The sequence below is a fragment of the Arthrobacter sp. GW822-FHT05G07 genome, assembly GCF_058799755.1.
This window is the reverse complement of sequence record NZ_JBXALT010000009.1, coordinates 234,338-279,315: the sequence shown is the minus strand read 5'-3', so window position 1 is coordinate 279,315 and position 44,978 is coordinate 234,338. Positions and strand designations below refer to the sequence as shown.

Here is a 44,978-nt window from a genome sequence, read left to right as displayed (position 1 = left end):
GGATCACGATCAGGCAGCTGGGCAGTCAACCCGCTGAGGATGTGTGAGGTCTCTTCTCCTGCAGCCACGTCCAACCTCTCTTCATTGAATGTCTGGGCGCTTGCTCTGTGGGGGCGCTCATCGAATTTCGTATTGTGAGAATAAAATTCTGCAATTCGAGATTACGTCTGCTGGTTGGGCAGCGTCAACACGGATTGCGTAACCAAAACAGTCAACTGGCAAAGCACTGCTCAAGCAACAGAATGTGACCCTGCATACATGGGGAACCCTTGACGTTACGTGACCTGAGTCATAGAGTGCTTTCACTATTCAATAACTAGATTCCGCATTGTGGAATCAGTACGAAGTGGAGATCCACGATGCAGACGACTTCATCAGTCGGCGTCACTGAGACTCCGGGAGACAAGAACGCAGGTGGCCCCAACCACCCGGTGGTAGGTAACACTGACCTCTGCGCCATAGCTTCCGAAGCCGCAGGCCGTACCATCAGCCCCAGCCTTTACAACATTGATCTCGCCCCCACGAAGGCCAAGGGCCGTAAGTGGACCAGCTACAGCATCTTTACCCTCTGGGCCAACGACGTCCACAGCCTGGGTAACTATGCCTTTGCCATCGGACTGTTCTCCTTGGGGCTGGGTGGATGGCAGATCCTGGTAGCCCTGGGCATCGGCGCCATCCTCCTGTTCGCTCTCTTGAACTTCTCCGGCTTCATGGGCGAGAAGACCGGCGTTCCTTTCCCGGTCATGAGCCGCATCAGCTTCGGCATCCGGGGCGCGCAAATTGCCAGCCTTGTCCGTGGCGCCGTTGCCGTGGCGTGGTTCGGCATCCAGACGTACCTGGCTTCGGTGGTTCTCCGCGTCATGCTGGTCGCCATGGCCCCGGGCCTCAAGGATCTGGACAGTAATTCCATCCTTGGGCTCTCCACCCTTGGCTGGCTCTCCTTCGTAGCCCTCTGGATCGTCCAGTTGGTCATCGTCAGCTTCGGCATGGAAATGATCCGTAAATACGAGGCCTTCGCCGGACCCATCATCCTGGTCACCATGGCCGCGATTGCCGTGTGGGTCTTCATCGAAGCCGGCGGTGCCATCCAGTGGAGCGGCATCAAGGGTCTTGAGGGTACCGAGATGTGGCTGACCATCTTCGCCGGCGGCGCTCTCTGGGTTTCGATCTACGGAACGTTCGTCTTGAACTTCTGCGACTTCACCCGCTCCTCCGCTTCCAAGAAATCCATCGTCAAGGGCAACTTCTGGGGCATCCCCATCAACATGCTCGTCTTTGGCGCCATTGTGGTGGTCATGGCCGGCGGTCAGTACAAGATCAACGGGACCGTCATCGAGAGCCCCTCGGACATTGTGGAGAGCATCCCCAATACGCTCCTGCTGGTCCTTGCTTGCCTGGCACTGCTGATCCTGACCATCGCCGTGAACCTGATGGCCAACTTCGTGGCTCCGGTCTACGCCCTGACCAACCTCTTCCCGCGGCACTTGAACTTCCGCAAGGCGGCATGGGTCAGTGGGACCATCGGTCTGATCATCCTGCCGTGGAACCTCTACAACAACCCCATTGTCATCGTGTACTTCCTGGGTGGCCTTGGTGCTTTGCTCGGCCCGCTGTTCGGTGTGGTTATGGCCGACTACTGGCTGGTCCGTCGCGGCAAGGTCAACGTCCCCGAGCTCTACACGGAAGATCCCAAGGGTGCCTACTTCTACAAGCGTGGCGTCAACCCGAAGGCCATCATCGCTATGCTCCCGGCAGCCGGCCTCGCCATCGCCATCGCCTTCATCCCGGGACTGGCCGCGGCGGCTCCGTTCGCCTGGTTCATCGGTGCCGGCGTCGCAGCCCTGACGTACTTCGCTGTCGCGGACAAGAAGCAAGTCCACGAAGACGTCTCCGGCGAGCCGATCGCCGTCGCCAGCACCCACTGACATCACCCAAGATCAAGGCCCGCCCGTCCTCCCGGTCCATCGGAAAGAGGACGGGCGTCGCCGTTGAGAGGAAAACCATGCGCATCCTTGTCGCAAACGTGAACACCACCCAGTCCATGACGGATTCCATCGCCGCCCAGGCTCGTGCGGCAGCTGCCCCCGGCACCGAAATCATCGGCATCACCCCGCGCTTCGGCGCCGACTCCTGCGAGGGCAATTTCGAAAGCTACCTCGCTGCGATCGCCGTCATGGATGCAGTGGTGAACTACCCCGAGCCGTTCGACGCCGTCATCCAGGCCGGCTATGGCGAGCACGGACGCGAAGGCCTCCAGGAACTCCTGGACGTCCCGGTAGTTGATATCACCGAGGCAGCAGCCAGCACCGCGATGTTCCTTGGACACAAATACTCAGTGGTCACCACGCTGGATCGCGCTGTTCCACTGATCGAGGACCGCCTCAAGCTCGCGGGCCTGGAAGCACGTTGCGCTTCTGTCAGGGCCAGCGGCATGGCCGTGCTGGAACTTGAGGAATACCCGGAGCGTGCTGTTGAAGCCATTGTGAGCCAGGCGGAACAAGCGGTCCAGCAGGACAAGGCCGAGGTCATTGTTCTCGGCTGCGGCGGAATGGCCGGTCTCGACGAGCAGATCCGCCAGCGTACGGGCGTCCCCGTGGTGGATGGAGTTGCCGCCGCGGTCACCATCGCCGAGTCACTGGTCCGTCTCGGGCTGTCCACGTCCAAGGTGCGAACCTATGCGACGCCACGCCCGAAGACTGTCATAGGCTGGCCGATAACCCCAGCCCAAGCAACTCCAGCCCAGCCGGCAGAAGCCGCACGCTGACGCTCCACCGCACCACCCGAAAGGCAACCACATGACTGACTCCAGCCCGCCCGCAAACTTTAGGGTCGCCGTCGTGACCGGGGCCGGTTCGGGTATTGGGCGGGCAGTTGCCCGGCTCATGCTCGCCGAAGGCTACCGGGTGGCGTTGGCCGGTCGCCGTGAGGCGCAGCTGCTCGAAACCGCAGGCGACCATTCGGAAGCGTTGGTGGTTCCGTGCGATGTCACAGCGCCCGACGACGTCGCCCGCCTTTTCGCGGAGGTTCGCCAACGCTGGGGTCGGGTTGATGTGCTGTTCAACAATGCCGGCATTTTCGGCCCGGCCGGCGATGTGGGTGAGATCAGTGTGGACGACTGGGAAGCAACGTTGAGGGTGAATGTCACCGGTTCCATGCTGTGTGCGGCCGAGGCCGTGCGGAGCATGAAAGCCCAGGAGCCGCAGGGTGGCCGCATCATCAACAACGGATCCATCTCAGCGCACTCGCCCAGGCCGAGGTCCGTGGCTTACACAGTTACCAAGCATGCGATGACGGGTCTGACCAAGAGTATTGAGCTGGACGGGCGGGAGTTTGGCATCACCGCCGGGCAGATCGACATCGGCAATACGCGCACCGAGATCATGGACACCATCGGCGTGGGCTCCGGTGCTCTCCAGGCCGACGGCAGCCGCAAGGTGGAGCCGATGTTCCCCGTGGAGGACGCTGCCCGTGCCGTGTTGATGATGGCCAACATGCCGGCGTCGGCGAGTGTTGGATCCTTGGTGGTGACCGCTGCCGGCATGCCCTTCGTGGGTCGCGGCTAGGGAGTCCGCACTCCCTCAACGGGAGCCCCGTACCGCCACCACCCACTTTGAACTTGAATGCCCGCGGCACGCCTGACAAAGGGTGTGTCGCGGGCATTTCTGTGCTCAAAAGGGGTGGTGGGCGCCCGCACCCCAAAGCTCCAAACCAAATGTGACTTTCCATATTATGGAAATGCAATTCCCTCTTGCGGAATGGTGTGAGCAGGCTTACATTTGAAAAACCCCCTCAAAATGTGGGGCTGTTCCCAACTGATTGGTTCAGATCAATGAAGATCCCAGACCCCGCGGCGCTGAAGGCGAGTTCGGCCCCGCAGAAGAAAAAGCGGCTGTATCAGTCGCTCTTTTTTCAAATCCTGATCGCCGTCGTCGCAGGTGTACTCATCGGTCATTTTTGGCCGACCATCGGGTCCGCCCTCCGGCCACTGGGTGATGGATTCATTCAACTCATCAAGATGATCATCGCCCCGCTGATTTTCCTTGTGATTGTCACAGGCATCTCAGCAGTGGGCGACGTCAAAGCGGTCGGAAGGGTCGGGGTCAAGGCGCTCCTGTACTTCACCGGCGCCACCCTCTTCGCCCTCGTCTTCGGGCTCATCGTCGGAAATATTGTTCAGCCTGGTGCTGGCCTTAATATCGACCCCGCTACGCTCTCCCAGGACGCGCTCAACGCCAAGACCGGAAACGCGCCTCCCAAGGACGCCGCAGCGTTCATCCTGGATGTCATTCCCGTCAGCGTGATCGGTGCTTTTGCCAACAACAGCCTGCTTCAGGTGCTGTTCTTCTCCGTCTTCTTCGGTGCTGCGATTGTTGTCATCGGCCGCGAGCGTTGCATGCCGGTCATCAGCCTGATGGAGACCGTCCTGGAACTGATCTTCAAGATCATGTCCTGGATCATGAAAGTGGCTCCCATCGGTGCATTTGGTGCCATGGCATTCATCATCGGCCAGTACGGTCTGGGCACGCTCAGTACCTATGCTCTGCTGATAGCCGCCTGCTACGGCGCAGCGATTGTCTTCATCGCGTTGCTGTTCCTGGTGGCTTGGAGCTTCGCCAGGGTTCCGCTGTGGTCATTCCTCAAGTACACCCGCGAAGAATTCCTGCTGGCACTCGGAACAGCCTCCACGGAAGCTGTCATGCCACGCATCATGACCAAGCTGACCAACGCAGGCTGCTCCCGTGCCACCACCGGACTGGTGGTACCTACCGGCTACTCCTTCAACCTGGACGGCGCGGCGATCTACCTGTCCATCTCGCTGCTGTTCCTGGCGCAGGCCTTCGGCCACAACCTTGATCTGGGCCAGCAGTTGGCGGCCCTGGGCGTCCTGCTCCTGACTTCCAAGGGCATGGCCGGTGTGCCGGGTTCGTCCTTCCTGGCCCTCTCCGCCACGGCAGCAGCGCTCGGCATCTTCCCGGTGGCCGGCGTCGCACTCCTCCTTGGAGCCGACCGCCTCATGGACTCCATGCGTGTGGTGGTGAACCTGCTGGGCAACTGCGTGGCAACGTTCGTCGTCGCCAAGTGGGAGGGCCAGTTTGACCGCAGCGTCATGGTCCGCGCCTTCAACGGTGAGATCACCAACCATGACTCGGCCGTCATGCTTGGCAAGGAAGAAGTCTTCGAAGAGCAGGAACTCCAGCGCATCAGCGAGGGCCAGGAACCTTCTCCGAAGTTCCGCGGCGGCCCCGCGGCGGACGATATCCCGCAATTCGAAATGAGCAAGCGCGGGCAACCATCCAACCCGGTCTGCCCGGATTAGTACAGCCAAAGCATGAGGCCCCTCAAGACGACTCTTGAGGGGCCTCAGCTGTATAAGAACCCCTAAAGGGGCAGCAGCTCCGAGAGGTCTGCACGCAAACCGGACGCAGTGAGCTTGTGGTTCGAAACCGCGTCTGCCCACGCAATCCGTCCTGTCACCAGCGACAGCCAAGTGGCGGCGTCGCACTCGATCACGTTCGGGGGAGTGCCGCGCGTGTGGCGGGGCCCCTCCACGCATTGGGTGACGCCGAACGGCGGCACGCGGACCTCCACGGAGTTGCCGGGCGCGCGGGCGGTGACTTCCTCCAGGGAGTAGCGCACCGCCGTCGCAATGAGAGTGCGCGACGGCGGCGGCCCGGAAGCGCTGCCCGGCTCACCATCTGAAGGCTCGACGGCGGCCTGCCAGGCTGCCAGCGCAGCGCGGCCCTCGGAAACATCGACGCGGCGTCGTGCAACAGCCATACGTTTTCTCCTCAGAAGTACTAGTCGAGCAGGGCAGAGACGGCGTGACCCAGCCGGATCTTGCCTACCTCGTGTCCGCCGCCGAGCACGGGCTCAACCACCCGTTCCAAAACACCGGAAACCGCCGGTATGTCCACGGCTCCACTCACTGCCAGAAGGGTCAAGCCCACCAAGGACGTGGCGCGGAGGTTTCCGTCGAGTATCTTCACGGCTACCGTGGCGCCGGTGGGGGTTGCCAGGACCAGGACGCCTTCGGCCCCGATCTTGGCCAGGACTTCCAGTTCTTCCATGACGATGGTGTTGGACTCGCCCTTCCCTTGGACGGCCCAGGGGTAGTCGAGCATGGATGTGGCGATGGTGGCAGCACGGGCATTGGACGATTTGTCGCCGGGGGACTTGGCCAAGCGGGAGTAGGCGCGGGCCAGGCCGGTCAGTGAGATGGCAGCAACAGGTGCGCCGCAGCCGTCGATGCCCAAATGGGAGATCGTTTCGCCGCTGTATTCCTCAATCACCGAGCGCACGCGCTGCTGCAGCGGATGGTTTGGTTCAAGGTAGCTGCGCAAGTCCCAGCCGTTTTCGGTGCAGGCCCACAGGAATGCTGCGTGCTTGCCGGAGCAGTTGAATGCCAGTTTCGATTGTCCGCGTTCGGAGCGAACCAGCCAGTTGCGGGCCGTTTCGTCCTGGGGCCAGGCGGCAGGGCACTGGAGGTTTTCCTCCTTCACGCCTGCTGCTTTGAGCATCCCCTCCACAACGTCCATATGATCCAGGGAACCGGTGTGGCTGCCGCAGGCGACAGCAACTTGGGCGCCACGGAGGGGCACGCCGGATTGCATGGAAGCCAGGGCTTGGAAGGGCTTGAGCGTGGAGCGGGCGAGAATGGGAGCGTCGATGTCACCAAGACGGGTGACCACCGAGCCGTCGCCGGCAAGAACCACGGCCGCGCCGATGTGCCGGGACTCAATAAAGCCACTACGTTCGATCACTGCCAGTTCTACCGCGGACTCAACGTTGAACGTTTCATGCGAACTCATGGGCATACAGCCAAGTCTAGGGGCGTACGGGGTCCGGTGAATGACACAGCTTAGGCCCCGCGCCCTTCACAAAGTACCCTTGAAGACTGTGAAGGTACTCGTCATTGGCCCAGGCGGCCGCGAACACGCCATTGTCCGCTCTCTGCTTGAAGATCCCAACGTTTCCGAGGTCCACGCGGCCCCGGGCAACGCGGGCATCAGCAAACTCGTTCCCACCCACGCGATTGACGGGAACAACCCGGAAGCCGTGTCCGCCCTCGCCACCAAGCTGGGCGTGGACCTGGTTGTCGTAGGACCCGAGGCGCCTTTGGCTGCCGGTGTGTCCGACGCGGTCCGCGAAGCCGGCATTCCCGTCTTCGGTCCCAGCAAGGAAGCAGCCCAGCTGGAGGCTTCCAAGGCGTTCGCCAAGCAGATCATGGCTGAAGCCAACGTTCCCACGGCTATGGCACGCGTTGCCACCAACGCTGACGAAGCTGCCGACGCCTTGGACACCTTTGGTGCCCCGTATGTAGTTAAGGACGACGGCCTGGCCGCCGGTAAGGGCGTGGTGGTCACCAAGGACCGAGCGGAAGCCCTGGCTCACGCCCAGGCATGCTTCGACGCCGGTGGAACGGTAGTCATCGAGGAATTCCTTGACGGCCCTGAGGTCTCCCTGTTCGTCCTCTGCGACGGCCGCACCACCGTCCCGTTGTCCCCGGCGCAGGACTTCAAGCGCATCTTCGATAACGACGAAGGCCCCAACACTGGTGGCATGGGCGCGTACACACCGCTCGAATGGGCTCCCGAGGGGCTGGTCCAGGAAGTCATCGACCGCGTGGCACAGCCCACTGTGGACGAGATGGCCCGCCGCGGCACCCCGTTCATCGGCGTGTTGTACTGCGGACTTGCCCTGACGTCGCGCGGCACACGCGTCATCGAGTTCAACGTCCGCTTCGGCGACCCCGAGACGCAAGCCGTTCTGGCGCGGCTCAAGACGCCGCTCGGCGCGCTGCTCCTGGCAGCTGCCAAGGGCGAACTGGATACCGCAGAAGAGCTGCGCTGGTCCAAGGACACGGCAGTCGCCGTCGTCGTAGCCGCCGAAAACTACCCGGACACGCCCCGCACGGGCGATCGCATCCGCGGCCTGAAAAAGGTGGACGAGCTCGACGGCGTCCACGTAGTCCACGCCGGCACCGCGCTGGATGAGGAAGGCAAGGTCGTCTCGGCCGGCGGCCGCGTCCTGGCGGTTGTCGCGCTCGGTTCCGATCTGGTGGAGGCCCGCGAAAAGGCGTACGACGGCGTCGAGCTGGTTCAGCTTGAAGGCTCACAGTTCCGCACGGACATCGGAGGCAAGGCCGCACGCGGCGAAATCCGCGTGCCGTACGCAGCCACCGGAACCATCCCGAAAGTACAGGCCTGAGCATGACTGAAAGCACTCCCGGCGGCCTCGAGACCGAGGCCCTGCAACTTCCCGGTTGGACGCACGTCTACTCCGGCAAGGTCCGCGACCTGTACGTTCCGGCCGATGAATCCATCACCGAAAGGTTCGGCCAGGAATGCGTCCTGGTGGTCGCCAGCGACCGCATCAGCGCGTACGACCACGTCCTGAGCAGCGAAATCCCGGACAAGGGCCGCGTTCTCACGCAGCTCAGCCTCTGGTGGTTTGATCAGCTGGACGTAGAGCACCACGTGTTGGCTTCCACTGTGGAGGGCGGCGTTCCTGCCGCCGTCCAGGGCCGTGCCATGATCTGCAAGAAGCTGGACATGTTCCCGGTGGAATGCATTGCCCGGGGGTACCTCACTGGTTCAGGCCTGGCTGAGTACAAGCACTCCCGTACGGTCTGTGAGATCCCCCTGCCGGAGGGCCTCGTGGATGGATCCCGGCTGGAGAAGGCTTTGTTCACCCCGTCGGCCAAGGCCGAGGTTGGCGAGCACGACGAAAACATCACCTACGACGACGTCGTAGCCATGGTGGGCGACGACATCGCGGCCCGCCTCAGCGAACTCACATTGAAGATCTACACCCGTGCCGAGGAAATCGCCCGTGAACGCGGCATCATCCTCGCCGATACCAAGGTGGAGTTCGGAATTGACGCAGCTACTGGGATCATCACCCTGGGCGACGAAGTCCTGACTCCGGATTCCTCGCGGTTCTGGGATGCGTCCACGTATGCGCCGGGCCAGTCGCAGCCCTCGTACGACAAGCAGTACGTCCGTGACTGGCTGACCTCCGCCGAGTCCGGTTGGGACAAGGCCTCGGACACTCCGCCGCCGGCACTTCCGGCCGACGTCGTGGACCGCACGCGCGCCCGCTACGTCGAGGCGTATGAGAAGCTGACGGGCCGCACCTTCGCGTAGGTCCCACCCAACTAAGTCGCAGTAGAGCGCGTTTTGACCGCTCAAAACGTGCTCTACTGCGACTCAGTTGGGTTTAGCTGGCCTCGGAATGTTCCTTTGCGGCACGGCGCTCGGCCAGCCGGATTTCCAGGACAGCGTCCATTGCTTGCTGCACCCGGTCCGAGGCTCCAGCGGCGCTGAAATCGTGCTGTGCTTCTTCCAGGTAATGCAGGGCTTCGGTCGACTCGCCGGCTGCCTTGAGCGACTTGCCCAGGAGCAGCGAGACTTCGCCGGCCGTGTGCCGAGCCAGGACCTTGCGGTCCTCGTAGATTTCGCGGAGCTTGGACACTGCGGCCGGAATGTCACCTGTCAAGTACAGCCAGCGGGCGCGGATGAACGCGACCTCAAGCTGGTCCGTCTTGTTTCCGCCCACGATCGACAAAGCGAGTTCGGCGCGTTCAATGGAAGAAAGTGTCTCCGGTTCCACGATCCCGGAGGACAAGCGGACCGCCGCCGAGGCCTTGTTAAAGCGGGCCCACAGTTCGATGTCGTTGGCGGGGGAGAGAAGCTTGGCAGCGCGCTCGTGGTGCTTGATGCCCTCAATGTAGTCGTGCCGCATGAAAGCGACGTTCCCCACCACCCAGGCGACCTCGCCGGCCAGTTGCGACATGGAGTGCTCGTCCATGTGCTCGATCATGGCCAGGCAATACGTCCACGCTTCGTCGAGCTTGCCGCTTTCGGCCAACGCGCCGATCAGTGCACGGTGTGCACCGATGATCAGCGTGGATCCTTTGGGCAGTTGCTCGCTCAGCTTTACTGCCTGCTTCGCATGCTCGACGGCGGTGGCCAGTTGGCCTTGGCCGTGGCACACAGCGGCAAGCATCTGCCAGGCACGAACACCCAGGCCGGCGGATTCCGTGGCCATGGGGTGCTCCAGCAGGTGCTCGACGATTTGCTGGCATTCCTTCAACATGCCCTGCTTCATCACGCATTCTGCCTGCATGTACGTCATGTTCCACCAAGCGCTGTTGTTCTTGGCCTCGAGGGCAATCTGCGCGGCGGTGGCGGCGTGGCTGGCGGCCAGTTGGTAGTCGCGAAGGTCCCAAGCCTGCCGGGCGTAGAGTCCGGCGAGGACGTACTCGGCATCACTGACGGAGACTGGTTGGCTCCACGCTTCAAGTGCTTTGGGCGCCAGCTCCAGCCTGCGGGCCAGCTCCTCGATGACCTCGGCCGTAGGCTCGCGGCGACCGGTCTCCAGCAGCGAAATATAGCTCGGTGAATACAGGTTCTTGCCTAGCTCTGCCTGCGTCAACCCACGTTCGAGCCGTTCGGCACGTAGCTTCTCGCCGAATCCGTTTCCCACGGGTCCCTCCTACAGGTGTCTTTTGACCAAAACCTTGACAGTCTCTGTGGAAAACATTTTACAATGTATGTCAACAGGGACCGTGCAATTTCCGTAACGAATCCGACTCGCATTGGGGTACAACATGTTCAAGAAAATCATCGCGTCAGTGGCCGTGGCGGGCGCACTGACGTTCGCGGTTGCGGCTCCCGGGGTAGTCTCTGCTGCTCCCGCAGCAGATTCCAGCACAGTAAGCGCCATCGGTAACTGGCCGGACCCCATGCGGTCCACCACCACGGTGCCCAAGAAGGACAAGGCCGAGACCGAACCGACATTCAGCACGATGTCCATCGGCAACTGGCCCGACCCTATGTAAAACAATTGTAGTAAAAGAAACCCCGGAGTGTGACGAACCCAGCTCCGGGGTTTCTTTTTGCCTTTTTGTGATGTGTATTGGCGCCACCCGAATTCGCTCAGGACCCGGAGGTGGGGTGGCGCTGCCCGGATGTGCGAGTCGCGCGCGGGGATGCGTTGCGCGTGTCTTGAGTGGCGCGGGGGTGGTTCGGGCAAACAAAAATGGCGCCGATTTCTCGACGCCATTTTCGTGTTTGGTCGGGATGACAGGATTTGAACCTGCGACCTCTTCGTCCCGAACGAAGCGCGCTACCAAGCTGCGCTACATCCCGATCCGCTGCGAAAGCAACTGTTCAAGAATAGCCGAAACGTCCCGTGATGCGAAATCGAGGGGGTGGTGTCGCTCCTCACAGCTGCCACGGGGCCGGGGTCAGACCAACGAGTCCCGCCACGCACCGTGCAGCTGGGCAAACCGTCCGCCACCGCTGATCAACTCGGCCGGCGTTCCGTCCTCCACAATGCGTCCGTCGTGGACCACCAGCACCCTGTCAGCCGTCTCCACAGTGGAGAGGCGGTGGGCGATGATGATCGCCGTACGGGCGGAGTTACCGCCTACGACTCCCTCCAACAGATGCGCGAGGCCCTGCTGGACCATGCGCTCAGAAGGAATGTCCAAGGAGGACGTTGCTTCGTCGAGGATCAGCACGGCTGGTGCGGCCAGGAAAGCGCGGGCGAAACCGATGAGTTGGCGCTGCCCGGAGGACACTCGTCCACCACGTTTGTTGACGTCTGTGTCGTAACCTTCGGGGAGGCTCGTGATGAACTCGTGGGCACCCACTGCTGCAGCGGCAGCCTCAATCTCGGACCGTGACGCCTCAGGCCGACCCAGTGCAATGTTGTCCGCCACTGAGCCGCTGAACAGGAACGCTTCCTGCGTCACCATCACCACTGCACGGCGGAGGTCTGTGGTGGACAGGTCCCTGAGATCCACACCGTCAAGGGTGATGGCCCCGGAGGTGACATCGTAGAAGCGGGCCACGAGCTTGGCCAGCGTGGACTTGCCCGCTCCCGTCTGGCCAACCAGTGCAACGGTCTGACCGGCAGGGATGTGCAGGTCCAGTGTGGGAACAACAACTTTGCCATCGCTGTAGCCGAACGTCACGCCCTTGAAATCGATTTGGCCGCGCGAACTTTTCAGCGGTACCGGGTTCTTGGGCGGACGGACTGTGGGCACCTCTTCGAGGAGACCGGATACCTTCTCCAGCGCTGCCTGGGCGCTCTGGAAGGAGTTGTAGAACATGGCCATCTGGTCCACCGGCTGGAAGAAGCGCTTAGTGGAGAGGATCAGTGCCAGCAGGACACCGACAGCCAGATCCCCACTCAACACGCGGAAGCCGCCAAACAACAGCACGACGGCGACGCAGACGTTGCCGATCAGCACCAGTCCCGGTTGGAAAATGCCGTTGAGGTTGATGGAGCGGACAGTGTTCTTGCGGTAGTCCTCAGCCAGTTGGCCGTACTGCCCGGCGTTCTCGCGCTCCTTGCGGAAGGCCTTGACTGCCCGGATACCGGTCATGGTTTCCACGAAGTGCACGATCAGCCGCGCTGACACCACACGGGACTCCCGGAATGCGATCTGCGAGTGCTTCTGGTACCAGCGGGCCAGGAAGAACATCGGAACGCCGGCCGCGAGCATGATCAGGCCCGTGCGCCAGTCCAAGGCGAACACGGTGAAAGCCGTGAACAGCATGAACAGCATCCCCGAAGCCAGCGAGCTTACTCCTGAGTCGAGTAGTTCCCGGAGGGCCTCAAGGTCGGAGGTCTGGCGCGCGATGATGCGGCCGGACGTGTACTTCTCGTGGAACTCCAGGCTCAAACGCTGGGTGTGCCTGAAGACGCGGAGTCGCAGATCCAGGAGCATTGCCTGGCTCAGGCGCGCAGTGGAGGTCACGTAAAGGGCGGTCATTCCTGCAGTGGCGATGGCCGCAGCCAAGTACAACGCACCGGCCAGGACCAGTGGGAAATTATCGCCCGCCTGCAACGCTGGGAGCGCGTTGTCGATGCCGAAGGCGATCAGCGCAGGCCCCGCTACCCGGGTCAGTTGGCTGACGATCACCATGGCGATTGTCAGCCAGAAACGCAACCGTACGGGGCGGATCAGCGAGGCAAGCAAAGCAAGTGACCGGCGTCGTACGGCTTTGCTGTCCGCTTTGGTGAGAAGCGTGTTGTCTTCGTTCGCGGTTCCAAAAGTGGTGGAGCTCATCGGCGGGCCTCCTGGGCGTTCTCGAGCTCGTCCAATTCGCTGTCCAGGTCCTTCGGGCCGGTATCCAGGCTCGCGATCACGTAGCGGTAATGGTCGTTCTCTGCCAGCAGTTCCGTATGGGTCCCGACGGCGGTGATGGTCCCGTTTTCGAGCAAAGCCACCCGGTCCGCCAAGGCAACAGTGGAGGGCCGGTGGGCGACGATCAGCGTGGTGGTCTCGTTCAGGACCTCCCGCAGCCGGGCCTCCACCCGTTCCTCCGTATTGACGTCCAAAGCGGAGAGGGGGTCGTCCAGCACCAGGACCTTGGGCTTGGCTGCGATGGCCCGGGCAAGCGCGATTCGTTGGCGCTGGCCACCGGACAGGCTCAGCCCTTCCTCTCCAATCAGTGTGTCCACGCCGTCAGGGAGTGAGTATGCGAAGTGGGCCTGTGCGACGTCCAGGGCTTCATCCAGCGCGGCATCGCTGGGGTCCGGGGCGCCGAGCAGGACGTTGTCCCGGACCGAGCTGGAGAACAGCGTTGTGTCCTCGAACGCCACGGCTACCACGGACCGGAGGGCTTCGAGATCGAAGTCCCGCACGTTGACGCCGTCGATCGTCACGGCACCCTCGGTCACGTCGTACAGGCGGGGGACGAGTTGCAACAGGGCGCTCTTGCCACTGCCGGTGATGCCCACAAGGGCCATGGTTTCGCCAGGACGGACGTCCAACGTGATGTCCCGCAGGAGCCGACCGCCGTCGTCGAACCCGAAACCTGCGTGCTCAAAGCGCAAGGCGCCCTTAACGGTTTCGGGAACCGTGGCCTGGTCCGGGGAGGTGATGGTGTTTTCCGTGTCCATCACCTCGAAGTGGCGGTCCAGCGCGGTCTTGGCGGTCAGTGCCATGGCCAGCAGCATGCCCGAGAACTCCACGGGAGTGGCCACCACCGCGGCTGTGGCAAAGAACGCCACCAGCGCGCCGATGCTCAGTTGTCCGTTAGCCACAAGCATGATGCCCACCACCAGCCCGACGCCCAGCGCCAGCTCCGGCAGCAAGGTGACCACCAGCGTGAACCCGGCTTGCTGCTTGGCCTTGGCGATCTCGGTCTGACGAAGTTCCTCAGCCTGGCCGTTGAAGTTCTCAAGGGCTTCGCGGCTCCGCCCAAAAGCTTTCAGGACGCGGATGCCGTGGACGGATTCCTCCACGGTGGTGGCGAGGTCGCCGGCCTGGTCCTGGCTGAGGCGGGTGACCAAACTGAAGCGGCGGCGGAAGCGGAACGAGTTGATCATGATCGGCACGGCCGCTGCAAGGAAGATCAGCGCCAGCTGCCAGCTCATGGAGAACATCACACCGACGCCGATGATCACCGTCAGGGTGGTGACCACCAACATGATGGCGCCGAATGCCATCCAGCGGCGCAGGAAGCTCAGGTCCGTCATGGCGCGGGACAGCAGCTGGCCGGAACCCCAGCGGTCGTGGAACGCGACCGTCAGTTGTTGCAGGTGGCCGTAAAGGGTCACGCGCAACCGGGTTTCCACCGTGGTGGCGGGGTTGATGACGAACTGCCGGCGCAAAGCCACCAGCCCGGCTTCGGCGATCCCCAAGGCAAGAATCACGACGGCGGCAATCCAGACTGCGTCCGTGGAACCGCCGGGCTGCAAGGAGCTGTTGACAAGGACCCGCAGGACCTGCGGGATGGTCAGCGCGACGATGCTCGCCAGTAGGGCGCAGATGAGCCCCATGAATAGTCGGGGGAGGATGGGCCGCACATGAGGGTACAGGCGGCCGACGGATGTGAAAAATGACGTTTGCTTGGACATGCCCGCTTCTCAACAGCTGGATCTTCAGATGGTGCGGAGGTAGTTTCCCGTAGCAACTACCCTATGCCATGGCGTGATTCGTTTCACAGGACCGCGCAATGAAGGTGAAATGTTTGACCCAGTTATTGGGGATCGTAATGATCCCACCGTCCCTAGCTGCGCGACGTGAGTGTGAGCAGCACTGCTTCCGGGCGGCAGGCGATGCGGACCGGGGCGAAGCGGGACGTGCCGATGCCGCCGGAGACGTTCACCGGCGTCGTAAAGCTGTCGCTTTCCCAATCGTGGAGGCCCTTGGCTCGCCAATTGGGGAGATCGCAGTTGGCGACGAGTGCGCCGTAACCAGGGATGCAGATTTGGCCGCCGTGCGTGTGGCCGGCGAGGATCAGGTCCGCTCCGGCTTCGGTGAAGTGGTCCAGCACGCGCTGGTACGGAGCGTGGATGACTGCCACCTTCAGGTGCGGGCGGGCGTCCTGATTCACGGTGCCGCGGGGCCAACCGGCATAGCGTTCGCGGTTCAGGTGAGGATCGTCGACACCCGAAAAGTCGAATCGCAGTCCGTTCAGCACCACTGACTGGGCGCGGTTTGTGAGGTCGATCCAGCCGCCCATACCGAACGCCGAGCGGAGCTTGGGCCAGTCCAAGGCGATGGGGTCGGTTCGCATCCGCGACGGACCACGGAAGTAGCCAACCGGGTTCTTGATCCGCGGGGCGTAGTAGTCGTTGGAGCCCGGAACGAAAACGCCGGGGAACTCCAGCAGTGGTCGAAGTGCCTGGATCAGGGGATCAACGGCTTTGGCATGGCTGAGATTGTCGCCGGTGTTAACCACGAGGTCAGGCTTCAGATCCGCCAGCGATTGCAACCACTGCGTCTTCTTGTCCTGGCCCGGGACGAAGTGGATGTCGCTCAGGTGCAGGACGCGGAGCGGCTTGGATCCCTCCGGAAGAATGGGCAGGGTTTCGTGACGGACCTCGAACTGGTCCTTCTCCCACCAACCGTATGCGGCCGCTGCTGCTCCCGCTGCTGTACCGACCGCAGCTGTGACGGCGAAACCGCGCCCGACGGTGCGGACGCGGTTTGCCAATGAATCACTGAAGGACATGCCTAGTCCTTATTGCCGTTGTTACCGTTCCCGCTGTTGCCGTTTCCGGTGGCAGGCGGCTTGGGCGCCGTCGACGGGGTGGTATTGGACGGGGTGTTGTTCCGTTGCGGGGTAGGAGCACCCGTCAGGTTGGACGGCGGAGCCTGGAACGGGTTGGTTCCGTACGCAGGCGCCACAGCAAGCATGTAGTTGGTGAACTGCGGACCAGCGATCATGTAGCCGTCGATGGCCGGGTAGAACTTGCCGTTGACCGTGAGGTTGCGTCCCGGACGAAGCTGATCGCCCAGCGGGTCACCGAACCAGGAAGCCGTAGCCAGGCCGCTGGTGTAACCGACAACCCACGTGGAGCCGTTTGAGTCGTTGGTACCAGTCTTGGCTGCCACGGGGAAGTTCTTGGAGTTCAAAGCCGGACGGATCAAGGACCCCGAGCCTTCATCCAGAACCTTGCCCATGGCGTAAGCAACGCCGCGGGCAACTTCAGGCTTCACGGCATCCTTACAGCTGGAGGACTGGGCCGGCAATGAAGCACCGGACTGGTCTTTCACCGAGGTGATGGCGATCGGCTCGCAGTACTTGCCGTCAGCGGCGAAGGTTGCGAAAGACGCTGCCATGGTCAGAGGTGCGGTCTGCGTTGCACCAATAAGGTTGGACAATCGGGTCATCTGAACCTGCGGGTTCGGATCCGTGATCTTGCCCGTGTCATCGCGGGCAGGAAGGCCGCCGTGGATGCCGGTGGCATCAACGATGCCCTGGATTCCACAGAGATCCACTTGGGCTGCCGACGCAAAGGTGGCTGTGTTGATGGAGTTCTTGAGGCCCCAGAGAACCGTCATATTCCGGTAGTACTGCGGCTCGGCGTTTTGGAGGTCGAAGCTGCCCTGAACGTTACCGTCGTAGAAACCGTCGGTCGGAGTGGGACAGGTGTTCCTCCATGGGAAGTTCTGGGGATACTTGCGAACCGCCGCGTTGACATTGGTCTCCATCGATTTGCCCTCGTTCAGCCACTGGGCGAACGTAAAGGGCTTCATCGTGGAACCAGGCTGGAACCCGCCGATGCCGTTGAGGTCGTTCCCGTTCTTGTCCAGGACGTCCACGTTAAAGTTCTGGGTCTGATCGAACTTGCCCTCTTGAGGCAGCCAAACAGTGTTCTGGGCCATGCTCACGATCTGGCCGGTGCCCGGCTGGACGGAGACGATGGACGCGCCCCACTTGTCCGGGTTTGCGCCCGCCGTCGCGTCAACCTGCTGCTGGGCGACGTTCTGGGCTGTCGGATCGAGGGTGGTCTGGATGGTGAGGCCGCCGCGCTGGACGCGCTTAATCCGCTCCTCCGTGGTGTCACCGTACGCAGGGTCGTTGAAGAGCAGGTGCAGCACGTAGTCACAGAAGTACGGCGCCATGGTGGCGTAAGCGCAACCCTGGCGGGCCGGGGTGACCTGCGTGGTGACGGGGGTGGCAACAGCTTCGTCGTACTGTGCCTGGGTGATCTTGCCCTGATTGACCATGGAGGCCAGCACAAGGTCGCGGCGGACCTTTGAGCTGTCAGGGTTGGCGATGGGATCGAAGGCCGACGGGCTGTTCACGAGGCCAGCCAGCAGGGCGGCCTGCGGAAGAGTCAGGTCCTTGGCGGTGGTGCTGAAGAAGAACTTGGAAGCAGCCTCGATGCCGTAGGCGTCACGGTTGAAGAAGACGATGTTGAGGTAACCCTCAAGGATCTGTTCCTTGGAGAACTTCTTCTCCAAGGCGATGGCAAGCTTCATTTCGCGAAGCTTGTCGCCGACGCCCTTGCCGCCACCGTTGAGCTTGACGTCCTCTTCCCTGTCAGCCGCGACGAGGGATTCGTTGATGACGTTGTTCACGTACTGCTGCGTGATGGTGGACGCGCCCTGCTTGTTGCCGCGGGCGGTGCTTACCAGGGCTCGCATGATGCCGGTGGTATCAATGCCGCCGTGCTCATAAAAACGGCTGTCCTCGATAGCGATGACAGCGTCCTTGATGAACGGGCTCATTTGATCCAGCGGGACCCTGGTCCGGTTCTCTGCGTAGATCGAGGCGATCGGTGAACCGTCCTTCGCCAGGATGGTGGTGTTCTGGCTGGGCGGATCCACCTGAAGTTCCGCCGGCAGAGTGTCAAAGAACTGAATTGAACCACTTGCGGCACTGCCCGAAACGGCGGCTGCGGGGACCAAAAGGCCCGCCACCAGGACGCCACAAATCGCGCTCACACCAAGGAAGCCTAGAATCTTTCCGAGGGTGGTGGCAGTGTCGAATAGTGGGTTCTTGCGAGTCACCATGTTTTCCACTTTACCGGCAAGGGCTAGGCTTTCTGTCATGACCAAATGGGAGTACGCCACGATTCCGCTCATTATTCACGCTACGAAGCAGATCCTGGACCAGTGGGGCGAGGACGGCTGGGAGCTTGTCCAGGTTGTCGGTGGCCCCGATGGCAAAGGCCTTGTTGCATACCTGAAGAGGGAGAAGCAGTAATCATGACAACCCCCGCAGAAACCACGTCTGCCGCGGAATCCGGCGCCCCGACGTCTGCTGTTGAGCAGCGTCTGGCAGAGCTCGGATTGACCCTTCCCGAGGTCGCCGCACCCGTCGCCGACTACGTGCCGGCAATCGTCTCCGGCAACTACGTTTACACCTCCGGGCAGCTGCCATTTATTAACGGCAAACTCGAAGCTACGGGCAAGGTGTCGCTCGGCGAGTTGGGCACGTCCGATGAACCCACCGTCGATCCCGCAGACGCCAAGCGTTATGCAGCTCTCTGCGCCATCAACGCACTGGCCGCCGTCAAGAGCGTTATCGGCGATCTGGACCGCGTCACCCGCATCGTCAAGGTTGTCGGTTTCGTATCCTCCGAGCCCACCTTCACCGGCCAGCCCGGCGTGATCAACGGTGCGTCCGAACTTCTGGGCCAGGTATTTGGCGACGCCGGCAAGCACGCACGCTCCGCCGTCGGCGTTTCTGTCCTGCCGCTCGACTCTCCCGTAGAAGTCGAGCTCATCGCTGAATTCAGCTAAGGAACCGGTTCAACCAATTGCCGCAGCTTGCCCGCCGTCTGTTCGTACTGCCCCCGGAACTTGAAGGGGCAGCACGAAACTGGCTTGAGCTTGGCGAACGGACCCCCAGGGCCGCCCGCTACGCCTCCTCTGTTGTGCTGTTGCGCGACTCGCCCACCGGCTTGGAAACCTGGCTTGGATACAGGCCGGGTTCCTCGCCGTTGGGCGTTGTCGCGTTCCCGGGCGGATCCTTGGACCCGTCCGACGACGACCCCGTAGGTTGGTTTGGCCCGTCACCCCAGCATTGGGCTGAGCAGATGGGAACGGACGACGTCGGACTCGCCCGCCGTCACGTGGTGGGCGCCATCCGCGAACTCTTCGAAGAAACGGGTGTCCTGCTCGCAGGCCCGGACGCTTCCTCCACTGTTGAGGCGAATTCCACTGCCGACTGGATGCGCGCCCGCGAAGCCGTGGCCGCGCAGGAGAAGTCCTTCACGGAGATGCTCTCTAAACGCGGGCTTTCAGTCCGCACCGACCTCCTCAAGCCCCTGGTGAACTGGCTCAGCCCGGACTTCGCGCACACGCGTTTCAACACCCGATACTTCGCCGCCACCGTCCCCGTGAACCAGCAACCCACCATCCTGGGTAGCAAAGGGGTTTGGGGTCGCTGGGTTACCGCTGCCGAAGCCATCGCCCTCAGGGACACCCCGGCACTCGGCGACGAAATAGGCCAGGAAAACACCGTGGGCCTCACCCTCGGGCAGCTCTTGGTGCCGGGCTCCGAAATCATGCTCGAAAAAATGGCCAACGCCAACGGCTGCATCGCGTACCTGAGCTACAAACGCAAAGCGCACGTGTACCAGGCAAAACTGGTGGACGAGGGCGGAATCCTGATGCTCGAGGTCGAAGCCGCCCGAACCGTAGCAGGCGAGCCCCAGCGCGAGCGCTGACCCTTCCTCCGACGCTCTCTCACTTCCCTCGGGCTTGGGGCGGACGCTCTCTCACATCCCTCGGGTTTGGGACGGACGCTCTCTCACTTCCCTCGGGCTTGACATGAAAAAAGCCGCCCCGGCAAACACCGGGGCGGCTTTTTTGTGGCTGTTTAGCGGGAGCGCTGGCGGAGGCGCTGCATGTCCAAAATCACCACGGCGCGGGCTTCCAGACGGAGCCAGCCGCGCTGGACGAACTCGGCCAGTGCCTTGTTGACGGTTTCGCGGGAAGCGCCCACCAGCTGGGCCAGTTCTTCCTGCGTGAGCTCGTGGGCTACCAGGACGCCGTCGGTGGCAGGACGGCCGAAGCGGTCCGCCAGGTCCAGGAGGGCCTTGGCTACACGGCCCGGGACGTCCGAGAAGACGAGGTCGGAAAGGGAGTCGTTGGTGCGGCGAAGGCGGCGGGCCAGAGCCTGCAGCAGCTGCGCGGAAACCTCGGGGCGCGTGCGGAGCAGAGCGTTGAGGCTCTCGTTCTTGAGGCCGGCCAGCCGGGTTTCCGAAACGGCTGTGGCCGTTGCGGTACGCGGGCTGGGGTCAAACAACGCCATTTCGCCGAAGAGCTCACCCGGGCCGAGGATGGCCAGAAGCGACTCGCGGCCGTCGGGGGACGTGCGGCCGAGCTTTACCTTGCCGGAAACGATGAAGTAGAGCTGGTCACCCTGGTCGCCTTCGCGGAACACCGACGCTCCACGTGAAAGGTCCACCTCGGTGAGTTCGTCCGTCAGCAAGCGGAATGCGTCGTCGTCAAGGGTGGCGAAGAGGGGTGCGCGGCGCAATACCTCGATGTCCATGAAATCTCCTGAATATAAGTTTCGGTCGTGGCGCTCAGGCCATTGTTTCAGAATTTTTAAGCTTCTGTGACGTACTTGGCACGTGAAACGCTGAAATGGCGCGGCTTTTTGGGTCCATCCGGCCCCTGCTGACGCCGTTCACAGGGGTATATGCGCCTCCTTATCGTGACCGGACTAACGGTTGGTTGTCAGGGTGGACATCTAGAATTAGCGCTACCCGGCTATGAGGAGCATTGGTGTTTGGCTTGACGATATTGGATTTGGCATTGATTCTGATGCTGCTCTCCTACTTGATCTATGGCCTGCGCAACGGCTTTATGGTCACGCTGGGTGGAATCGCAGGATTCGTCGTGGGCGCCATCGCGGCCTTCATGGCCGTTCCGCTCGTCAGCGGCTGGGTGACCGACAGCGGTTGGAGGCTGACCGCCACGGTGGGTGCCGCCGTCGTGCTTATTGCTTTGGGGCACGGCTTGGGCACCATGATCGGGCGTAAAGTCCGCCACACCGTGCGAATCAAGCCACTGCATGCGGTGGACCGGTTGATCGGTGGCGTGGTGAGCGTGGTGGTGGCTGCGCTGGTGATGTCCATGTTGGCGTTCAGCATCAGCTCGCTGGGTGTGCCGTTCGTTTCGCAGCAGTTGGCTGAGTCCCGCGTCATTCGCTACATCGACGATCTGACTCCCACGCCCGTCAAGAGCACCATGGCTCAGCTGCGGTCCACGGTGATCGGCGACGGAATACCGAAGCTCATCGAAGGCATCGGGCCTGTCACACCGGTGCCTGTTCCCAACGAGTCAACCGACACACCTGCCCTGAACCAAGCCGCCGATTCTGTCCTCAAGATCGCCGGCACCGCGTTCGAGTGCGGGCAGAACCAGACCGGATCCGGATTTGTTGTCTCGCCCGGGCGCGTCGTCACCAACGCGCACGTTGTGGCGGGCGTGTCGCAGCCTGTTGTGGAAGTGCCCGACGGCGGCGCGTTGCCGGGTCGGGTGGTTTACTTCGACTCCCAGCGGGACATCGCGGTGCTGGCCGTGGACGGACTGCAGTCCAGCCCGCTGCCCTTGAGTGCCGACCTGCCTGCCGGCAGCTCCGCCGCTTTTGCGGGATACCCGCACGGCGGCCCCTTCCAGTCCAAGCCAGCCACTGTCCAAGGCATTTCCACCATTCTGGTTCCGGACATTTATGGCAGCAATCCTTCTCCCGAGCAGGTCTACAAGCTGGCGGGCGACGTCCAGCCGGGTAACTCGGGTGGGCCGCTGCTGACCATGCAGGGACAGGTGGCCGGCCTGATCTTCGCCAAGACCACCACCGATGCCGCTCTCGGCTTCGCGCTCACCATGGCGGACCTTGAACCCGTGGCTGCGCAGGCTCCCGGTCTCAGCAACCCTGTCTCGGCTGGTCAGTGCACCCGTAAGTAAGTCAGTGCACCCGTAAATAGGTCCTCTCCCGCATCGTGGGTGTTTTCGCGCCGCTGCCGCTCACGTAGCGGGCACAATTCCCGCGCGCTCCTGCACCGCTATAGATTGGGAGCCATGACTGAAGCTACTCCCGCCACCGAAACGGGTCGCGGCACCATCCTTGTGATCAACGGCCCCAACCTGAACCTGCTGGGCACCCGCGAGCCGGAGAAGTACGGTACGTCCACTCTGGCCGACGTCGAGCAACTCGCCATGACTGCGGCAGCTGCCCACGGCTTCACCGTTGACTGCGTTCAGTCCAACCATGAGGGCGACCTCTTGGACGCCATCCACGCAGCGCGAGGCACCGCCGTCGGAATTGTGATCAACGCCGGCGCCTACACGCATACTTCCGTGGCGCTTCGTGACGCCCTGGCGGCTGTGCAACTGCCCGCCGTCGAGGTGCACATCACCAACGTGCACCAGCGCGAGGAGTTCCGCCACCACTCGTACCTGTCCGGCGTGTGCAACGCGATCATCGTCGGCGCGGGTGTCCTCGGGTACAAGCTGGCCATCGAGTACCTGGCCGATGCGGTCTGACGCTTTCCTCTGGTGCGAGAGGGATCCCGGGAACCCTCCGTTATCTGCGAGAGGGATCCCGGGAAGCCCGAGGGATGTGAGAGAGGGTCCGGTTCAAGCCCGAGGGATGTGAGAGAGGGTCAGAGGGCCGTAAACCGCAGCAGGATGGCATGCTCCGGGTTCAGGACCGGCATGGGAAGACCTACCTCACCCAAGAACTGTCCCGAAGCCGCAGCCCCGGAATCCACCCACGGCGCCGGCTTTGCCTCAGTGAACGTGTGCCCGTAGTCGGCGTCCCCGGGGGCAGGGAAGATCGACTCCACCCGGTAGGTCCGGCACGGATCCAACCCCGGAATGGTCACCCGTCCGGGTAGTTCGCTAAAGCCTGTCCGGGTTTTCACCACGGCAAAAAGAGCAGCCGTGGCACCGGACGTTGGAGCGTCAGCCACCACGCCGTGCACCATCAGGGACTCGTCCGGCACATCGGCCCGCACCATTCGGCCACTGTGAATAAGGCCACGGTGTTCCTTGTACAGTCCGATGAAGCGCTTGAGCTCCTCACGCTCCTCCCCGGTGACGGAACGGACATCCCACTCCATGCCGAAGTGTCCAAACAACGCCGTGATGGCGCGGAACGAGAGGTCGTGCGTCCGCCCGGTGGTGTGCGACGTAGTGGGTCCAATGTGTCCGCCCACCAGTTCCGGCGGGACCACCATTCCGGTCCATCGTTGGATGGTTTGCCGTTCCAAGGCGTCGTTGCAGTCGGAAGCCCAGATCCGGTCCGTCCGCTCCAGGATCCCAAGGTCCACACGGGCGCCACCGGAGGAGCAGCTTTCGATCTCAACCCCTGGGTGGGCTGCATGGAGCGCATCGAACAGCCGGTACGCGGCAAGGGTTTGCTCGTGCACCGAAGCCTGGCCCGCATGCCCGTGCTCCAGCAGGTCGCGGTTCTGGTCCCACTTGAGGTAGCTGATGTTGTTCTCACGCAGCAGGGCGTCGATCCGATCGTAAATGTACTGCCACGCATCCGGGTTCACGAGGTCGATCACATGCTGCTGCCGCCACCCGAGGGGCAGGCGGCCGCCGTCTTTGTAGGAAACCGCTGAGGGGCCCACGATCCATTCGGGATGAGCCCTGGCGATGTCGGAGTCCAGATTGACCATTTCCGGCTCCACCCACAGCCCGAACTCCATGCCGCGTGACGTCACGGCATCAATCAACGGAGTCAGGCCGCTCGGCCAGAGGGTCTCGTCAACGTACCAGTCGCCCAGCCCCGCGTGGTCGCCGCGGCGCCCGCGGAACCAGCCGTCGTCGAGCACGAAACGTTCAACTCCAAGATCGGCAGCCGACTCCGCCAACTCGATCAGGGTGTCCAGTTTGTGGTCGAAATACACCGCTTCCCACGTGTTGAGGACTACTGGGCGGGCTTTACCGGAAGATGCACCCACGTGGTGCGGCCGTGAACGGAACCAGGAGTAGAAAGCCTCGGAAATTCCGTCCAGTCCCCGGTCTGAGTAGGCCGCAAACAGTGCGGGAGTTGTGTAACTTTCGCCGGGCTGCAGGACCACTTCGGCGGGTCCCAACAGCTCGGAGCCACCCACCATGGTGCGGCCATCGGCAACGTTGTCCGCGAACTGCTCGTGGTTGCCGCTCCACGCCAAGTGCGTGGCCCACACTTTGCCGTGCCTGTTGCCGAAGCCGGCTGTTCCGGCCGCAAGCAGGAGCGAGGAGTCATGTCCGGTCCGTCCATGGCGGCCCGTGCGGACCCAGGTTCCCTGCTGAATGGCCCTGCGCTGGGGGTGGCGCTCACGGCACCAACGACCCGTCAGGTCCAGAAGTTCGACGGCGTCCGGCGCCACCGGGAGCATGGTCGCCAACTCGTCCACCTGGAAAGGCGACGTGCCATGGTTGGTTGCGGAGTGCTTCACTTCGAGGAGTCCGCCCGGGTGCAAGGTGAGGTTGCTGGTGACCGTGATGCCGGCGTCGGGATCGGCCTGGACAATCACCGCTGTGGTGCCGTCCGACGTCGCACTCACGACGCGCAGGCGCACCGAGAAATCAAAACCGGGCACGCCGTCCGTGAAGCGGTGGCCTCGAAGTCCCGGCCGGCCCTGCCACGACGACGACGCCTGGGGAAGGAGGCCCGCGGGCACGTTCGCGTCAATGGACGAAGGCGGGATTGGCTCGTTGAGGATGGCCAAGTCCGGGAGGGTGTCGCCCAGATCGGCTCCCCAGTGCGTTATCTCAGCCTCTCCACGGTGGGTGCTGATCACCAGGCTGGTACCTGCGGAACGGAGATGGAGCGGATGCATGTATGAAGTCGCTTTCAGAATTGGATGGGCGCCGGGCTAATTCGGGTGTTGTGAGGCCCGCTCTGCGCACTTCGCGAAGGAATTGGCGCGTAGAGCGGGCCTCGCAACGGGTGGGTTTACTTGAAGAGATCGTTGACTTGGTTGTTGGCCTCAGTCAAGGAGGAAGCAGGCTTCTTGCCGGAGAGCACGGCGTCCATGGCCGGCTTCATGATGCCGTCAACCTTGGCGGCCTTGTCCGCGATGGGGAAGAGGAACGTGGTGCCGTCCTTCACATGCGTGGTGAAGGCGGAAACGTCGGTGCCCTTGTCGGCGAAGGCCTTGGCGGCTAGCTCGGAGGAACTGGCGATTGCAGGGAAGACAACAGCCTTGGTGGCCACAACATCCTGGCAAGCAGTGGAGCCGAGGTATTCCACCCATTTGACGCTGGCCCCGGGGTTCTTGGTGCCGGCCCAGATGGAGTCGGCCAAGCCGTTGAACATGGAAGCGCGCTCGCCGTTGGGGCCCTTCGGGGTGGGGGCAAAGGCCGTTTCGATGCCCTTGTAGGTCTTGTACTGGCCAATCAACCAATCCCCATTGGTGTTGATGGCGGACTTCCCTGCGCCGAAGCTGTCCGGCATGCTGGCGCCGACGGTGGTCTCGAGCTTGGGCATGTAACCCTTGTCCACCAATCCGGCCCACCAAGCGATGGTCTCCTGGAAACGGGGGTCGTCGTAGTTGAACTTGCTGCCCCACGGGTTCTTGTCCGTGGCGGTCCAACCGGTGGTCGCCGTCAGGAAGCTCCACTCCGTCTGCCCTTGTCCGGAGCCGCTGCCGGTTAGGCCGAGGCCGTACGTCGCCACGTTGTTCTTGTCGAACCCTGCCTCGTCGCCGCGCTTACCGTTCTTGTCCACGGTCAGGTGCGCGATGGTTTTCTCGTAGCTGCCTCCGTCTTTCGGGTTCCAATCAAGCGAAGCCATCTGCTCCGCGGAAATCCCGGCTGCATCCGTCATGGCCTTGTTGTAGAACAGGCCCACGGTGTCCCAGTCCTTCGGGAGGCCGTAGCGCTTGCCGTCCTGACCCACCCAGAGCTCAGGGAGGCCCTTGGTGTAGGCGTCCAGCTTGATGCCGTCCTTCTCCACGGCCTCATCCAGGGAGAGCAACTGCTTCTTGGCTGCGTACTCCGGGTATTTGGAGAGGTGATTGGTGAACACGTCAGGTGCGGTGCCGGCCACGAAACCGTTGGTCAGCGTGGTCCAGTAGTCGTCCCAACCGCGCTGTGTGATCTTGACCTTGATGTCCGGGTTGGCCTTGGTGAAATCATCAGCGCATTGCTGGTACGCCGGGAGCTGGTTGGCGTCCCAGAGCCAATAGTTGATTTCACCCTTGGCCTCGGAGGAGGCAGGGGAGGAGCCGCCACAGGCGGACAGTGTCAGGGCGATGGCGGCGGCAGCAGCGGCGACGCCGAGGGTTTTCTTCATAGCGAACCTTTCGAGGGTGTGACTTTCACAGGGGGTGCGGGTTACTTGATTCCGGAGAATCCAATGGAGTTGACCACCTTCTTGCCGAAGGCGATGAACAGCAGGAAGATCGGCAGGGCTGCAACGAGGGTTCCGGCCATGAGCCCGGACCAGTCGAGGGCGCCTTGCGGGGACTGCGATTTGAAGACGCTGAGGCCTACGGTGAGCACCCGGACGTTCTCGTCCTGGCCCACCAGCAGCGGCCAGAAGTATTCGTTCCACTGGCCGATAAAGGTCAGCAGCGCCAGGGTGGCGATGGGGGCGGCGGCGTTGGGAAGCACAATCTGGAAGAAGATGCGCAGGTGCTTGGCGCCGTCGAGCATTGCCGCTTCCTCAACCTCGCGGGACATGCTGAGGAAGAACTGGCGGAGGAAGAAGATGGCGAACGGGGTCATGAACAGGAACGGCAGGGACATGCCGGCCATGGTGTTGAGCAGGCCGAGGTTCTTGATCATGAGGAAGTTGGGCAGGGCCGTGAAGATCGGCGGAACCATCATGGTGGTCAGGAACACGGCGAATACCTTGTTACGGCCCGGCCAGCGCAACCGTGCGAAAGCGTAGGCAGCCATGGCGCTGAAGAACACTTGGCCGGCTGTGGTGACGGTGGCGAAGATGACGGAGTTGCGGAGGTAGAGCCAGAAGTTTATGGCTGCACCGGAGCCGCCGTCGGCAATAGCCTCTTCGGTGGTTTGCAGCCCGAGGACGCGCTTGAAAGCGCCCCAGCTGAAGTCGGCCGGGAGCAGGTTCCCGGCGTTGGAGGCCAGCGCACTGTTGCTGGACAACGCCGTCCGCAGCATCCAGAGGAACGGGGCGATGGTCACGGCGAGGGCGACGGCGACCAGCACCCAGGCGCCGATGCGTCGCCAATTGAGGGGCTTCTTGCGGTCATTGCGGGGCAGGGTTGAGGTTGTCATGGCGGTTCCTTAGTCCAAATCCGGCTTAGTCCAGGTCCGATTCATTGCCCTTGAGGAACTTCATTTGCACGAAGGCCACCAGGGCGAGAATGACGAACAGAATCACGGACAGTGCGGAGGCGTACCCGAAGTCGGACTCGCCGAAGGCTTTTTGGTAGATGTACATCTGGATCACGCGGGAGGCGTTGACGGGTCCACCGTTGGTGGTGACGGCTACGGTGTCGAAAACCTGGAAGGAACCGATCACGGTCACCACCAGTACCAGCACCAACACCGGGCGGAGCAGCGGCATGGTGACGCTCCAGAACGTCCGGGTGGGGGACGCACCGTCGAGGTTTGCTACCTCGTACAGGTGGTTGGGGATGGATTGGAGGCCGGCGAAGATCAGCAGGGCCGTGTATCCCATGTGCCGCCAGACGTTCACGAACGCGATGGTGGGGATGGCCCATTGTTCGCTGCCGAAAAAGGCCACACGGGGGAGGCCCACCCAGCTCATGATTTCGTTGACGATGCCCAGTTGGTAGTCGAGCATCCAGAACCAGAGGAGGGCGACGATGACGTTGGCCACCAGGAACGGCAGCAGGAGGGCGCCGCGAATGAAGGTGGATTTAGCTACCCGATGCATCAGCAGGGCAAGGCCAAGGGCGATGACCGTTTGGAAGCCGATGTTGAGGGCCACGTACTGGAGCGTGACGCCCATGGCGTTCCAGAACAGTTCGTCGGCAAAGATCGCGGTGTAGTTATCGATCCCGATCCACGTGGGCTCGCCCAGGATGCTGTACTCAGTGAAGCTGAGGTAGATGCCGCGGATGGTGGGGATCAGAAAGAACGCCACGAAGCCGATGACGGCCGGGAAGATGAAGAAGAGAGCGATTCTTAGGTCGCCGAGGCGGCTGGTCATGCTGCGTTTGGCGGGCTGGGGCTTGCGTCCGTGGATACTCCCGGAGCGCCCGGGGGCCCTGCCCGGTTGCTTGGTTAGCGTGGTCATCGTCGACCCTTTCCTGACTGTGATATGGGTAACAACTGGATGAGAATCTACACGAGTAGATTCGAATGATGCAAGAGCTGACGCAATATTTTGGTGAGAAATGTTCGTAACTGTTCTTTCTGTTGACTCGTGTAGATCGCAGTGGGAGACTCGACACGGAATCAATGGAGGACATAGCCGCGGCTGCTTTCAGTAGCTTCAAGGAAGGTAAACAATGACGTTTTCGATCGGTGTTGTGGGTGCAGGGCAATTCGGTGGCCAATTCGCCCACTTGTTCAAGCTCCACCCGGGCGTCAGCGCGGTGTACGCAATCGACGAACTGCCCGAGCGAGCCGTTGCAGCGCAGGAGCGCTGGGGACTGGACGGCGTGATGGGCAGCTTCGATGAGCTGTTGGAGTCCGACGTCGATGCTGTCGCCATCTTCACGCAGCGGTGGACGCACGGGCCTCTGGTTGAGCGCGCCCTGCGGGCCGGGAAGCACGTCTATTCAGCAGTGCCAATGGCGATCTCCGAAGAGGAAATTGAACGAATCATCGAGGCCGTACGTGAGACCAAGCTGGTCTACGCGATGGGTGAAACCAGTTATTACAACCCCGCCACTGTCTTCGCCCGGCAGCAACATGCGGCGGGAAAGTTCGGCCGCATTTTCTACACTGAGGGCGACTACGTCCATGACATGGACCTCGGGTTCTACGAGGCGTATCAGTACAGCGGGGGAGAGCGGTGGAAGGAAACCGCCAGCTACCCGCCCATGCTCTACCCGACGCATGCCATCGGTGGCGTCCTCGGCGCTGTGCCCGGGCACGCGGTCAGCGTCAGCTGCATCGGTGTGAAGGACCACCGCGGCGATGGCGTCTTCGACAAGGACGTCAGCATGTTTGCCAACGACTTCTCGAACGCCACGGCACTTTTTGAAATGAACGACGGCGGCGCGATGCGCACCAACGAGATGCGCCGCGTCGGGTACCCCTCCCATATCCGGGAATCACGCTTCCGTTTCTTTGGCACCGACGCCAGCTTTGAGCAGCTTGCTACCACCACGGTGTGGCAGGACAAGTCCACGGTGGAAGACGTATCGGAGCAGGTGGAAACCAAGCCCACTATGTCCCTGGATGACCCCTCCCTGGCAGACGTGGCGCCGGAACTGCGGGATGCCTTCATCTCGGGGCTGGCTCCCGTGCATGACCAGTCCCGGCTTCCCCAAGAGTTCATCGGGGCACCCAACGGGCATGAAGGAAGCCACCAATTTCTGGTGGACGACTTCGTCACGGCGGTCAACAACCGCAGCCTTCCTCCAGTCAACGCCTGGGTGGCAGCCCGGTTCACGTTGCCGGGAATCATCGCCCACGAGTCCGCCCTTCGCGGCGGGGAGCGCCTCCCCATCCGCGACTTCGGTGACGCTCCCGTGGAGTAGCTAGCATTTACCTCATGACAACTTCAGCGGTACAAACCTCGCGCGGCCCGGTCACACGCAAAGACGTGGCCCGGTACGCCGGGGTGAGTACCGCCGTCGTGAGTTATGTGGTGAACGGTGGGCCCAAGAACGTGGCCCCGGCAACGGAAGCCAAGGTTCGGGAGGCCATCCGTGTCCTCGGATACCGACCCAACGCCGCCGCCCGTGCCCTCAAGCTGGGTTCCAGCGAGACCATCGGCGTGGTGGTGCCGGACAACACCAATCCGTTTTTCACGCAGCTGGCCCACGCCGTGGAAGAGGCTGCGTCCGAACTGGGGTACGGGATGGTGCTCACCAACTCGGACGGAAGCCTGACGCGCGAACGCAAAAACATCCGCACCCTTGCCGCCCGGCAGGTGGACGGTGTGTTCCTGGCCAGCTGTGTGTTCGATCCCGATGTCACGGAACTTGAAGCCTCGGAGATCCCTTCCGTGCTCTTGAACAATGCAGGCTCGCCCCCTGAACTTAACAGCGTGGGTGTTGATCTCCAAGCCGGAGCGCGTGCCGCGGTTGAACACCTCATTGGCCATGGGCACACAAACATTGGCTTGGCTATCGGCACCAATACCGGCAATCAGCTGGATGGCCGCGAGGTAGGCTGGCTGGCCACTTTGCATGACGCCGGGTTGCCGGACGGGCCCATGCTTCACGGACCCTTCAGCCGTCCGGGCGGGTACGAGGTAGGCAAGCGCTTCCTCTCCATGGCCAACCGGCCCACGGCGATTTTTGCCAGCAACGACATGCAAGCCATCGGTATTCTCAGGGCACTTCACGAGGCCGGTGTTCGGGTACCCGAGGACCTTGCATTGGTCTCCTTCGACGGATCACTCGACGCCGAATACAGCTGGCCCGCCCTGACCACCGTTGCGCAGCCGGTCAGGGCGATGGCCGAAGCCGCGGTGCAAGCACTGGTAGGCAAGGGACGCGGCGATGCACTGCAACATCAGATCCTGCCCACCGAGCTGATCATCCGTCAGTCCTGCGGCTGCACATAGCCCGCCTGGTCCCGGCGGGTATGACGACGGCGGCTGGTCCGGTTACGAGTCCATGCTCGCGTAACGCTCCGGGCGGGCCAGCACCTGGCTGATCTGGGCCGTGCCTGCAGCAACAGCGAGCCTGACCAGCAGGAACCCCGCCGCGAACACCCCGCCGATGGTCAGGAACACCACGGGCTGGGTCAACAGCACTGCGCCGGTCAGCGGAAGGACCAGGAGGGCAGCTGCGGCAGCTGAAATACCCGCTACCAGGAACAGCGGCGACATGACGGCTTTGACCCTGGCGGCCACCATGAGTTTCTGCGGCATCCCCACGCGGTCCAGTGCCACCAAGGTTGAAGCCCGGTCCAGAACTGCCGCTGCTTGGTTCACGCCCGCAGAGCAGGCAACCATCAGGAACGAGCCCAGCAAGGTGATCATCACTCCGGTATTGATGTCGCGGACAAGCAGCGTAGTTTCAGCGTCACCGCCGGTTCCCATGGTGTCCGCCACCGCCATGCCGACGCCCACGAACACCCCCACAAAACTGGTCATCGCGACGCCCCCAACTTGCCGCCACGATTCCTTGGGGCTCTCCAGGACGGTCCGCGCGGCCAGCAGTTGCTCAGGCCGTTTGGCGCGCTTGAGTTGCGAGGACGCCCGCAATCGCAGGATCCAAGGCCCCATGAGGTTCAACGCCAGCAGCGCCAAGCCAAAGCAGCCACCCATCACAGCGATGATCACAATGAACGCGCCGAAGCTGCTGAGCATACCCATCGCCACCACTCCGATGACCACCACCACAGCCGCGATAAGACCGCGAACCCAGTGTGCGCCGTCGGCCGTTTGCCTGGTACGGACGCCCAACGGCGTCACCACAACTTTCCGAAGCCCCAGCGCAGCGCTCGCCGCGGCAAGCACACAGACTGCCAGGACGCAGCCGAGAATGGATGGCACCGACAACCATGCGTGGCTTCCGATTGCCTGGCCGCGGAACTGGATCAGCCCCAGGAACGGTGCGATGCAGGCATAGAGCCCCGCACCCGCCAAAGCTCCCACGGCAGCGAGGACAGTGGACTCTATGACGGTCATCCAGACCACGGTCGCGCTGTTGGCGCCAAGCAGCCGCAAGGAGGCCAAGCGGTCATCACGACGGCGTGCGGCGAGTCGGGCGGCCGAGGCGCCGAGCGTCAGCAAGGGAATGATGAGCAAGACCATCGCGACGACGGCCAAGGCTAGGTACGTGCCTGCGATGGTGTCAGACCAGGACCAGAAGACCTGTGAACCTCCGGCCACCGTGAGCAGGAGAGCCGTGACTGTCCCGAAGGCGAGGATCGGGAGCCCGACATCGCGAAGACCGGATTCCCGGAAGCTGCTCCAGTTGCTTCGGGCCAGATACGGTGTGAGGCGCAGGGCCATGGTGAGACTAGACATTGAAGGCACCCTTGAAGTTGGCGGTGGCCGCCTCTGCCGGGCTGGAGGCGGGCGCAGCCTGGCTGGACGGTTCTGCCTGGCTCGGGGCCGAAACGGGGCTTCCGCTATCTGACACGATCCGGCCATCGCGCAATTCCACAACGCGCCGGCAACGGGCAGCAACGTTGGGATCGTGGGTGACCACCAGAAGAGTCCGGCCGTTAGCGGCCACCGAGTGGAGGAGCACGTCCAGGACTTCCTTGGAGGTCGCCGAGTCCAAAGCGCCGGTGGGCTCGTCGGCGAAGACCACCCGGGCGCCCGTGACCTGGGCGCGGGCAATGGCCACGCGCTGAACCTGTCCGCCGGAGAGCTCGCCCAAACGACGCTGCTCCATGCCGGCAAGGCCCAAGGCCGCCAACCATTCGGCGGCCCGGGACTCGGACGTTGCGCGGTCTGTGCCGTTGAGCATCAGGGCAAGGGCCACGTTCTCCAAGGCAGTGAGCTCCGGCAAGAGCATGCCTTGCTGGAATACGAAGCCGAACTCCTCACGACGCAGGCGGGACAACGCAGCGTCACCCAAGGTGTCCAGCCGCATTGGCGCCGACGGCGTGTTCAAGGTGATGGAACCGGCGTCGGGCCTCAAAATCCCGGCGAGGCAGTGCAGAAGGGTGGTCTTACCGGAACCCGAAGGCCCGATGATCGCAATGGACTCCCCGGCATTCGCTATGAAGTCGACGTGGTCCAAGGCGATGCTGCCGGGGTAGTGCTTGGTGAGCTGCTGGGCGTGGAGGATGGCGTTCATATATCCAGCATCCCTGCGGGCCCTATCCCACGGCGTCAGTCTCGCGGCTGAACTCTGCCGGCTGGTCTCCACCCGCGGTATGAGATCCAACTACGTAGCTGCGAGCTACTTGGGTTACGCCTCCGCGATCCGCAGCTTGGCAACATTCTCGGCCAGTACGCGGCGGGCATCCTCGCCCAGGAGCGAGTCCGTGATCAGCTCGTCAACCTCTTCCAAACGGGTGATCGACGCAATGCCCACCACGCCCCACTTGCTGTGGTCGGCCAGGATAACGGTGCTCCGGGCGGACGACATGAAAGCGCGGTTGGTTTCGGCTTCAAGCAGGTTGGGGGTGGTGAAACCGGCGTGGGCATCCATGCCGTGGACTCCCAGGAAGAGCACGTCCAGGTGGAGCTGCTTCAGCGAGGACGTAGCTATCGGCCCCACCAGGGCGTCCGACGGTGTCCGTTCGCCACCGATCAGGATCACCGTGGATCCGAAGCGTGCCGGGCCTGATGAGGAGCCATGGTGGAAAAGATCTGCGATGCGCACCGAGTTGGTGACCACAGTGATGCGTGGACCATTGACGAGTTCCTTCGCCAACGCCCACGTAGTGGTGCCGGCGCCCAGGCCTATTGCCATGCCTTCCTGGACCAGCGACGCGGCTTCCACCGCAATGGCGTGCTTCTCCGCAGTCAGTTGCGTGGACTTCAGTTCGAAGCCGGGTTCGTGGGTGCTCGCATCGCCGGGAAGCTTGGCTCCGCCGTGAATGCGCTCAACGCGGCCGGCTTCCTCGAGCGCTTCGATGTCGCGGCGTACGGTCATGGGGGAGACCCCCAGCAATTGCGCGAGGTCCGAGACCCGCACTACGCGTTCGCGCTGGACGGCGTCGATGATGGCGGAGTGGCGTGCTGCCTGAAGCATCAGGGCCTTTCTGGGGAACCTCGTCAAACATGGGGCTGAGTCTGGCACCAGTCTAGGGCGGGAGGCTTCCAGAGCACGGCAGGCAAAGCGCGGCGGCGTCGCCCAACTGCTTAAACGCACGACGACGCCGCTCGCCTCGGGAGGTGAGCGGCGCCGTCGTGAATTGCTTACTTACGGAGTGATTCAGCGATCTGCGTCATGATACCGGGGTCGGCCAGGGTGGTGGCGTCGCCGGTGTCGCGGCCTTCAGCGATGTCCTTGAGGAGGCGGCGGACGATCTTGCCCGAGCGGGTCTTGGGCAGTTCCGGAACGATCAGCAGCTGCTTGGGCTTGGCGATCGGCCCGATTTCCTTGCCCACGTGGTTTCTCAGTGCCAGCACGGTTTCGTCGCCGTTGTTCACGGCGTCACCGCGGAGGATGACGAACGCGACGACGGCCTGTCCGGTGGTCTCGTCAGCGGCACCCACCACTGCCGCTTCAGCGACGGACGGATGCGAGACCAGGGCGGACTCGATTTCGGTGGTGGAGAGGCGGTGGCCTGAGACGTTCATGACGTCGTCCACGCGGCCCAGGAGCCAGACGTCGCCGTCTTCGTCCTTCTTGGCACCGTCGCCGGCGAAGTACATGGCCTCGAACCTGGACCAGTAGGTGTCCTTGAACCGCTCCGGGTCGCCCCAGATACCGCGCAGCATGGAGGGCCACGGTTCGCGGACCACCAGGTAACCGCCTTCGCCGTTGGCCACGGACTGGCCGGCTTCGTCCACCACGTCCACGGCGATGCCTGGCAGCGGAACCTGGGCCGAGCCGGGCTTGGTGGCCGTGACTCCGGGCAGCGGGGCGATCATCTGCGCGCCGGTTTCGGTCTGCCACCAGGTGTCCACGATCGGTGCGGGGTTGTCTTTCTTTTCGCCGTTTTTGCCGGCGTTGGCGCCGATGACGTCCCGGTACCACATCCACGCTTCGGGGTTGATGGATTCGCCCACCGAGCCGAGGACGCGGATGGAGGAGAGGTCGTACTTGTCCGGGATGTCCCGGCCCCACTTCATGAACGTCCGGATCGCAGTGGGCGCGGTGTAGAGGATGGAGACCTTGTACTTCTCCACGATTTCCCACCAGCGGCCCTGGTGCGGGGAGTCCGGGGTGCCTTCGTACATGACCTGGGTGGCGCCGTTGATGAGCGGTGCGTAGGTGACGTAGGAGTGGCCGGTGACCCATCCGACGTCGGCGGTGCACCAGTACACGTCGGTTTCCGGGTGGAGGTCGAACACGGCTTTGTGGGTGTAGGCACCCTGGGTGAGGTAGCCGCCGGTGGTGTGCAGGATGCCCTTGGGCTTGCCGGTGGTGCCGGAGGTGTAGAGGATGAACAGCGGGTGCTCGGAGTCATGCCCGACGGCGGTGTGCTCGGTTGATGCCTTGTCCACGGTGTCGGACCACCAGAGGTCGCGGCCTTCCACCCAGTTGACGTCCTCGCCGTTGCGCTTGACTACGACCACGTTCTGGACGGTGTGGCCTTCTTTCGAGAGGGCTTCGTCCACCGCGGGCTTCAGGGCGCTGGGCTTGCCGCGGCGGTAGGTGCCGTCGGCAGTGACAACGAGCTTTGCCTCGGCGTCCTCGATACGGGAACGCAGCGCGTCCGCGGAGAAGCCACCAAACACCACCGAGTGCACGGCGCCGATCCTGGCGCAGGCAAGGAGCGTGATGACGGCTTCGGGGATCATGGGCAGGTACACGGCCACGCGGTCGCCCTTGGCGACACCGAGGGTTTCGAAGGCGTTGGCGGCTTTCTTGACCTCTTCGGTCAGCTCGGCATAGGTGTAGGTGCGGGTGTCGCCGGGTTCGCCTTCGAAGTAGATGGCAACACGGTCGCCCAGGCCGTTCTCCACGTGCCGGTCCAGCGCGTTGTACGCAGCGTTGATCTCGCCGCCCACGAACCACTTGGCGAACGGCGGGTTGGACCAGTCAAGGGCCTCGGTGAAGTCCTTATCCCACGTCAGCAGCTCACGGGCTTGCTTGGCCCAGAACGCGGGACGGTCCGCCTCCGCCTCTGCATAGGCGTCAGCACTCGTCACCGCATTGGCGGCAAACTCCGCCGACGGTGCGAATTTGCGGTTCTCGTGGAGGAGGTTTTCAAGCGCCTCGACGTGTGGGGCCTGACCGTTCTGAGCCGTTGAAGCTGCAGCGGTGGCCGTGGATCCGGTGGTGTCCTGGGACATGGTGAACCTCATCATTCATCGATCTTTGCTGCGCGGATCCTGCCACAAGGTCCCCGCCCGGGCCGTCGTCGGCGTCGAGCGCGTTCCCCGAAAGGTCCGCAGAGTGCTGTCCGCCATCAACACTATCGCTTTGAGAGGTCCTACGTGTGCGTCGTCACAAAGCCGGCAGCGAGCGGCGCGGATTTAGCGACGAATGGCGTCCGGGGCGGCTAGGAACCGTTTACATGACGACGACGGCGGCCCGCGCCAGCCGCTGCGGGGGTGGCGACCGCGGGCCATCTCTGTAAGGAACCTTGGAGTTTGCTGTGGGCGAAGCTGTAAGGCCGTTTTCAGCTAGAACCCTGTCAGTGGGGTGGCATAGGCTGAATAAGTCTTGGGACGCACTTCTGGCGTGTCCGGTTCTCGGCGGAATCCCGCGGAGGTCACCGGGCCGGACTGTCCAAGACGCCGCCGTACGAAGGAGAAATAGATGAACCAGCTGAGCCCAGGCCCGCACGACTCATTGCCGACGGGACCGGACACCGCGGCTGGAACGGCTGCAGCTGCGGGTGGTACCGCTGCCGGGAAGCCTGCGCCGGGTACGTCCGGAGCTCCTGTCATGAACGACGCATCCAAGAACGACGCTGGTAGGTATGACGCCGTCGCCGGGCCTTTCACCATCCGGGACCTTACTGTTTTCGGCTCCACGCTCCTGATGTTCGTGGCCTCGCTTCTGCCGATGTTCGGGGAACTTTACAACCTCTGGAACCTTGGAAACCTGTTCTTCCTGCTGCTGGGAATCCTGCTGCCGCTGGTTGTGGTGGCACTCTTCGTTGCCCGCAGGCTGCAGCCGGGGACGGTCATCCGTATTGGCTCGCTGTCCGTTGACCAGTTCGCGTCCGTCACGGCCTCGTTCGCCTTCCCTCTGTTCTTCCTCACCATTGCCAACTCGTTCAATGGCAGCGTCCTGTTGGGTTTGGTCGGTTCTGTAGGCCTGCTGACCGCGACGGTCCTGGCCCCGCATCTTCCGTGGCTTTCCGCCGATTTCAAGGGCCGTGCTGAAACGCCCGCGCACAATGTTGCGCGCGAGGCAGCTGTGCCCAGCCGCAAACCGGCTGCTCCCAAAGAACCTAAGGCCCCCAAAACGCCGAAGCCATCCGACACAGCCGGTTCAACGTCCGGATTCCAAGGGGCGGCGCACGGATACCAGGCTCCGGCCGCTCACGTTCCTGCCGCTCAGGCTCCGGGCGCGCATGTTCCTGGTACAGCTGCGGCAGCAGCCTCCACTGGTGCTCCCGGTGCGGGTGGCCCCGCAGGTGCCGGTGCCGCAACCGGTGCGGGTGCCGTTGCAGGCGCCAGCCCCTTCGCTCCGCCGGCCAGCTACGGAACCACGCCGTCGCCGGCAACCGAAGCACCCGCCGTCGTGCATTCAGCTGACGCCAAGCCTGCCGACACCGCTGGCCCTGAAACTGCGGGCCCTGCGACCGCTGGTGCTGCGATCGCTGGTCGTGAAACCGCTCCTGCGCCTTCGGGTGCAGGTGCCTCACCCGCCGTGCCTTCCCCTGAGCGGGCCGAGCCCGCTGAAGAATCGGGGGCAAAGGACGCCCCGAGTTCTGCAACCGAACCGGCCACCACGCAGCACGCTGCGCAGCCGGCTGCCGCGGCCCAACAGCCGTGGGCTGCCACCATGGCAACGCCCATAGTTTCCGGTGACACACGGAGGGTCAGCGACTCGATCGGCGCTACCGTGGACCCGGCCAGCCGTCCGGAAGAATCCGATTCTCCCCAGTATGAGGCCTTCTGGTTCGCCGTCGCCCAGCCCCGGACTGCCTATGACGAGCACAGCGGAGCTCCCGCCTTCACCATCGAACCCGGTGGATGGGTCTTGGCGCTGGAGGACCGCGGCCATGAATTCCTGGTCCAGGACACCGACGGCAAGGTCGGGGTTCTTCGGGAGCTCAGCAACATCGAACGCGGCTAGGCAGGGACGCCGTGGCCATCGCTGAAGCTGGTTCGCTGCTCGCGCTCAAACGCCGGGCGCGCAAAATCAACAGGGTTCTCGCTGAAAAGTACCCCTACGCTCATGCGGAGCTTGATTTCAGGAACCCTTTTGAGCTGGTGGTGGCCACGGTCCTGTCGGCCCAAACCACTGATGTGCTGGTCAACCAGGTCACCAAGATCCTGTTTGCCCGCTACCCGGATGCCCGCGCCATGGCTGAGGCGGATCCCCTCGAGTTGGAGACAATACTCCAGCCGACGGGCTTCTTCAGGGCTAAGGCGCGGAACGTCCTGGCACTCAGCACACGGCTTGTGGATGAGTTCGACGGCGTGGTCCCTGGACGTCTTGAAGACCTGGTGACGCTCCCGGGCGTCGGGCGCAAGACCGCGAACGTGGTTTTGGGCAATGCGTTCGGCGTTCCCGGGATCACGGTGGATACGCATTTCGGCCGGCTTGCCCGCCGTTTTGGGTGGACGGCTTCGGACGATCCGGTGAAGATCGAGTTCGACGTCGCCGACTTATTTGAATCCCGGGACTGGACCATGCTCTCCCACCGAGTGGTGTTCCATGGGCGGAGGGTCTGCCATTCCAGGAAGCCTGCCTGCGGTGCTTGTCCGGTGGCGAGCCTCTGCCCGAGCTACGGCGAGGGCGAGACGGACCCCGTCAAGGCGGCCAAGCTGCTGAAGTATGAGCTCGCGCCGGGAAACGAAGCTTTGCTGGAACAGCTCCTGGCCGAGACGCACAGGGCAGCGGAGATCCGCATGGAATCGCAAAGGAGGCCCGGGTGACCGCGCTGGAGGAACTGTCCGCACTGGTAACCCGCTTTGAAGACGGTCAGCAGCAGCACTCGGCCCTCTGGGAGAAGCTTCCCGTCACCCCCGAAACCAACCGGGCTGCGGCGGTGCTCATGCTTTTCGGCGTGCTGGACAACGTCCCTGCCGAATCCGGGCGTCCTATCGCGCCGGCGGACCTCGATGTCTTGTTGCTGGAACGGGCACACACCCTTGATGACCATCCGGGTCAGGTAGCGTTCCCGGGCGGCAGCGTGGACCCCGAAGACGAGTCTGTGGTGGCCGCAGCGCTTCGCGAAGCCGTGGAAGAAACCGGCCTGGATGCTGGTGGTGTCCGGGTTCTCGGAGTCATCCCGGAACTCGGGCTCATCCGGAGCAACTTCCGTGTGACGCCGGTGCTGGCGTGGTGGGATGCGCCGTCACCGGTGCGCGTGGTGGACTACGCCGAATCTGCGCAGGTCTTCAGAGTGCCGGTTCGCGACCTTCTGGATCCCGTCAACCGTGTCACTGCCACCATTTCGCGGTTCGGCCGCACATACACAAGCCCGGGCTTCACCGTAAATGGAGTGCTGGTGTGGGGCTTCACGGGGATGGTCCTTAGCGGCCTCTTCGACGAATTGGGCTGGACCGTACCTTGGGACAAGGACAAGCTGCGCGACATCGACCTTTGAGACATCGACCTTTAGTCGGGTCCTTGCCTCACTGGTTCTTTGCCTCACTGGTACGCCGCGTTGGGGAGCGCCTATGCCGCCTTGCGCGCCGCCGTCGAACGGTCCACGATCAGTCCTGTTGCGGCGTTTTCCCGCACGGCGTTGATCCCGGCAATCACGCCCTCGAGGTGTGTAAATGTGGGTGATTCGGCCACGAGGGTTCCGTCGGCCGCCGTGAGGCGGAACCGGTATCCTTCGTCGTTGTCCTTGAGAATTTCAAACCTGCCAGCCATCGAAAATGCTTCCCCCTTAATGCGTCCCTGCACACTATGTGGACCGACAAAACTATCCACATAGCGAAAGTATCCAGAACCAGGGACCATTCAAAAGTTACTTGGCGGTACCGGTCATTGGCGGGTCATCCCGGCTCACATGGCGAGATGTGACTGGATAGTCCCGCCGCTTCCGGCTATGTTCCGGCTACTTCGCCTTGTCATAGGAATCGACGACGGCCACACTCACCGGAAACTCCACTGGTATCCGCCCGAACATGAGTTCCTTCGCCGCTGTCGCCGCTTCTTCGATGGCGCTGATGCAGGCGTCCACGGCCTCATCGGGAGCGTGAACCATCACTTCGTCGTGCAGGAAGAAGACGAGTTCCCCGGCAGCTGAGCCTTCGGCGCGCAAGGCACGGAGCCGACGTCGTAATTCCGCAAGCCAGCATGCCGCCCACTCAGCAGCCGAGCCTTGGACCACGAAGTTGCGCGTGAACCGGCCCCGCGACCGGGCCAGATTATCGGCGCGCCGTTGTTCTTCGGCGGTGGTGGATTGCTGGCTCCGCAGCCAGCCCGCCGACGGCGGCGGGCTGCTTCTGCCCAGCCGAGTGGTTACTGTGCGGCCCGCTTCGCCCTCACGAGCTGCCTGTTCCACGAATCCGACGGCGCGTGGGTAAGTGCGCGTCAGCTGAGGCATGAGCCGGCCCGACTCGCCCGTCGTAGCGCCGTAGATAGCGCCCAGCAACGCGATCTTTGCCTTGGCGCGGTCACCGCCAAAACCTTGGGCTGCGATACCGGCGTACAGGTCCTTGTCGCGTGCTGCCTCTGCCATTTTCGTGTCCTGGGCCAGTGCCACGAGGACCCTCGGCTCCAGCTGCGAGGCATCGGCGACAATGAGCTTGTGACCCGGATCCGCGTGGACCGCTGCCCGGATGTTGCGCGGGATCTGCAGTGCCCCGCCGCCCCGCGAAGCCCAACGGCCGGACACCACCCCACCCACCACATACTCGGGATGGAACCGACCATCACGGACCCATGCGTCCAACCAGGACCAACCGTTGGCGGTGTGCAGGCGGGAGAGCTTCTTGTAGGCGAGCAGCGGCTGGATTGCCGGGTGCTTCGACTCCTGAAGCTCCCATTGCCGGGTGCTTTTCACCTCGATCCCGTTGCGGTGCAAAGCACGCATGAGGTCCTGCGGGGAGTCCGGATTCAGGCTGGGGGAGTTGAGGATGTTCCTGAGCTCGGCGCAGAGAGCCTCCAACGCCGGTGGCCGATGCCCGAGCGGCGGCCTGGGACCCAGGACATCGGCAAGGATCTGTTGATGTAGCTCTTCGCGCCAAGGGACGCCCGCGTGTTGCATCTCGACGGCGATGATGGCGCAGGCCGATTCGGCGGCGAGGAGCAGCTGAAGGCGTTGCCTTTGCTGATGTTCTGTTGTGACTTGTGAAACCGCTTGCTGCTGGGCCGCGAATTCCTCCCTGAGTTCAGCCAGCCCCGCTTTGGGATTCGACGGTGCAAGGTCCTCGAAGAGCGCGCCTTGATCCGCGGGCGGTGGCGGTGGCTGGAGGACACGAGGCGGTGTTGAGTCGTCGTCCTGCGTGAGCTTGACGGCATGCTTGGCATAGTCCGTGTGGGCCGTGAATTCCGAGTGGGCCAGAATAGCCCCGCATAGCGCCAGGTCGTGGCAACGCTCCAGCTCTATGCCATGGGTCAGCAGTTCGGAACACCAATCTTGGGCGCGGTGCCACACCCAGCGGGGCCGCTGGACTTCGAGGTCGCGCACGACGCCGGGCAACTCACCGCGCGTAACGACGCGGGCGTCAGCGGTAGCTTTTCCGGCGGGGGAGATCCTTTGTATGGCTGCGCCGTCCTGGTGGGCGGCGAGCAGCAAATACATGGTGTCCATTCTGCCCTGTGCGGAGGCGTGGTGTGATGCGCCGGTGTTGTTGTGGCCTCTGCGGCGTGGCTTTGGCGTGGAGCGACTGTTCCTCCACAGCTACGCCGGCACCGCGTGTTGTGCACATAGGGGAATCCGTGCCTTATCTTGCCCGGCCGACTCGAACAGTGTGGATGCCATGAGCAAGCGAGATCGTCGGCATAGGCAAGGCAGCAAGCAACACAGGCAGAGCACCAAGGGAGCAGTTCAAGGGGACGCGGACGGATCCTGGGTGCCACGTGATGCCGTTGGGATCTTGCTCGTTTCCGGCGACCCCTACCTTCAGGAGGAGGCCAAGCGGATAGTCGCCGCTGCAGGCGGAAGCCTGAGAACGGCTCTGGACGTGGCGGACGCCGTCCATGGGTGGGATACCGCCGATGTCGTTTTGGTGGGCAGCGATATTCGTGAGCTGCCGCCGAGGCGGAGGGCTCCCACAGTGTTGCTCGGCAAAGCCTCTGAAAGTGATGGGTTATGGCGTTTAGCCGCGGCGCTGGGGGCGGAGCGGGTGGCTGTCCTGCCCGAGGCCGCCGCCTGGCTGGCCGAACACCTCAGCATGTCCGGTTCCCCTGACCCCGGAGGCGCGGTCATGGGGATCATCGGAGGCAGCGGCGGGGCAGGAGCTACCACCACGGCAATCTGGCTTGCCCAAGCTGCGGCCGGGCATGGCGTCAGCACCGTCCTCATCGACGGTGACCGCTGGGGTGGAGGTCTTGAACTCGCAGTTACGGCTGACGAGATTCCTGGACTCCGGTGGCCGGACTTCGCCGAAACCCGCGGCAGCATTGATCCGTCCCAGTTCCGGGATTCGCTGCCCATGGCTGGCGGCTTCGCCTACCTGTCGTGGCCCGGAACCCGCGAATCGGTCCAGATTCCAGCGGCTGACGCCGTAGCTGCCGTGGTTGACGCCGCACGCCGGAGCTTCGAACTCATCCTGGTGGACATCGGACGCAGTGGGGAGGGACTCGGGACGCTCGCATGGGACTGCGACAGGATTCTGCTGCTGACCATGGCCCACCTCAAATCCGCGGTAGCAGCAGCGCGCGTCCTCAACGAACTCCCGCCCGTTGATGCCGGACTCCTGGTCCGCGGAACCGGCACCACGTCCGTGGATGCGCCGCTGATCGCCGAGACACTGGGATTGCCGCTGCTGGGCGTTCTTCCCGAGATGCGCGGCGTGGCGGCCGGGACCGAACTTGGACGATTGCTGGAACTGGGACGCCGGAAACCAGTCCGCCGTTTCGCAGGTTCTGTGCTTGAGCTGAACGGCCCCACCCAATGAGCCGTTTCGCCGAGAGAACCCGCCGCACTCAGGGCCACAGGCTGGACTCTCTCCTTCTTGAGACGGTGAGGGAATCAGTGCTCGCAGGGAGCGGACCCGTAACACCGTCTACCGTCGCAGCGGCAGTACAGGCCAGCGGCAGATTACTGGGTACCGCCGGAGCGTTGGAGGCTGCGGAAACCATCAACGCGGAACTGAACGGACTGGGACCCCTCCAGCAGCTCGCCCAGGATCCTTCCGTCACTGACATCTTTGTCAACGGCCCCGACTCGGTCTGGTTGGACCGCGGGAATGGCTTGGAACGTGCATCTGTTCACTTCGAATCTGAGCAGCAGATCAGGTCGCTGGCCACCCGCTTGGTTTCGGCCGGAGGCAGGCGATTGGACGACGGTTCCCCCTGTGTGGATGTCCGACTCAACGGCGGCTATCGGGTGCACGCAGTCCTCGCGCCCATATCGACAGCAGGGACCCTGCTGTCCATCCGTATCCGCCGGGAAGAGGTATTCACTCTCGCCGAGTTGAGGAAAAGTGGCATGTTCCCGGAGCATGTCGAGTCGATTCTCCGGGCCATCATGGCGTGCAAACTGAGTTTCCTCATCAGCGGTGCTACGGGCTCAGGGAAGACCACCCTGCTCTCCACCATGCTCGGTTTGAGCCATCCGGCGGAGCGCTTGGTGCTCATAGAGGACGCCGCCGAACTCAACCCCGTCCATCCGCATGTAGTGACGCTGGAGTCGCGACACGGAAATCTTGAGGGTGGAGGGGCACTGGACCTCGGAGAGCTGGTTCGGCAAGCCCTGCGGATGCGGCCCGACAGACTGATCGTAGGAGAATGCCGTGGCGCTGAAGTCCGCGAATTGCTGACCGCACTCAACACTGGCCACACGGGCGGCGGTGGCACGATCCACGCCAACACTGCCGCGGCTGTGCCGGCGCGATTGGTGGCTCTCGGCGCCTTGGCAGGCCTCAGCGCCGAAGCCGTGCGGTTGCAGGTCTCCAGTGCGCTGGACGTCGTGATTCACGTGGACAGAACCTCGGCGGGACGGAAAGTGGCATCCATCGGTGTAGTGACCGATATTCGGGAGGGCCAGAAAGTGGTTCCTGCCCTTAGCTGGAGCGTGTCAGGAATGACATATGGACCAGCATGGCCCGAACTCGCCTCCCGGCTTGCTCTGGAACCGTTTGAGGTGGACGAGGTGCCCCAGGAAAGGGAATCGCCGGCAGGTGAGCCGACAGTTGGCCCCGGGTTATTTCCAATGGGAAGGCACAGCAACGGGGTCGCCCCGTGACAGGTGTCTTTGTCCTTCTTGTGGCGCTCGCAGCCTGGCTGCAATTAAGCGGCCATCGGGACAGCAGCCGACGTCTTCGGACGAATCTAGGGGAGCCGACGGGCCGGATGAGAGGCACCCAAGCTCTTGTGGGAGTGCGGCCTGGACGTTCACATCGGCGACACCGGATTGAGCCGTTGTCGCTTGTGGTGCTGGTGCAACAGCTCGCGGCACTCCTGCGCGGAGGACGGGGAACTTCCCGGTTGTGGGAAGAGCTGTGGCTTGTCCATGGTTCACCGCACATCACGGCCAGTGGTGCGGGTGCGGCTGCGGGCGCGGGCACGGGGGCGGGTGCGGCACCGGAGAAAGGGAACGCCGGGTTGTCCCGTGGGTCGCTGGAAGTACTCGCGGCAGCGCGGGCAGCGTCCACCGTGGGAAACTCTCCTGCAGAAGCCATCCGTGGCGCGGCCGCAAAGGTCTATTCGCCACGCCAAAGTCCTGAGCGTCGCGTCTGGATGGAATTGGCCGCGTGCTTGGACATCGCCGAGACCAGCGGTTGTCCGTTGGCCGATGTCCTCACCCGATTCGCAGC

Annotated in this window: 38 protein-coding genes and 1 tRNA gene (1 of these 39 cut by a window edge); 20 read left to right on the top strand and 19 right to left on the bottom strand. The window is 63.2% G+C overall.

Annotated elements, in window-relative coordinates; all coding sequences use genetic code 11:
* Positions 1-359 precede the first annotated feature (359 nt).
* The 4 genes from AC1RJY_RS17065 to AC1RJY_RS17050 all read left to right on the top strand — a co-directional run bounded on the left by AC1RJY_RS17065 (position 360) and on the right by AC1RJY_RS17050 (position 5,317).
* Positions 360-1,925 (top strand): NCS1 family nucleobase:cation symporter-1, encoded by a 1,566-nt coding sequence (locus tag AC1RJY_RS17065; protein ID WP_011776011.1) that lies wholly within the window; start codon positions 360-362, stop codon positions 1,923-1,925.
* Between the two features lie 77 nt (positions 1,926-2,002).
* Positions 2,003-2,764 carry an aspartate/glutamate racemase family protein gene (locus tag AC1RJY_RS17060; RefSeq protein ID WP_011776010.1) on the top strand — a complete coding sequence of 254 codons (762 nt, stop codon included), beginning with the start codon at positions 2,003-2,005 and terminating at the stop codon, positions 2,762-2,764.
* A 31-nt stretch (positions 2,765-2,795) separates the two neighbouring features.
* Positions 2,796-3,563, top strand: coding sequence for an SDR family oxidoreductase (locus AC1RJY_RS17055; RefSeq protein ID WP_011776009.1), 768 nt, complete (start codon positions 2,796-2,798; stop codon positions 3,561-3,563).
* 266 nt (positions 3,564-3,829) lie between these two features.
* A complete protein-coding gene (locus tag AC1RJY_RS17050; protein WP_011776008.1) occupies positions 3,830-5,317 on the top strand; it encodes a C4-dicarboxylate transporter DctA in 1,488 nt (495 codons plus the stop codon).
* Positions 5,318-5,379: 62 nt separating this feature from the next.
* Here the strand turns inward: AC1RJY_RS17050 and AC1RJY_RS17045 are convergent, their stop codons facing one another.
* Positions 5,380-5,778, bottom strand: coding sequence for a sterol carrier family protein (locus tag AC1RJY_RS17045; RefSeq protein ID WP_014922705.1), 399 nt, complete (start codon positions 5,776-5,778; stop codon positions 5,380-5,382).
* Positions 5,779-5,798: 20 nt separating this feature from the next.
* Positions 5,799-6,815, bottom strand: coding sequence for an asparaginase (locus AC1RJY_RS17040; protein WP_014922704.1), 1,017 nt, complete (start codon positions 6,813-6,815; stop codon positions 5,799-5,801).
* 34 nt (positions 6,816-6,849) lie between these two features.
* On the opposite strand from AC1RJY_RS17040, the gene purD reads away from it, so the two are divergent.
* Together purD and AC1RJY_RS17030 are read left to right on the top strand one after the other, a co-directional pair.
* Positions 6,850-8,208 carry a phosphoribosylamine--glycine ligase gene (gene purD / locus AC1RJY_RS17035; protein WP_498602796.1) on the top strand — a complete coding sequence of 453 codons (1,359 nt, stop codon included), beginning with the start codon at positions 6,850-6,852 and terminating at the stop codon, positions 8,206-8,208.
* A 2-nt stretch (positions 8,209-8,210) separates the two neighbouring features.
* A complete protein-coding gene (locus AC1RJY_RS17030; protein WP_498602795.1) occupies positions 8,211-9,146 on the top strand; it encodes a phosphoribosylaminoimidazolesuccinocarboxamide synthase in 936 nt (311 codons plus the stop codon).
* A 73-nt stretch (positions 9,147-9,219) separates the two neighbouring features.
* Here the strand turns inward: AC1RJY_RS17030 and AC1RJY_RS17025 are convergent, their stop codons facing one another.
* Positions 9,220-10,488: a helix-turn-helix domain-containing protein gene (locus AC1RJY_RS17025; protein ID WP_498602794.1), complete on the bottom strand. Its 1,269-nt coding sequence runs from the start codon at positions 10,486-10,488 to the stop codon at positions 9,220-9,222.
* A 124-nt stretch (positions 10,489-10,612) separates the two neighbouring features.
* Between AC1RJY_RS17025 and AC1RJY_RS17020 the strand changes: the two genes are divergently transcribed.
* Positions 10,613-10,843, top strand: a complete 231-nt coding sequence (locus AC1RJY_RS17020; RefSeq protein ID WP_011776002.1) for a hypothetical protein — start codon at positions 10,613-10,615, stop codon at positions 10,841-10,843.
* A 233-nt stretch (positions 10,844-11,076) separates the two neighbouring features.
* Here AC1RJY_RS17020 and AC1RJY_RS17015 read toward each other — a convergent pair.
* From AC1RJY_RS17015 to AC1RJY_RS16995, 5 genes are all read right to left on the bottom strand, one after another.
* A tRNA-Pro gene (locus AC1RJY_RS17015) sits at positions 11,077-11,153 on the bottom strand.
* A 98-nt stretch (positions 11,154-11,251) separates the two neighbouring features.
* Positions 11,252-13,084 carry an ABC transporter ATP-binding protein gene (locus tag AC1RJY_RS17010; protein ID WP_498602793.1) on the bottom strand — a complete coding sequence of 611 codons (1,833 nt, stop codon included), beginning with the start codon at positions 13,082-13,084 and terminating at the stop codon, positions 11,252-11,254.
* Positions 13,081-14,880 carry an ABC transporter ATP-binding protein gene (locus AC1RJY_RS17005; RefSeq protein WP_498602792.1) on the bottom strand — a complete coding sequence of 600 codons (1,800 nt, stop codon included), beginning with the start codon at positions 14,878-14,880 and terminating at the stop codon, positions 13,081-13,083. Before AC1RJY_RS17005 ends, AC1RJY_RS17010 begins: the two co-directional genes overlap by 4 nt.
* A 152-nt stretch (positions 14,881-15,032) precedes the next feature.
* A complete protein-coding gene (locus tag AC1RJY_RS17000) occupies positions 15,033-15,980 on the bottom strand; it encodes a metallophosphoesterase (RefSeq protein WP_498602791.1) in 948 nt (315 codons plus the stop codon).
* 2 nt (positions 15,981-15,982) lie between these two features.
* Entirely contained in the window at positions 15,983-18,310 is a 2,328-nt protein-coding gene (locus AC1RJY_RS16995; RefSeq protein ID WP_014922694.1) for a transglycosylase domain-containing protein, read from the bottom strand.
* Between AC1RJY_RS16995 and sp36 the strand changes: the two genes are divergently transcribed.
* From sp36 to AC1RJY_RS16980, 3 genes are read left to right on the top strand one after another with little or no spacing between them, the layout of a single operon-like run.
* Positions 18,309-18,464, top strand: a complete 156-nt coding sequence (gene sp36, locus AC1RJY_RS16990; protein ID WP_011775990.1) for a Sp36 family protein — start codon at positions 18,309-18,311, stop codon at positions 18,462-18,464. The two genes, AC1RJY_RS16995 and sp36, sit on opposite strands and share 2 nt — an antisense overlap.
* 2 nt (positions 18,465-18,466) lie before the next feature.
* A complete protein-coding gene (locus AC1RJY_RS16985; RefSeq protein ID WP_011775989.1) occupies positions 18,467-19,003 on the top strand; it encodes a RidA family protein in 537 nt (178 codons plus the stop codon).
* A gap of 17 nt (positions 19,004-19,020) precedes the next feature.
* Positions 19,021-19,932: an NUDIX hydrolase gene (locus AC1RJY_RS16980; protein ID WP_498602790.1), complete on the top strand. Its 912-nt coding sequence runs from the start codon at positions 19,021-19,023 to the stop codon at positions 19,930-19,932.
* Between the two features lie 152 nt (positions 19,933-20,084).
* On the opposite strand, the gene AC1RJY_RS16975 is transcribed toward AC1RJY_RS16980, so the two are convergent.
* Positions 20,085-20,762 (bottom strand): Crp/Fnr family transcriptional regulator, encoded by a 678-nt coding sequence (locus AC1RJY_RS16975; protein WP_011775987.1) that lies wholly within the window; start codon positions 20,760-20,762, stop codon positions 20,085-20,087.
* Between the two features lie 236 nt (positions 20,763-20,998).
* Between AC1RJY_RS16975 and AC1RJY_RS16970 the strand changes: the two genes are divergently transcribed.
* A complete protein-coding gene (locus tag AC1RJY_RS16970) occupies positions 20,999-22,183 on the top strand; it encodes a MarP family serine protease (protein WP_498602789.1) in 1,185 nt (394 codons plus the stop codon).
* 114 nt (positions 22,184-22,297) lie between these two features.
* Positions 22,298-22,762, top strand: coding sequence for a type II 3-dehydroquinate dehydratase (gene aroQ / locus AC1RJY_RS16965; protein ID WP_011775985.1), 465 nt, complete (start codon positions 22,298-22,300; stop codon positions 22,760-22,762).
* A gap of 119 nt (positions 22,763-22,881) precedes the next feature.
* Here aroQ and AC1RJY_RS16960 read toward each other — a convergent pair whose 3' ends face one another.
* The 4 genes from AC1RJY_RS16960 to AC1RJY_RS16945 all read right to left on the bottom strand — a co-directional run bounded on the left by AC1RJY_RS16960 (position 22,882) and on the right by AC1RJY_RS16945 (position 28,451).
* Positions 22,882-25,053, bottom strand: a complete 2,172-nt coding sequence (locus AC1RJY_RS16960) for an alpha-galactosidase (RefSeq protein WP_498602788.1) — start codon at positions 25,051-25,053, stop codon at positions 22,882-22,884.
* A 116-nt stretch (positions 25,054-25,169) separates the two neighbouring features.
* The gene (locus AC1RJY_RS16955) at positions 25,170-26,510 is read right to left on the bottom strand and encodes an ABC transporter substrate-binding protein (protein ID WP_498602787.1); all 1,341 of its coding nucleotides are present in this window, start codon (positions 26,508-26,510) and stop codon (positions 25,170-25,172) included.
* Between the two features lie 41 nt (positions 26,511-26,551).
* Positions 26,552-27,463, bottom strand: a complete 912-nt coding sequence (locus tag AC1RJY_RS16950; RefSeq protein WP_011775982.1) for a carbohydrate ABC transporter permease — start codon at positions 27,461-27,463, stop codon at positions 26,552-26,554.
* Between the two features lie 25 nt (positions 27,464-27,488).
* Positions 27,489-28,451 (bottom strand): carbohydrate ABC transporter permease, encoded by a 963-nt coding sequence (locus tag AC1RJY_RS16945; protein WP_043806314.1) that lies wholly within the window; start codon positions 28,449-28,451, stop codon positions 27,489-27,491.
* A 214-nt stretch (positions 28,452-28,665) separates the two neighbouring features.
* On the opposite strand from AC1RJY_RS16945, the gene AC1RJY_RS16940 reads away from it, so the two are divergent.
* The gene (locus AC1RJY_RS16940; protein ID WP_498602786.1) at positions 28,666-29,865 is read left to right on the top strand and encodes a Gfo/Idh/MocA family protein; all 1,200 of its coding nucleotides are present in this window, start codon (positions 28,666-28,668) and stop codon (positions 29,863-29,865) included.
* 14 nt (positions 29,866-29,879) lie between these two features.
* Complete coding sequence (locus AC1RJY_RS16935; RefSeq protein WP_498602785.1) at positions 29,880-30,899, top strand: LacI family DNA-binding transcriptional regulator; 1,020 nt, start codon at positions 29,880-29,882, stop codon at positions 30,897-30,899.
* Positions 30,900-30,941: 42 nt separating this feature from the next.
* Here AC1RJY_RS16935 and AC1RJY_RS16930 read toward each other — a convergent pair whose 3' ends face one another.
* The 4 genes from AC1RJY_RS16930 to acs all read right to left on the bottom strand — a co-directional run bounded on the left by AC1RJY_RS16930 (position 30,942) and on the right by acs (position 36,209).
* Positions 30,942-32,297 (bottom strand): FtsX-like permease family protein, encoded by a 1,356-nt coding sequence (locus AC1RJY_RS16930; protein ID WP_498602802.1) that lies wholly within the window; start codon positions 32,295-32,297, stop codon positions 30,942-30,944.
* A gap of 7 nt (positions 32,298-32,304) precedes the next feature.
* Positions 32,305-33,093 (bottom strand): ABC transporter ATP-binding protein, encoded by a 789-nt coding sequence (locus AC1RJY_RS16925; RefSeq protein ID WP_011775977.1) that lies wholly within the window; start codon positions 33,091-33,093, stop codon positions 32,305-32,307.
* A gap of 114 nt (positions 33,094-33,207) precedes the next feature.
* Complete coding sequence (locus AC1RJY_RS16920) at positions 33,208-33,996, bottom strand: DeoR/GlpR family DNA-binding transcription regulator (protein WP_011775976.1); 789 nt, start codon at positions 33,994-33,996, stop codon at positions 33,208-33,210.
* Positions 33,997-34,163: 167 nt separating this feature from the next.
* Positions 34,164-36,209: an acetate--CoA ligase gene (gene acs, locus AC1RJY_RS16915; RefSeq protein ID WP_210066282.1), complete on the bottom strand. Its 2,046-nt coding sequence runs from the start codon at positions 36,207-36,209 to the stop codon at positions 34,164-34,166.
* A 469-nt stretch (positions 36,210-36,678) separates the two neighbouring features.
* On the opposite strand from acs, the gene AC1RJY_RS16910 reads away from it, so the two are divergent.
* Genes AC1RJY_RS16910 through AC1RJY_RS16900 form a run of 3 tightly spaced genes read left to right on the top strand, consistent with a single transcriptional unit; the run spans position 36,679 to position 39,649 of the window.
* Positions 36,679-38,169: a hypothetical protein gene (locus tag AC1RJY_RS16910; protein ID WP_498602784.1), complete on the top strand. Its 1,491-nt coding sequence runs from the start codon at positions 36,679-36,681 to the stop codon at positions 38,167-38,169.
* Positions 38,170-38,180: 11 nt separating this feature from the next.
* The gene (gene nth / locus AC1RJY_RS16905; RefSeq protein WP_498602783.1) at positions 38,181-38,975 is read left to right on the top strand and encodes an endonuclease III; all 795 of its coding nucleotides are present in this window, start codon (positions 38,181-38,183) and stop codon (positions 38,973-38,975) included.
* Positions 38,972-39,649, top strand: a complete 678-nt coding sequence (locus AC1RJY_RS16900) for an NUDIX hydrolase (RefSeq protein WP_014922685.1) — start codon at positions 38,972-38,974, stop codon at positions 39,647-39,649. Before nth ends, AC1RJY_RS16900 begins: the two co-directional genes overlap by 4 nt.
* A gap of 71 nt (positions 39,650-39,720) precedes the next feature.
* On the opposite strand, the gene AC1RJY_RS16895 is transcribed toward AC1RJY_RS16900, so the two are convergent.
* A complete protein-coding gene (locus tag AC1RJY_RS16895) occupies positions 39,721-39,921 on the bottom strand; it encodes a YegP family protein (RefSeq protein ID WP_187329898.1) in 201 nt (66 codons plus the stop codon).
* 187 nt (positions 39,922-40,108) lie between these two features.
* On the bottom strand, positions 40,109-41,800 hold the full coding sequence (locus AC1RJY_RS16890; protein WP_498602782.1) for a bifunctional 3'-5' exonuclease/DNA polymerase: 1,692 nt from the start codon (positions 41,798-41,800) through the stop codon (positions 40,109-40,111).
* A 178-nt stretch (positions 41,801-41,978) separates the two neighbouring features.
* On the opposite strand from AC1RJY_RS16890, the gene ssd reads away from it, so the two are divergent.
* The 3 genes in view from ssd to AC1RJY_RS16875 are tightly spaced (each overlapping or abutting the next) and all read left to right on the top strand, a layout consistent with a single transcriptional unit that may run on beyond the window.
* The gene (gene ssd, locus AC1RJY_RS16885; RefSeq protein WP_498602781.1) at positions 41,979-43,118 is read left to right on the top strand and encodes a septum site-determining protein Ssd; all 1,140 of its coding nucleotides are present in this window, start codon (positions 41,979-41,981) and stop codon (positions 43,116-43,118) included.
* The gene (locus AC1RJY_RS16880; protein WP_498602780.1) at positions 43,115-44,407 is read left to right on the top strand and encodes a TadA family conjugal transfer-associated ATPase; all 1,293 of its coding nucleotides are present in this window, start codon (positions 43,115-43,117) and stop codon (positions 44,405-44,407) included. The genes ssd and AC1RJY_RS16880 overlap by 4 nt, the downstream gene beginning before the upstream one ends.
* Positions 44,404-44,978 carry the 5' portion of a type II secretion system F family protein gene (locus AC1RJY_RS16875; protein WP_498602779.1) on the top strand. Its footprint extends 253 nt past the window's final position, so the window shows 575 of its 828 coding nt (coding positions 1-575); it begins with the start codon at positions 44,404-44,406; its stop codon lies off the right edge, out of view. Before AC1RJY_RS16880 ends, AC1RJY_RS16875 begins: the two co-directional genes overlap by 4 nt.

Bases quoted from the DNA above. Each gene is read 5' to 3' on its own strand.
- AC1RJY_RS17060 (WP_011776010.1), top strand. From the start codon at position 2,003: ATGCGCATCCTTGTCGCAAACGTGAACACCACCCAGTCCATGACGGAT.
- AC1RJY_RS17055 (WP_011776009.1), top strand. From the start codon at position 2,796: ATGACTGACTCCAGCCCGCCCGCAAACTTTAGGGTCGCCGTCGTGACC.
- AC1RJY_RS16935 (WP_498602785.1), top strand. From the start codon at position 29,880: ATGACAACTTCAGCGGTACAAACCTCGCGCGGCCCGGTCACACGCAAA.
- AC1RJY_RS17000 (WP_498602791.1), bottom strand. From the start codon at position 15,980: ATGTCCTTCAGTGATTCATTGGCAAACCGCGTCCGCACCGTCGGGCGC.
- AC1RJY_RS16940 (WP_498602786.1), top strand. From the start codon at position 28,666: ATGACGTTTTCGATCGGTGTTGTGGGTGCAGGGCAATTCGGTGGCCAA.
- AC1RJY_RS17010 (WP_498602793.1), bottom strand. From the start codon at position 13,084: ATGAGCTCCACCACTTTTGGAACCGCGAACGAAGACAACACGCTTCTC.
- AC1RJY_RS16945 (WP_043806314.1), bottom strand. From the start codon at position 28,451: ATGACCACGCTAACCAAGCAACCGGGCAGGGCCCCCGGGCGCTCCGGG.
- AC1RJY_RS16960 (WP_498602788.1), bottom strand. From the start codon at position 25,053: ATGCATCCGCTCCATCTCCGTTCCGCAGGTACCAGCCTGGTGATCAGC.
- AC1RJY_RS16920 (WP_011775976.1), bottom strand. From the start codon at position 33,996: ATGCTTCAGGCAGCACGCCACTCCGCCATCATCGACGCCGTCCAGCGC.
- AC1RJY_RS17050 (WP_011776008.1), top strand. From the start codon at position 3,830: ATGAAGATCCCAGACCCCGCGGCGCTGAAGGCGAGTTCGGCCCCGCAG.
- purD (WP_498602796.1), top strand. From the start codon at position 6,850: ATGACACAGCTTAGGCCCCGCGCCCTTCACAAAGTACCCTTGAAGACT.
- AC1RJY_RS17030 (WP_498602795.1), top strand. From the start codon at position 8,211: ATGACTGAAAGCACTCCCGGCGGCCTCGAGACCGAGGCCCTGCAACTT.
- ssd (WP_498602781.1), top strand. From the start codon at position 41,979: ATGAGCAAGCGAGATCGTCGGCATAGGCAAGGCAGCAAGCAACACAGG.
- sp36 (WP_011775990.1), top strand. From the start codon at position 18,309: ATGACCAAATGGGAGTACGCCACGATTCCGCTCATTATTCACGCTACG.
- AC1RJY_RS17005 (WP_498602792.1), bottom strand. From the start codon at position 14,880: ATGTCCAAGCAAACGTCATTTTTCACATCCGTCGGCCGCCTGTACCCT.
- AC1RJY_RS16910 (WP_498602784.1), top strand. From the start codon at position 36,679: ATGAACCAGCTGAGCCCAGGCCCGCACGACTCATTGCCGACGGGACCG.
- AC1RJY_RS16950 (WP_011775982.1), bottom strand. From the start codon at position 27,463: ATGACAACCTCAACCCTGCCCCGCAATGACCGCAAGAAGCCCCTCAAT.
- AC1RJY_RS17020 (WP_011776002.1), top strand. From the start codon at position 10,613: ATGTTCAAGAAAATCATCGCGTCAGTGGCCGTGGCGGGCGCACTGACG.
- AC1RJY_RS17040 (WP_014922704.1), bottom strand. From the start codon at position 6,815: ATGCCCATGAGTTCGCATGAAACGTTCAACGTTGAGTCCGCGGTAGAA.
- AC1RJY_RS17045 (WP_014922705.1), bottom strand. From the start codon at position 5,778: ATGGCTGTTGCACGACGCCGCGTCGATGTTTCCGAGGGCCGCGCTGCG.
- AC1RJY_RS16995 (WP_014922694.1), bottom strand. From the start codon at position 18,310: ATGACAGAAAGCCTAGCCCTTGCCGGTAAAGTGGAAAACATGGTGACT.
- AC1RJY_RS16930 (WP_498602802.1), bottom strand. From the start codon at position 32,297: ATGGCCCTGCGCCTCACACCGTATCTGGCCCGAAGCAACTGGAGCAGC.
- AC1RJY_RS16955 (WP_498602787.1), bottom strand. From the start codon at position 26,510: ATGAAGAAAACCCTCGGCGTCGCCGCTGCTGCCGCCGCCATCGCCCTG.
- AC1RJY_RS17065 (WP_011776011.1), top strand. From the start codon at position 360: ATGCAGACGACTTCATCAGTCGGCGTCACTGAGACTCCGGGAGACAAG.
- AC1RJY_RS16890 (WP_498602782.1), bottom strand. From the start codon at position 41,800: ATGTATTTGCTGCTCGCCGCCCACCAGGACGGCGCAGCCATACAAAGG.
- AC1RJY_RS16895 (WP_187329898.1), bottom strand. From the start codon at position 39,921: ATGGCTGGCAGGTTTGAAATTCTCAAGGACAACGACGAAGGATACCGG.
- aroQ (WP_011775985.1), top strand. From the start codon at position 22,298: ATGACTGAAGCTACTCCCGCCACCGAAACGGGTCGCGGCACCATCCTT.
- AC1RJY_RS16880 (WP_498602780.1), top strand. From the start codon at position 43,115: ATGAGCCGTTTCGCCGAGAGAACCCGCCGCACTCAGGGCCACAGGCTG.
- AC1RJY_RS16925 (WP_011775977.1), bottom strand. From the start codon at position 33,093: ATGAACGCCATCCTCCACGCCCAGCAGCTCACCAAGCACTACCCCGGC.
- AC1RJY_RS16985 (WP_011775989.1), top strand. From the start codon at position 18,467: ATGACAACCCCCGCAGAAACCACGTCTGCCGCGGAATCCGGCGCCCCG.
- AC1RJY_RS16975 (WP_011775987.1), bottom strand. From the start codon at position 20,762: ATGGACATCGAGGTATTGCGCCGCGCACCCCTCTTCGCCACCCTTGAC.
- acs (WP_210066282.1), bottom strand. From the start codon at position 36,209: ATGTCCCAGGACACCACCGGATCCACGGCCACCGCTGCAGCTTCAACG.